This is a genomic window from Thalassovita litoralis, from assembly GCF_900182725.1.
GTDB classification, from domain to species: Bacteria; Pseudomonadota; Alphaproteobacteria; order Rhodobacterales; family Rhodobacteraceae; genus Thalassobius; species Thalassobius litoralis.
Window position 1 is genome coordinate 57,672 of sequence record NZ_FXTO01000002.1, and the last position, 56,256, is coordinate 113,927.

General features: G+C 58.7%; 54 protein-coding genes and 3 tRNA genes (2 of these 57 running past the window's edge). 36 read left to right on the forward strand and 21 right to left on the reverse strand.

What is annotated here, in order from left to right; translation table 11 throughout:
• From FN828_RS02545 to FN828_RS02560, 4 genes are all read right to left on the reverse strand, one after another.
• On the reverse strand, window positions 1–2,011 hold the 5' portion of the coding sequence (locus FN828_RS02545) for a TRAP transporter permease (RefSeq protein ID WP_142491825.1). 329 nt of this gene lie to the left of the window's left edge; the window shows 2,011 of its 2,340 coding nt (coding positions 1–2,011); its start codon is at window positions 2,009–2,011; its stop codon lies beyond the left edge, outside the window.
• Between the two features lie 73 nt (window positions 2,012–2,084).
• Window positions 2,085–3,134, reverse strand: a complete 1,050-nt coding sequence (locus FN828_RS02550) for a TAXI family TRAP transporter solute-binding subunit (protein ID WP_142491826.1) — start codon at window positions 3,132–3,134, stop codon at window positions 2,085–2,087.
• Between the two features lie 54 nt (window positions 3,135–3,188).
• Complete coding sequence (locus FN828_RS02555; RefSeq protein ID WP_142491827.1) at window positions 3,189–4,862, reverse strand: sulfatase-like hydrolase/transferase; 1,674 nt, start codon at window positions 4,860–4,862, stop codon at window positions 3,189–3,191.
• Between the two features lie 146 nt (window positions 4,863–5,008).
• Window positions 5,009–5,941 carry a LysR substrate-binding domain-containing protein gene (locus FN828_RS02560; RefSeq protein ID WP_142491828.1) on the reverse strand — a complete coding sequence of 311 codons (933 nt, stop codon included), beginning with the start codon at window positions 5,939–5,941 and terminating at the stop codon, window positions 5,009–5,011.
• 225 nt (window positions 5,942–6,166) lie between these two features.
• Here FN828_RS02560 and FN828_RS02565 point away from each other — a divergent pair, with 225 nt between their 5' ends.
• From FN828_RS02565 to FN828_RS02580, 4 genes are all read left to right on the forward strand, one after another.
• Window positions 6,167–7,354, forward strand: coding sequence for an MFS transporter (locus FN828_RS02565; RefSeq protein ID WP_185958911.1), 1,188 nt, complete (start codon window positions 6,167–6,169; stop codon window positions 7,352–7,354).
• A gap of 117 nt (window positions 7,355–7,471) precedes the next feature.
• Complete coding sequence (locus tag FN828_RS02570) at window positions 7,472–8,347, forward strand: BKACE family enzyme (RefSeq protein WP_142491830.1); 876 nt, start codon at window positions 7,472–7,474, stop codon at window positions 8,345–8,347.
• Window positions 8,344–8,955 (forward strand): glutathione S-transferase family protein, encoded by a 612-nt coding sequence (locus tag FN828_RS02575; RefSeq protein ID WP_142491831.1) that lies wholly within the window; start codon window positions 8,344–8,346, stop codon window positions 8,953–8,955. Before FN828_RS02570 ends, FN828_RS02575 begins: the two co-directional genes overlap by 4 nt.
• A 90-nt stretch (window positions 8,956–9,045) precedes the next feature.
• On the forward strand, window positions 9,046–10,623 hold the full coding sequence (locus tag FN828_RS02580; RefSeq protein ID WP_142491832.1) for a bifunctional 3-(3-hydroxy-phenyl)propionate/3-hydroxycinnamic acid hydroxylase: 1,578 nt from the start codon (window positions 9,046–9,048) through the stop codon (window positions 10,621–10,623).
• 22 nt (window positions 10,624–10,645) lie between these two features.
• On the opposite strand, the gene FN828_RS02585 is transcribed toward FN828_RS02580, so the two are convergent.
• Window positions 10,646–11,428, reverse strand: coding sequence for a helix-turn-helix domain-containing protein (locus FN828_RS02585; protein WP_142491833.1), 783 nt, complete (start codon window positions 11,426–11,428; stop codon window positions 10,646–10,648).
• A gap of 146 nt (window positions 11,429–11,574) precedes the next feature.
• Here FN828_RS02585 and FN828_RS02590 point away from each other — a divergent pair, with 146 nt between their 5' ends.
• The 7 genes from FN828_RS02590 (at window position 11,575) to FN828_RS02620 (ending at window position 18,458) form a co-directional block, all read left to right on the forward strand.
• The gene (locus tag FN828_RS02590) at window positions 11,575–12,105 is read left to right on the forward strand and encodes a TRAP transporter small permease (RefSeq protein WP_235891381.1); all 531 of its coding nucleotides are present in this window, start codon (window positions 11,575–11,577) and stop codon (window positions 12,103–12,105) included.
• A gap of 30 nt (window positions 12,106–12,135) precedes the next feature.
• Window positions 12,136–13,437 (forward strand): TRAP transporter large permease, encoded by a 1,302-nt coding sequence (locus FN828_RS02595; protein ID WP_142491834.1) that lies wholly within the window; start codon window positions 12,136–12,138, stop codon window positions 13,435–13,437.
• A 107-nt stretch (window positions 13,438–13,544) separates the two neighbouring features.
• The gene (locus FN828_RS02600) at window positions 13,545–14,543 is read left to right on the forward strand and encodes a TRAP transporter substrate-binding protein (protein WP_142491835.1); all 999 of its coding nucleotides are present in this window, start codon (window positions 13,545–13,547) and stop codon (window positions 14,541–14,543) included.
• Window positions 14,544–14,713: 170 nt separating this feature from the next.
• Window positions 14,714–15,676, forward strand: coding sequence for a VOC family protein (locus FN828_RS02605; protein ID WP_142491836.1), 963 nt, complete (start codon window positions 14,714–14,716; stop codon window positions 15,674–15,676).
• Complete coding sequence (locus tag FN828_RS02610; RefSeq protein ID WP_142491837.1) at window positions 15,676–16,518, forward strand: acetoacetate decarboxylase family protein; 843 nt, start codon at window positions 15,676–15,678, stop codon at window positions 16,516–16,518. The genes FN828_RS02605 and FN828_RS02610 overlap by 1 nt, the downstream gene beginning before the upstream one ends.
• Window positions 16,519–16,602: 84 nt before the next feature.
• On the forward strand, window positions 16,603–17,448 hold the full coding sequence (locus tag FN828_RS02615) for a fumarylacetoacetate hydrolase family protein (protein ID WP_142491838.1): 846 nt from the start codon (window positions 16,603–16,605) through the stop codon (window positions 17,446–17,448).
• Window positions 17,445–18,458, forward strand: coding sequence for an NAD(P)H-quinone oxidoreductase (locus FN828_RS02620; RefSeq protein ID WP_142491839.1), 1,014 nt, complete (start codon window positions 17,445–17,447; stop codon window positions 18,456–18,458). Before FN828_RS02615 ends, FN828_RS02620 begins: the two co-directional genes overlap by 4 nt.
• A 35-nt stretch (window positions 18,459–18,493) precedes the next feature.
• Here the strand turns inward: FN828_RS02620 and FN828_RS02625 are convergent, their stop codons facing one another.
• Window positions 18,494–18,925, reverse strand: a complete 432-nt coding sequence (locus tag FN828_RS02625) for a DoxX family protein (protein ID WP_221930522.1) — start codon at window positions 18,923–18,925, stop codon at window positions 18,494–18,496.
• A 96-nt stretch (window positions 18,926–19,021) separates the two neighbouring features.
• Complete coding sequence (gene katG, locus FN828_RS02630; protein WP_142491840.1) at window positions 19,022–21,196, reverse strand: catalase/peroxidase HPI; 2,175 nt, start codon at window positions 21,194–21,196, stop codon at window positions 19,022–19,024.
• A gap of 471 nt (window positions 21,197–21,667) precedes the next feature.
• On the opposite strand from katG, the gene FN828_RS02635 reads away from it, so the two are divergent.
• The 6 genes from FN828_RS02635 to FN828_RS02660 all read left to right on the forward strand — a co-directional run bounded on the left by FN828_RS02635 (window position 21,668) and on the right by FN828_RS02660 (window position 26,195).
• On the forward strand, window positions 21,668–22,633 hold the full coding sequence (locus tag FN828_RS02635; protein ID WP_142491841.1) for an MBL fold metallo-hydrolase: 966 nt from the start codon (window positions 21,668–21,670) through the stop codon (window positions 22,631–22,633).
• Between the two features lie 96 nt (window positions 22,634–22,729).
• The gene (ribB, locus tag FN828_RS02640; protein ID WP_142491842.1) at window positions 22,730–23,860 is read left to right on the forward strand and encodes a 3,4-dihydroxy-2-butanone-4-phosphate synthase; all 1,131 of its coding nucleotides are present in this window, start codon (window positions 22,730–22,732) and stop codon (window positions 23,858–23,860) included.
• A gap of 4 nt (window positions 23,861–23,864) precedes the next feature.
• Window positions 23,865–24,416, forward strand: a complete 552-nt coding sequence (locus FN828_RS02645; protein WP_142491843.1) for a 6,7-dimethyl-8-ribityllumazine synthase — start codon at window positions 23,865–23,867, stop codon at window positions 24,414–24,416.
• Window positions 24,413–24,904 carry a transcription antitermination factor NusB gene (nusB, locus tag FN828_RS02650; RefSeq protein WP_142491844.1) on the forward strand — a complete coding sequence of 164 codons (492 nt, stop codon included), beginning with the start codon at window positions 24,413–24,415 and terminating at the stop codon, window positions 24,902–24,904. The genes FN828_RS02645 and nusB overlap by 4 nt, the downstream gene beginning before the upstream one ends.
• 204 nt (window positions 24,905–25,108) lie before the next feature.
• Window positions 25,109–25,438, forward strand: coding sequence for a hypothetical protein (locus tag FN828_RS02655; RefSeq protein WP_142491845.1), 330 nt, complete (start codon window positions 25,109–25,111; stop codon window positions 25,436–25,438).
• Between the two features lie 325 nt (window positions 25,439–25,763).
• Window positions 25,764–26,195: an MmcB family DNA repair protein gene (locus FN828_RS02660; RefSeq protein WP_142491846.1), complete on the forward strand. Its 432-nt coding sequence runs from the start codon at window positions 25,764–25,766 to the stop codon at window positions 26,193–26,195.
• 2 nt (window positions 26,196–26,197) lie between these two features.
• Here the strand turns inward: FN828_RS02660 and FN828_RS02665 are convergent, their stop codons facing one another.
• Window positions 26,198–26,386, reverse strand: coding sequence for a DUF6324 family protein (locus tag FN828_RS02665; RefSeq protein ID WP_142491847.1), 189 nt, complete (start codon window positions 26,384–26,386; stop codon window positions 26,198–26,200).
• Window positions 26,387–26,462: 76 nt separating this feature from the next.
• On the opposite strand from FN828_RS02665, the gene FN828_RS02670 reads away from it, so the two are divergent.
• Complete coding sequence (locus FN828_RS02670) at window positions 26,463–26,945, forward strand: GNAT family N-acetyltransferase (RefSeq protein WP_142491848.1); 483 nt, start codon at window positions 26,463–26,465, stop codon at window positions 26,943–26,945.
• A gap of 81 nt (window positions 26,946–27,026) precedes the next feature.
• Window positions 27,027–27,103: transfer RNA gene (locus FN828_RS02675), tRNA-His, on the forward strand.
• A 43-nt stretch (window positions 27,104–27,146) separates the two neighbouring features.
• Here the strand turns inward: FN828_RS02675 and FN828_RS02680 are convergent.
• A complete protein-coding gene (locus FN828_RS02680) occupies window positions 27,147–27,443 on the reverse strand; it encodes a DUF6476 family protein (RefSeq protein WP_142491849.1) in 297 nt (98 codons plus the stop codon).
• On the opposite strand from FN828_RS02680, the gene FN828_RS02685 reads away from it, so the two are divergent.
• Complete coding sequence (locus FN828_RS02685; protein ID WP_142491850.1) at window positions 27,442–28,476, forward strand: RluA family pseudouridine synthase; 1,035 nt, start codon at window positions 27,442–27,444, stop codon at window positions 28,474–28,476. The genes FN828_RS02680 and FN828_RS02685 overlap by 2 nt on opposite strands.
• A gap of 5 nt (window positions 28,477–28,481) precedes the next feature.
• Here FN828_RS02685 and FN828_RS02690 read toward each other — a convergent pair whose 3' ends face one another.
• Window positions 28,482–29,120: a DUF4386 domain-containing protein gene (locus tag FN828_RS02690; RefSeq protein WP_142491851.1), complete on the reverse strand. Its 639-nt coding sequence runs from the start codon at window positions 29,118–29,120 to the stop codon at window positions 28,482–28,484.
• 238 nt (window positions 29,121–29,358) lie between these two features.
• Between FN828_RS02690 and rpoH the strand changes: the two genes are divergently transcribed.
• Both rpoH and FN828_RS02700 read left to right on the forward strand, forming a co-directional pair.
• A complete protein-coding gene (rpoH, locus tag FN828_RS02695) occupies window positions 29,359–30,255 on the forward strand; it encodes an RNA polymerase sigma factor RpoH (RefSeq protein WP_142491852.1) in 897 nt (298 codons plus the stop codon).
• A gap of 53 nt (window positions 30,256–30,308) precedes the next feature.
• Window positions 30,309–30,611 (forward strand): DUF4389 domain-containing protein, encoded by a 303-nt coding sequence (locus tag FN828_RS02700; protein WP_142491853.1) that lies wholly within the window; start codon window positions 30,309–30,311, stop codon window positions 30,609–30,611.
• Between the two features lie 77 nt (window positions 30,612–30,688).
• On the opposite strand, the gene FN828_RS02705 is transcribed toward FN828_RS02700, so the two are convergent.
• Window positions 30,689–31,876, reverse strand: a complete 1,188-nt coding sequence (locus tag FN828_RS02705; protein WP_142491854.1) for a dipeptidase — start codon at window positions 31,874–31,876, stop codon at window positions 30,689–30,691.
• 127 nt (window positions 31,877–32,003) lie between these two features.
• Between FN828_RS02705 and FN828_RS02710 the strand changes: the two genes are divergently transcribed.
• Together FN828_RS02710 and FN828_RS02715 are read left to right on the forward strand one after the other, a co-directional pair.
• Entirely contained in the window at window positions 32,004–32,273 is a 270-nt protein-coding gene (locus FN828_RS02710; RefSeq protein ID WP_142491855.1) for a DksA/TraR family C4-type zinc finger protein, read from the forward strand.
• A 200-nt stretch (window positions 32,274–32,473) separates the two neighbouring features.
• Window positions 32,474–33,148, forward strand: a complete 675-nt coding sequence (locus tag FN828_RS02715) for a Crp/Fnr family transcriptional regulator (RefSeq protein ID WP_185958912.1) — start codon at window positions 32,474–32,476, stop codon at window positions 33,146–33,148.
• Between the two features lie 58 nt (window positions 33,149–33,206).
• Here FN828_RS02715 and FN828_RS02720 read toward each other — a convergent pair whose 3' ends face one another.
• Window positions 33,207–35,027, reverse strand: coding sequence for a M3 family oligoendopeptidase (locus FN828_RS02720; protein ID WP_142491857.1), 1,821 nt, complete (start codon window positions 35,025–35,027; stop codon window positions 33,207–33,209).
• 136 nt (window positions 35,028–35,163) lie between these two features.
• Here FN828_RS02720 and FN828_RS02725 point away from each other — a divergent pair, with 136 nt between their 5' ends.
• The gene (locus FN828_RS02725; RefSeq protein ID WP_142491858.1) at window positions 35,164–35,994 is read left to right on the forward strand and encodes a fumarylacetoacetate hydrolase family protein; all 831 of its coding nucleotides are present in this window, start codon (window positions 35,164–35,166) and stop codon (window positions 35,992–35,994) included.
• A gap of 79 nt (window positions 35,995–36,073) precedes the next feature.
• Here FN828_RS02725 and FN828_RS02730 read toward each other — a convergent pair whose 3' ends face one another.
• Window positions 36,074–37,042: an alpha/beta fold hydrolase gene (locus FN828_RS02730; protein WP_142491859.1), complete on the reverse strand. Its 969-nt coding sequence runs from the start codon at window positions 37,040–37,042 to the stop codon at window positions 36,074–36,076.
• A gap of 1 nt (window position 37,043) precedes the next feature.
• Window positions 37,044–37,334 (reverse strand): SCP2 sterol-binding domain-containing protein, encoded by a 291-nt coding sequence (locus FN828_RS02735; RefSeq protein WP_142491860.1) that lies wholly within the window; start codon window positions 37,332–37,334, stop codon window positions 37,044–37,046.
• A 72-nt stretch (window positions 37,335–37,406) separates the two neighbouring features.
• On the opposite strand from FN828_RS02735, the gene FN828_RS02740 reads away from it, so the two are divergent.
• From FN828_RS02740 to FN828_RS02760, 5 genes are all read left to right on the forward strand, one after another.
• Window positions 37,407–37,988 carry a tetratricopeptide repeat protein gene (locus FN828_RS02740; RefSeq protein WP_142491861.1) on the forward strand — a complete coding sequence of 194 codons (582 nt, stop codon included), beginning with the start codon at window positions 37,407–37,409 and terminating at the stop codon, window positions 37,986–37,988.
• Between the two features lie 61 nt (window positions 37,989–38,049).
• Window positions 38,050–40,875: a helicase-related protein gene (locus tag FN828_RS02745; RefSeq protein ID WP_142491862.1), complete on the forward strand. Its 2,826-nt coding sequence runs from the start codon at window positions 38,050–38,052 to the stop codon at window positions 40,873–40,875.
• A 6-nt stretch (window positions 40,876–40,881) separates the two neighbouring features.
• Window positions 40,882–41,256, forward strand: coding sequence for an RNA-binding S4 domain-containing protein (locus FN828_RS02750; RefSeq protein WP_142491863.1), 375 nt, complete (start codon window positions 40,882–40,884; stop codon window positions 41,254–41,256).
• Between the two features lie 51 nt (window positions 41,257–41,307).
• Window positions 41,308–41,646: a ferredoxin FdxA gene (gene fdxA, locus FN828_RS02755; protein ID WP_142491864.1), complete on the forward strand. Its 339-nt coding sequence runs from the start codon at window positions 41,308–41,310 to the stop codon at window positions 41,644–41,646.
• A gap of 302 nt (window positions 41,647–41,948) precedes the next feature.
• Window positions 41,949–42,458 carry a CarD family transcriptional regulator gene (locus FN828_RS02760; protein WP_142491865.1) on the forward strand — a complete coding sequence of 170 codons (510 nt, stop codon included), beginning with the start codon at window positions 41,949–41,951 and terminating at the stop codon, window positions 42,456–42,458.
• Between the two features lie 155 nt (window positions 42,459–42,613).
• Here the strand turns inward: FN828_RS02760 and FN828_RS02765 are convergent.
• The 4 genes from FN828_RS02765 to FN828_RS02780 form a co-directional block, all read right to left on the reverse strand.
• Window positions 42,614–42,688, reverse strand: a tRNA-Gly gene (locus tag FN828_RS02765).
• Between the two features lie 179 nt (window positions 42,689–42,867).
• Window positions 42,868–42,942, reverse strand: a tRNA-Gly gene (locus FN828_RS02770).
• Window positions 42,943–43,029: 87 nt separating this feature from the next.
• Window positions 43,030–43,419: an MAPEG family protein gene (locus tag FN828_RS02775; RefSeq protein ID WP_142491866.1), complete on the reverse strand. Its 390-nt coding sequence runs from the start codon at window positions 43,417–43,419 to the stop codon at window positions 43,030–43,032.
• Window positions 43,420–43,502: 83 nt separating this feature from the next.
• On the reverse strand, window positions 43,503–43,949 hold the full coding sequence (locus FN828_RS02780) for a MarR family winged helix-turn-helix transcriptional regulator (protein WP_142491867.1): 447 nt from the start codon (window positions 43,947–43,949) through the stop codon (window positions 43,503–43,505).
• 70 nt (window positions 43,950–44,019) lie between these two features.
• Here FN828_RS02780 and FN828_RS02785 point away from each other — a divergent pair, with 70 nt between their 5' ends.
• The gene (locus tag FN828_RS02785) at window positions 44,020–44,457 is read left to right on the forward strand and encodes a hypothetical protein (protein ID WP_142491868.1); all 438 of its coding nucleotides are present in this window, start codon (window positions 44,020–44,022) and stop codon (window positions 44,455–44,457) included.
• 64 nt (window positions 44,458–44,521) lie between these two features.
• Here the strand turns inward: FN828_RS02785 and FN828_RS02790 are convergent, their stop codons facing one another.
• Window positions 44,522–47,959 carry a pyruvate carboxylase gene (locus FN828_RS02790; RefSeq protein WP_142491869.1) on the reverse strand — a complete coding sequence of 1,146 codons (3,438 nt, stop codon included), beginning with the start codon at window positions 47,957–47,959 and terminating at the stop codon, window positions 44,522–44,524.
• A gap of 203 nt (window positions 47,960–48,162) precedes the next feature.
• On the opposite strand from FN828_RS02790, the gene FN828_RS02795 reads away from it, so the two are divergent.
• A complete protein-coding gene (locus FN828_RS02795) occupies window positions 48,163–48,654 on the forward strand; it encodes a rhodanese-like domain-containing protein (RefSeq protein WP_185958913.1) in 492 nt (163 codons plus the stop codon).
• Here FN828_RS02795 and FN828_RS02800 read toward each other — a convergent pair.
• The gene (locus tag FN828_RS02800) at window positions 48,651–49,787 is read right to left on the reverse strand and encodes an alpha-hydroxy acid oxidase (protein ID WP_142491871.1); all 1,137 of its coding nucleotides are present in this window, start codon (window positions 49,785–49,787) and stop codon (window positions 48,651–48,653) included. The genes FN828_RS02795 and FN828_RS02800 overlap by 4 nt on opposite strands.
• A 297-nt stretch (window positions 49,788–50,084) precedes the next feature.
• Between FN828_RS02800 and FN828_RS02805 the strand changes: the two genes are divergently transcribed.
• On the forward strand, window positions 50,085–52,514 hold the full coding sequence (locus tag FN828_RS02805; RefSeq protein WP_142491872.1) for an ATP-dependent helicase: 2,430 nt from the start codon (window positions 50,085–50,087) through the stop codon (window positions 52,512–52,514).
• 617 nt (window positions 52,515–53,131) lie between these two features.
• Here FN828_RS02805 and FN828_RS02810 read toward each other — a convergent pair.
• Window positions 53,132–53,350: a DUF1127 domain-containing protein gene (locus FN828_RS02810; protein WP_142491873.1), complete on the reverse strand. Its 219-nt coding sequence runs from the start codon at window positions 53,348–53,350 to the stop codon at window positions 53,132–53,134.
• A gap of 277 nt (window positions 53,351–53,627) precedes the next feature.
• Between FN828_RS02810 and FN828_RS02815 the strand changes: the two genes are divergently transcribed.
• The 3 genes from FN828_RS02815 to rsmH all read left to right on the forward strand — a co-directional run.
• Window positions 53,628–54,704, forward strand: coding sequence for an Mrp/NBP35 family ATP-binding protein (locus tag FN828_RS02815; RefSeq protein WP_142491874.1), 1,077 nt, complete (start codon window positions 53,628–53,630; stop codon window positions 54,702–54,704).
• Window positions 54,705–55,501: 797 nt separating this feature from the next.
• On the forward strand, window positions 55,502–55,996 hold the full coding sequence (mraZ, locus tag FN828_RS02820) for a division/cell wall cluster transcriptional repressor MraZ (protein WP_235891385.1): 495 nt from the start codon (window positions 55,502–55,504) through the stop codon (window positions 55,994–55,996).
• Window positions 55,997–55,999: 3 nt separating this feature from the next.
• Window positions 56,000–56,256, forward strand: the start of a protein-coding gene (gene rsmH, locus FN828_RS02825) for a 16S rRNA (cytosine(1402)-N(4))-methyltransferase RsmH (protein WP_142491876.1). Its footprint extends 727 nt past the window's final position; the window shows 257 of its 984 coding nt (coding positions 1–257); the start codon lies at window positions 56,000–56,002; its stop codon lies off the right edge, out of view.

The following is a 56,256-nucleotide window of genomic DNA, read 5'->3' on the forward strand; positions in this document are numbered from 1 at the left end:
AGAAGGCAAAGATGAAAGGCACGACGAAGATCACGACACCCGCCCGCACCGCAGCCACCCCGGTGCGCATCGGATCGGCCTTGGTGATCGAAGCGGCGGCAAAGGCCGCCACCGCGACAGGGGGCGTGATGGCCGAAGCGACGGCGAAGTAAAAGATGAACATATGCGCGGTGAATGTCGCAATGCCCAGCCCCACCAGCATCGGTCCCATCAGCAAGGCAACATTGATATAGGCCGGGACGGTCGGCATCCCCATGCCCAGCAGGATCGCCATCAGCATCGTCGCCGCCAGCGCCAGCAGCATGAAGAACGCATTGTCCCCGATGATCCCGCCCGAGTCGCGCAGCCAGCCGATGATGTCCACGGCCACATAGTTCGACAGGCCTGTTAGATTCAGACAGAAGTCGATGACCGACACCGCCAGAAACATCAGGTACAGTCGACTGACCAACAGCCCCGCATCAGCCAGTGCGGTCACGATTTTACCGGGTGATTGGCGGATTTCGCGGTCCAGAAAGAACAGCACCACCAACAGCGCGGTTGCCCACCACCCGGCTGATCCGGCGTCGCCCGCCGAGTTCTGGATCAGTTGCAGCAGCCACGGCAGGTTTTCGGCCCGGCAGCCATTTTCGCTGATGATCTGGGTGACGCCCCACAAGCCCGCCAAGGGACCACAGCCCACGGCCTCTTTGGGGATCAAAAGCAGGACAAGGATCAGCAGGATCGGCCCGAAAATCATGACCAGATGCAGCTTGTCCTCTCCGGTCAGGCGCATGTCGTCGGTCACGTCACCTACGGCTTCGATCCCTTGCTTGCGGGCCTGAAAGGCCACGGTCAGGAATAGGCAGCCGAAATAGGCCACCGCTGGCAGAACCGCGGCGATGATCACCTCGCGGTAGGGGACAACCGTCATGGCAGACAGAACGAAAGCGGCCACGCCCATCACTGGCGGCATGATCTGCCCACCCGAGGAGGCGGCGGCCTCGATCCCACCTGCGAATGTGTGTTTGAAGCCGCGTTTCAGCATCATTGGGATGGTCAGCACCCCGGTAGACAACACGTTCACCACGGGGCCGCCTGAAATCGTTCCGAACAGGGCCGACGAAACAACAGCCGCATGGGCCGGACCGCCACGCAGGCGGCGGGTCCACAAAAACGCGATCTTGATCAGGGACCGGCCCCCGGCGGATACACCGAACAGCGATCCCAACACGATATAGGGGAACACCGTATCCATCAGAATACCCATGAACCGACCCAGCAAGCCCTGTGCATTGTTGACAAGGATGTCTTGCATATTGGGCCGCCCGTCGATCAGCATCCGGGGTTCGCCGCCCAATTTGGTGACAAGGTATTTGTTGATGTCATCAGCCCCGAAGAAATACCACACCATCACCGTGGACAGCGTATAAGCGGCAATCAGGATGGCGACCATCACCAGCGGAAACCCCCAGACCCGCACGTTATAGGCCAGAAACGTCGCGATGGTGCAGGCGACCAACGGGAAAATCCACAGCCCCAGCGTATTGATACAGGACGGATCGTCGACGCTGGTGGGGACGGGTAGCCCCATCGTTTCGGCGAACTCCTTTTCCTCTTGCAGGGCTTTGGCGATCAATTCGGCGCGTTCACCTGTGAATTGGTCAATCAGGCACACGCTGTCAATTTCGATCAGATAGCCCGCAGCAATTGCCAGCGCGGCCACGATCAGGGCGATGTCCAATGCCAGCCCCAACCCGGTCAGGCCCTTGGATTTGCCTTTTTCGCGCATGTCACGGGCGACGGAATGCTCAAAGGCCACGGTGGTCATCATGATCACGAAAACCAGCGGGTAAAGATATTCATAGCTAAAGCGTCGGATCACGACACCATCGCCAAACACGCCCGTCACCAGATCGTCCAGACCGGGAATGGCGGGCAATGTGTTCAACATACCAATGGCAACAAGCACAAGGCCAAGGAATAGGGCAAGGCGCCGGAAAATTCCGGGCGTGGCGGCGGGGAAGGTCATGGGGTGTCTCCGTCAGATCACGAGGAGGAGGGGAGGGGCACCGCGCAGCGTGCCCCAACCGGATTGGCGTGTCTTACTTGGCGCACTCGGGTACGGTGTAACCGGCCTCTTCCCAGGCGGCGACTGCGCCGGGATGGTATTTCACCGGATTAATCCCGCAGAAACCTGACAGTTTCGGGTCCATTTCCGCAACGCCCACGTTTTTCATATAGGCGGTCTTGGATTTCAGTTGCTCCATATTCTTGATATAGGCGGCAACCAGCGCCTTTGCGGTGTCAAAGGGCATGTCCTTGTTCACCACATCGGTAAAGGCCGTTCCCAAACCCCGGAATGTGGCGTCTTCGGAAATCAGGCGAATGCCTTTGCCGTCCTGATAACCCATGTCTTCCCATTTGATAACGATCGGAACGTTGCCGGGGGCGTTGAACACCTTTTGGTAGCTGTCGCTTTCGAACACATCTTTCGGGGTGGAAACCATGACCACATTACCCGCCGCCTGCATTGTCGTCGCACGGGCAGAGGGGAACGTCAGCGGGAACACGAACGCATCCATCGACCCGTCAACCAGTAGTGTCGGCAACTGGCCCCAGTTGGCTTGATGACCGGTGTAGTCCTCGCCGTCCTTCAGGCCTGCCGCCAGTTGGATCGCCTGACGGGCGTTCACCAAAGCCGCACCACGGGGCGGGCCGTTCCAGACGTCTTTGCCTTTCAGATCGGCCCAGCTTGTGACGCCTTTGCTTTCGAGTGCGATCAGCCCGTAAGCGCCCGCATTATAGGGATATAGCGCGCGCAGGTCGGCCGCCAGTTCCGCCCCGGCCTCGCCCTGTTTGGAATAGGGACCACGCCCCTTGGACAGCAGAAAGCCCAAAATCAGCGGCATCGAAGCGATGTCGGTGCGGCCCTGTGCGACGTTCAGAACCGAATTGGTCAGTGTTTGCCCTTCTTGTACCTGTAGATTGGCGACACCTTCCTGTGCGGCGGTTTCTGCCAGATACAGAATTGAAACATGGGGGCTGTTGCCGGGGCTTGATGTTTCCGCCGACAAGTTCGATTGGGCCAATGCCGGGCTGGCCATCAGCCCCGCCGCCGCAAGTGCGGCTAAAGTCCGGGTAACGCGTTTCATTTCCTGTTTCCTCCCTTGGAATGTGTCCGGGGCTCCTCCTGCCCCGGTGTTTTGTTATTTGGCTTTGGGGCCGTTTTTCATATTGGGGGCTTTGCGCTGGCGGTATTTCACCGTCAGTTCCAGCGGGGTGTCGTTTTCGTCATAGACGCCGATCACCACGCCGCGCCGCCGGGTTTTGCTGCGCATTTCCATCAGTTGCTGTTCAGACCGGGTGGTGCGCTGCGACTGGCGGCGGGTCCATGCGAACAGTTTGTCGTACATTTCGGCGATGACGTCCCAGTGGTCGTCGCTGTCCCCCAGGTCGTTCAGCTCATCCGGGTCGTTGATCAGATCGAACAGGATCGGACGATAACCGCCTTCGCAGTGGACCAGTTTCCATTCCTTGTTGGCGACCATGAACATCACCCCGTCGCGCACGCTGGCATCCAATGCCGTAGCCACGGGCGAGGCCGAATAATCATATTCGCAGATCACGTAGTCGCGCAGCGTTTCCGTGCGCTGACCCCGCAGGATTGGCAGCAGGCTTTCGCCTTCCAGCACATGATAGGCGGGTTCGCCCCCCGCAACTTCGACAAAGGTGGGGGCAAGGTCGATGGCTTCGACCAGCGCATCGCAAACAGTGCCGCGGGTGGCGTCCGCTTCGGGGCTGGGATCATAGATGATCAGCGGCACCTTGGTTGATGTGTCGTGGAAAAACGTCTTTTCCCCCATCCAGTGATCGCCCAGAAAATCCCCGTGGTCCGAGGTCAGCACGATCATCGTGTCGTCCATCCGGCCGGTGTCTTCCAGCCATTTGAATAGGCGGCCCATCTGGTCGTCACATTGTTTGATCAGGCCCATATAGGCGGGGATCACCGCCTCGCGCACGTCCTGACGGGAAAAGGTCTGGCCGATTTTCGTGTCCATGAACGCCTTCAGTACCGGATGGGCGCTCTGATATTCCTGATCGGATCGCACGATGTCCTGCACGTCCTCGGGGCCGAACATGTCGCAATAGGGTTCGGGGACGATATAGGGCCAGTGCGGCTTGATATAGGACAGGTGCATACACCACGGTTCCTTGGCCTGTTCGATAAAGGCCATGCCGCGCCCGGTCAGATAGGGGGTTTCGCTGTCTTCTTCGGCAATATTGGCGGCTTCAGGCGAATTTTTCAGGAACCAGCCAGACAGAACATTGCCATCCTCGTCCAGACCGGAATTGGCAAAGTCATGCCACGGGTTATCGGACTCATAACCCTTTTCGCGCAGGTACTTGTTATACTCCTTAGCTCCGTCCGGGTCATATGACCCATCCGGCCCTTCGGGCAGCATCCCGTCATCGCGTTCAAACACATCAAAACCGCATTCGGCCACTCGCGCACCGATCAGGCTGTCGGGTTCCAGCCCCAGCCGTTCCATGCCTTCTTCGTCGGCACGCATGTGGGTTTTGCCTACCAGCCAGCAATCCATACCCTGTTTGCGCAGGTGATCGCCCATCGTCTGTTCGCCCACCTTCAGGGGGATGCCGTTCCAGCTTGCGCCGTGGGAATGCACATACCGCCCGGTATAGGTGGACATGCGGGACGACCCACAAATCGGCGACTGGATATAGGACCGCGTAAACCGCACACCCATCGACGCCAGCCTGTCAATATTCGGGGTTTCCAGCGTTTTGTGACCATAACAGCTTAGGTAATCCCAGCGCAGTTGGTCAAACATGATGAACAGAATATTCTTGGGTTTTGCCATACGTCTATTGCCCACCCGGCAGATATGCGCCGCGCTGATTGCCAGCGATGGGCCTCCTCCTTGCTTTGTTAACTAACATTAGCGATTCGCAACGGGGACGGGAAATAGCGATTTAGGATATGCTATAACGGGAATGTTATGCAGGGTCAGGCGATGTTGCTATCCAGTCCCAGCGATACGACCTCTTCGCGGATCACCTGCATCAGCAATTGCGCGGGTTCGCTGACCTCTTGTCCGGCAAGGGTGGTCAGCCCGACAGCCCCGGTTAATTCGTCTGCGCCAAAGTTCAAAATCGTAACGCTGCCGTCTGCCAGTTCGCGGCGCATCGCCCCCAGCGGTTGACACACGACGGCGTCGGATATCGCTATGTAATTTCGGGAAAATTCAAAGGACAGAGTTTCGATCAGATTGGAAAAGCGCGACAGACCATGTGCAATGATGAACCGATCCATTTCGGCCCGGATGATTGTATTCGGCAATGGCAGAACGACCGGAAAATGATCAATGTCGTGGATGCTCAGTCCCTTTTGACGGGTCAGCGGATGACCTGATCGGACAAAGAACACCAATGGTTCACTGAACAGATGTTCAAAGTTCAGGCCTTCCATATGCTCGGCGGCCAGCAGGCGGCCAAAGCCGAAATCAACTTCGCTCGTATGGATATATTGCTGTAACCCGCCGCCGGTGGTTGCTTTGAATGTCACATCTATTGCCGGATACAGCGATTTGAATCGCGCCACCGCGCCGGGCATCACCATACGCACGACATTGGGCAACACATAAGCCCGCACCCGTTGCGAGGTCAGTCCGCCCAGCAGTGTTTTCAATCCCAGATCGACCTGCCCCAGCCCGTTGCTGACATAGGAAAACAACAGCCGCCCCTGTGCATTCAGCGCCAGCCCGCTGGCGGTGCGTTCAAACAATGGCCCGCCCAATTCCTGTTCCAATTCGCGCAGGGTACGCGACACGCTGGGCTGGACCGTCCCCATGCTTTCGGCGGCATGTGTGACCGATCCAAACTGCGCGACAGCCAGAAAGCACCGCAGATGCCGCATCCTTATCCGGTGGGAATTCATCATGGCAAAATCCGTTCCTGTTCACGCTATCCTATTGCTAGCGCAGCAACGGGGGCTGGTCCATCCGCTGTGATTTTTACGAAAATGGACTGGTCCTTGCGGATGAAAGGCGTATGTCTTGTCGTAAGAGTGAGGGAAACGCATGATCGCGACGACCACGCGCCGTTATTTCGGCGCGGCGCTATCCGTGTGCCACGGGTGGGGCCGAATGGCGGGGATTGCCCCGTAATGCCACAGACAGCTTTGCAAGTGCCGAATTTCCGACGGTATTATGTCGGTGCCGTTCTGGGGGTGAACGGTATGTGGATTTTCCGGGTGTTGATGTCCTGGCTGGCCTGGGATCTGACGCGGGATGCCAGTTTTGTCGGTTTGGTGGCGGCGGCTTCACTCTTGCCGGTGGCGGTTGCCGGGCCTGTGATGGGGGCCGTAACTGACCGCGCCAATATCAAACAGGCCTTTCGCTGGGTGTCCGCCGGGTTGCTGGTCTGTCCGGCCTTGTTGTTGGCTGGGCTGCATCTGCATGTGTTGACGCCCCATGTGCTGTTGGGGGTGGCCCTGATTTTTGGCTGCGTGATCGCGGCCTACCATCCTGTGCGTCAATCGCTTGGCCCCCGTTTGGTTGAACCGCCCCTGATTGGGTCCGTGGTAGCGCTGTCTGCGCTGAACTTCAATCTGGGGCGCACGATCAGCCCGGCAATCGGTGGGCTGCTGATTGGGCGCTGGGGCAGCGAAGCGGCTGCCGTGATTTCCTTTCTGCTGTTTTTACCTAACCTGCTGTTGCAGGGCGGACTGCATCCGCGTCAGTCGCGGGATAAGCCCACTACGGCGCTGTGGGCCGATTTTGTCGAAGGGTTGCGGTACGGATTGGGGCGTGGTCCGATCCGCGCTGTTTTGATCCTGACGGTGGCCGGGTTGGGGCCAATCCGGGGCGTGATGGAATTGCTGGCGCTGATTGCGGATGGTGAATTTCATCTGGGGGCCGAAGGTCTGGGCTTGCTGACGTCTGCCGTCGGAGGTGGAGCGTTGTTCGCGGCTGTATTGCAGGTGGCGGCTGGCACCCGTCTGGCGGCAGCGGTAGCGATGCGTTGGGCCGTGTTGGTGCTGGGCTTTGTGTCGATCGCGGCATTGGTCTGGGCGCCGGTCTTTCCGGCGGCAATGGTGGCATCGGCGCTGTCAGGGTTCTGTGGCACATATGTGGGGGTGGGATTGCAAATCGGTTTGCAATCGGGCCTTGCGGATGAACTGCGGGGCCGCATCATGAGCCTGTGGATGCTGGCGGTAACGCTGTCTACTTCCTTGATGGCGCTGGGGCTAAGTCTGGCTGCGGAATATTGGGGGCTGGACCTTGCTACGCTGGTGCTGCTGGTGGTTTGCGGTGTGCTGGCCGTAAGTTTCGGGCGAAACCGGGCAGAGTGACTGTCGCACAATCGGTTCACCTGGTGAACGTGCTGCCGTATTGTGGTGGGCGTTGCGCTGACTTTGTCGCAATGCTGCGGTTATACAAAGCAATCCTGACCAAGGAGGCGACCCGCTGTGTCATCCGTCATTCTGACCTGCGCATTGGTTGGCAACTTTACCACCCGCGCCCATAATCCAAATTTGCCAATCACCCCGGCGGAAATTGCCGCCGACGCGCTGGCGGCATGGCGGGCGGGGGCGGCGATTGTGCATGTGCATGTACGCGATCCGGGGTCGGAACTCCCGTCGATGGAGGTGGGGCTATACGCCGAGGTGGTGGACCGTATCCGCGACGTCACGGACGAGCTGATCATCAACCTGACCACTGGCAATGGCGGCCGTTTCCACCCGTCCGAGGCCGACCCGGCCATGCCCGGACCTCGTACCAATCTGTTGGTGCCGGAAAAGCGGGTAGAGCATATCTGTGCGATCCGTCCCGATATTGCGACGCTTGATCTGAACACCATGGTTTTCGGGACTGAAGTGGTGATTAACACCCCCCGGAATGTCCGTGTGATGGCGCAAGCTATTTATGATGCCGGGGTCCGCCCCGAGGTTGAATTGTTCGATAGTGGCGATGTCGCGCTGATGAATGATCTAATCGCTGACGGTACGCTGGCCCCTGCGCCGCTGTGTTCGTTGGTGATGGGGGTGAAATACGGTTTTCAGCCGTCGCCGGAAACCCTTCTTTATGCGCGCAGTCAATTGCCTGCCGGGGCGATCTGGACTGGTTTCGCCACGGGGAAATGGGCTTTCCCGATGTTGGTACAATCTGCCATCGCGGGCGGTCAGGTACGGATCGGGATGGAAGATGCTGCATGGTTATCACGCGGCGTTCCGGCCCCGTCAAACGCGGCAATGGTGGAAAAGGCGCGGCGAATGCTGGATGATCTGGGCTATGGGCTGGCGACCTGCGCCGAGGCCCGCAACCGCTTGGAGCTACATAAATGACGTTAACCCTGTTTCATTCGCCCGGATCATGTTCTGACGGGATTGCCTATTTGCTGGCGGAACTGGATGTCCCCCATCACGTGCATGTGGTGAACCTGCCAAAAGGCGAACACCTGCAAGACAGTTATCGCGCGGCCAACCCCAAGGGCAAAGTCCCCGCGTTGCGCCGGGCCGATGGGTCGATCCTGACGGAATTTCAGGCGATTTCATTTTGGTTGGGGCGCAGTTTTCCGCAGGCGGGCTTGATCGGTGACGATCTGGAAGACCAGGCCCGCATTCTGGAATTGATGGATTTCATGGTCGCCAGCGTTCACATGCGTGGCTTTACCTTTATGAAAGTGCCGCAAAAATTTATCCCCGATGCCGAAGCACAAAAGGCCCTGCGCGCCCACGGTCGCGCCGAGGTGGAAAAAGGATTGCGCCATCTGTCTGCGGTGCTGGGGGATAAGGATTTCCTGATGGGCCGCCTGACCTTGGCCGAGGCACCGGCGATTTACCTGCTGCGGTGGGCCGTGGCGGCAAAGGTCGACATGCCCGACAATATGCACGCTTTGCATGATCGGCTGATGGCGCGTCCGGCGGCACAAATAGCCTTTCCTGATGGCTAAGACCTGATCCCATACCGCGCGGCGTGACGCCGCAGACATTTTCACACATGACTAACCGACCCGGATACCGGGCACTCGGAGGAGCTTTCTATGACCGTTTATCCGCAAGACATCCCGGTTCTGATCGTCGGGGCTGGTCCCACCGGGTTGACAACCGGGCTGCTATTGGCGCGGTACGGGGTGCGCAGCCTGATCGTGGATCGCAATGCGGCCCCTATGGATATGCCCCGTGCAATCGTGCTGGATGACGAAGGGGCGCGCACGCTTCAGGTCTTTGGGGCTGACCAGACTTATGTGGGCGGCACCATTGCGGGGGACGGTGCGGCCTATGTGGATGATGCGGGCAGGGTGTTCGCGCGGGTCGGGGCCGGGGCCGAAACCTATGGGTTTGCTAAGCGACATTTCATCAATCAGCCGGAAATGGAACACGCCCTGCACGAGCATATCGCTCAGACTGATCTGTGCGATATGCGGTTCCTGTCCGAGGTGACATCGCTGGTGGAGGATGCAACCGGCGTTGTTGCTACCCTGACCGACCAAACCGGAGCATCCCACACCGTCCGGGCGCAATATGTGGTGGCGGCGGATGGTGGGCGCAGTCCAATTCGGGAACGCTTGGGGATTCAGATGCAGGGATCAACCTATGCGCAGGACTGGATTGTAATCGACACATTGAATGACCCGGATATCGCAAATCATTCGTGGTTTTTCTGCTCGAATGCCCGGCCGCATGTCAGCATTCCTGCCCCCAATCGCGGGCGGCGGTATGAGTTCATGTTATTGCCCGGCGAAACTCACGAACAGGTGCTAGAGGATGCATTCGTGCGCAAGCTTTTGGCGCCATTCCGTCAGATTGATGGTGCCGATATCGTGCGCAAAACGATATACACGTTCCATGCTCGGATTGCCGATAAGTTTCGGGTGGGGCGTATCTTGCTGGCTGGTGATGCCGCGCATCTGACACCGCCGTTTGCAGGGCAGGGGATGAATGCGGGGTTGCGGGACGCGTGGAATGTCGCGTGGAAACTGGCAACGGTGATCCGCGGCGGGGCGGGGGATGCCGTGCTGGACAGCTATTTCGCGGAACGACGCGATCCGGCTTGGGCTATGATCCAGCTTGCCGTGGTGATGGGCGATATCGTGATGCCGATCGACCCGCAGGCGCTTGCATTTCGCGAGCAGTTGATGACCTCTTTGAAGCCGTTTCCCGGCGTACAGGACTATCTGCTTCAGATGAGGTTCAAACCGCGTCCGCGGTATGCTGCGGGGCTGTTTCTGGATTTGCTGGATCAGCCGTTCGAAGCGTCCATCGTGGGCGAGATGATCCCTCAGCCCGATGTGCAGACTGCGCAGGGGGTGATTAAACTGGACAGCCTGCTGGGTGCGGGTTTTGCCCTGATTGCGCAGGACGCGGCGGGGGCGGCTGCGTTGGCGGGCCTGAAACAGGACAGTCTGGCGGGCGTGCCACTGGCCCGTTGTGTATTGAGCATGGATGTGCCGCTGGACTGCCCGTTGCCGGGGGGGGCTGTGACTGATCCGCGTGGTAAACTTCTGCGCACCCATCGGGATCAGATTTTGCTGATCCGCCCGGATCGGTATGCGGCGGCTGCCTTTGCGCCCTCGAATTTGGCGCAGTCGTTGGCGGACTACGCCGCAGTGTTGGGCTGAAATGTTTGTGCGGCGGCAGGGTCTAGCCTGCTGCCGCGTTCCGCGAAACTTCGGCCCCGATCCGTTCACAGGTGCGGTGCAGCCGAGGCCCGAATTTTCGGACCATTTCATCATAGCTGATTGCGGACTTCAGACAGACCACAGTCAGGGCTGCGATGATCCGGTCATTCTGGAAAATAGGCATCGAGATCGAGCAGGTATGACCCTTGTACCCGCCTTCGGTGCGTGACCCAAACCCCTGAAGGCGGGTGCGTTCCAAAATATGTTCGATGAAAACCGGATCGTGTGCCAGTTCGTGTTCTGGCTTACTGGAACTGCGCATCATTTCCAGAATGGCCCTGCGTTCATCATCTGGACAATAGGCCAGATACGCATGTCCGCCTGCGGTGTGTAGCATCGGGATCAGCTTTCCTACCATCCCAACGTCAAAGGAAAACGGACTGACCTTATGGGTGGTTTCGCGAATCTGCATCGCGCAGTCATTGAGTGTGACCAGATCCAGTGGCCACAGGATGCTTTTGCCCAGCCGGGTCATTTCTGGCATGGCGATTTGACCGACCCAAGCCTTGTCCAGAAACCCCGAGGATAAAAGATTGCAGCGCAATGTCGGGTGCCATGTGTCATCTGACGGCGATTGCGCGACAAATCCCATCCCTTCCAGCGTTTCCAGAAGGCGAAACACGGTGGGGCGGGGCAGTTCGGTCAGGCGGGCTATGTCCTGAGTGCGCATTCCGTCTTGTTCATTGACGGCCTGAAGAATTTCCAAGCCGCGCTCTAACGCGCGCACGGGTTTAAATACAGGCATCCTGCTATCGTGCTCCGTTCATCTGGTGAACTATTGCCGTGTAGAAATTGCACCGTATCCGCAGGAAGTCAACAAACAGGCAAGTGCAGATGGCCCAAAAGAGCGCGAACCTTTCAGCCATATGTCGCACAGCGGGAGGACATCCGATGTATACCATGTTGCGCCACATGAGTGAGCGATTGACCCATTTCCTTGCCTTGGCAGGGTTCCTCGGATTGCTGATTTTGGCGATGATGGTCACGGCGGATATTCTGCTGCGGTTTTTCTTTGATGCCCCGCTGCAAGGCGTGAACGATGTCAGCGCCCTGGTGATGGCTGTGGTGATTGCGGCTTGTATCCCTCAGTGTCTGGCGCTGAAACAAAACATCTCGATCGAAGTATTGGGCAGTATGGCGCCGCGCCCGGTTCAATTGGCGTTGAACCTGTTTTCCAGTCTGGCAGTGTTGTTGTTTTTCGCGCTGATGGTTTGGCAATTCATTCCCTACGCGCAGGCAACCACAGCCAGCGGTGAAAAGACATGGGTCTTGGGCTGGCCGGTCGGGCCGTGGTGGTGGGTGGCCACCGGATTTCTGGGTGTCGCAGTGCTGGCGCAACTGGTTGTGATGCTGGGGGATGTCCGCGCGCTGGCCGGATTGGGCCGGACGCCGGGAACCAAGTCACATCAGGACATTCTTTAACTTTCTATCAACGCGCTACAGGAGATCGTCATGGACCCGCTTGTCGTTGCCGGGATCGGTTTTGTGCTGATGCTGGGGCTGATTGCCCTGCATGTTCCCATTGGGATTGCTATGGGGTTTGTCGGGGTAACAGGGTTTGCAATGGTGGCCGGATGGGGGCCTGCGCTGTCCTTACTGGCATCCGAACCTGCGTCCACGCTGACGAATCTGAATTTGGCGGTTATTCCGCTGTTCATGCTGATGGGCAACTTGGCGGCCTCGGCAGGGTTGGCAAACGATGTGTATAACATTGCTCACGCGTTTATCGGCCATCGCAAGGGCGGGTTGGCAACGGCAACAGTGCTGGGGTGCGGTGGCTTTGGTGCCGTATGCGGGTCGGGGGTGGCGACAACGGCAACCTTTGGCCGCGTCGCGTTGCCTGAAATGTTGACGCGGAACTATTCCCCGTCGCTGGCCACTGGCGCGATTGCTGCCGGGGGAACGCTGGGGATCATCGTGCCGCCTTCGACGATCATGGTGCTTTATGCCATCCTGACCGAGCAATTCGTGGTCGAACTGTTCACTGCGGCTCTGATCCCGGCACTGTTGGCGGTGGTGCTTTATATGGCAGCCGTGCGCGGCACCGTGATGCTGGATCCGACATCCGCCCAGACCATCGAAAAGCTGTCTTTCGCGGAACAGATGGCGGCCCTGCGCAAAGGGTGGGGCGTCGTCGTGTTGTCCGTTGTGGTTTTGGGTGGCATCTATTCCGGTATCTTTACCGTGAACGAGGCAGCGGCTGTCGGTGTCGTGGTGGCATTCCTGTTTCTGATCGCGCGACATGGGTTCGATCTGAAAGAACTGACCAGCGTTCTGGCGCAGGCCAGCGCGGCGACCGCGATGATTTACATCATGGTTTTCGGTGCCACGATTTTTTCTTACTTCATGGCGATTACTGATGCGCCTTCGATCATCGTGAACGGGATTGCGGCGATGAACCTGCCACCGCTGGGCGTTATCGCGATGTTGTTGGTGTTGTATATCTTTTTGGGCGCCTTCTTTGACGAGGTCGCCGCGATGATCGTCACGCTGCCTTTTGTGATCCCGGTGGTGCAGCATTTGGGGTTCGATCTGGTTTGGTGGGGGATTATCAATGTGATCGTGATCGAAATAGGCATGATTACCCCGCCCATCGGCATCAACGTCATGGTGCTGAACGCCTTGCGCCGGGATATCAATCTGCAAACCATTTACAAAGGTATTCTGCCCTTTTTCGTGGCGGATATGGTGCGGCTTGTGATCCTTGTCAGCTTCCCCGCGCTGACCTTGTGGTTGCCGAAACTTCTCCTGTGATTTGTTCACTTGATGAACTCAAAACGCAAACCGCATTCTTGGGTTTTGTTTCACGTCTACACTCTGCCTCAACGTCTAATATGCTGATTTCCAAGGGAGGAAACACAATGAAACTACTGAAACGTACTGTCGCTGCTTTGGCGCTGACCGCTGGGTTTGCAAGCTCGGCCGCCGCCGAAATGTTGCGGTTTTCCAGCTTTGAGCCCCCGGTTGCTTTCCTGACAAAAGAGGTGTTTTCCGGCTGGGCCAAGCGTGTAACAGATGCGTCCGGTGGCGAGGCCAGTGTGAAGATTTTCGCCGGTGGAACGTTGGGTCGTTCCCCCGCACAGCAATTGCAAATGGTGGCCGATGGGGTGGCTGATATTGCCTTTATCGTGCCCGGCTATAACCCTGGGGTTTTTCCGGGCATGACCGTGGGGGAGCTGCCTTTTACGGTAACATCATCACAGGCCGGATCAGAGGCGCTTTGGGCGATGTACGAACAGGGGATGTTGGCCGGGGATTTTGATAAATACAAAATCATCGGTTTGTTTACGTCTGCTCCGCAAGCTGTAGCCTCGAAATCTCAGATCAAGATGCCAACGGATATGAACGGGCTGAATTTCCGCGCATCGTCACCTGAACTGTTGGTCGCGATTGAAAATATGGGGGCGGTTCCTGTGGGGGGAATCACCGGGCCGGGCGTGGCCGAGGCGATCTCGCGCGGGTTGATCGACGGGTCGTTTAACGAATGGAGTGCGCTGAAATCCTTTCGTATTCTGGAAGCGGTGGAACATGTGCTAGAGGTGCCTATGGGGACTAGCCCGCTGATGATTGTGATGAACAAAGCCAAATACGAGGGCCTGTCAGACAAGGCCAAGGCCGCGATTGACGCCAATTCGGGAGCGGCGTTCGCCACGGCGTTTGGGCAAGCCTTCGACGTGCAAAATGACGCTGTGCGGGCCGATGCGGTCAAGGCCGGTAAGCTGACCATCACCACACCGGATGCGGCAACTTTGGCAGCGTGGCAACAAGCCACGCGCCCATCCATCGAACAGTGGATTGCGAAAACCGAAAACGGGCAGGCGATTTACGATGCCTATCTTGCTGCGATGACGGCAAAGTAAATTCCAAGTATCCGGTGTTTGGTTGGGAGCGGGCGCATAATGCGCCCGTTTTCTTGTTTAATTTCAATGGTGGGTGTTCGCGTGGTGAACTGATTGCCCCCGTCGCTTGAGAAGTTCGGCTGAAGTCGGCGGTATATGGGCAGGGCGTTTTCGCGCATCAGGAGGGATCAATGGAAATCACATCGCTGGGCTATATCGGCATCAATTCAACCCGAACCGAGGATTGGGCAAGCTATGCCACGGGGCTTCTGGGGATGCAGCAGGTGGATCGTTCCGGGCAGTCCCGCGCGTTCCGCATGGATGATCGCAAACAGCGCCTAGTCGTCACCGGCGAAGAAGGCGAAGGTCTGGGCTTCATGGGGTGGGAAGTGGACAGTCCCGAAGCGCTGGACCGTCTGGCCTCGCGGTTGGAAAATGCGGGTGTGGCGGTTGAATTGGCGGGCGGTGCGCTGGCGGATGAACGGTTCGTCACGCGTTTGATCCGCTTCAAAGACCCCGAGGGCAACCAGTTAGAAGTGTTCTGTGGCCCGCACCAAAATGACGATCCGTTCCAGCCCGGACGCCCGATTACAGGGTTTAAAACGGGTGCTGTAGGTATGGGGCACGCGGTCCTGAAGGCCAAGGATGCGACGGCGTTATTGCCATTTTATGTTGATTTGCTGGGCTTTCGTATCTCGGATTATTCGCTGGTGCCGTATCCGCTGTACTTCTTCCATGTGAACGGACGGCATCATAGTTTTGCGATGGTGGGATTGGGGCATCAGGGCTTCCATCATTTCATGGTGGAATATCAGGCGCTGGACGATCTGGGGCAGGGGTATGATCTGGCCCAGATCGAGCAGGACCGACTGGCCTATACGCTGGGGCGGCATACGAACGATTGGATGATGAGCTTTTACACGCATACGCCATCAGGATTCTTTATCGAAACAGGCTTTGGCGGGCGCGAGATCGACCCCCAGACATGGGAACCGCATGAAACCTTTGATGGGCCAAGCCTGTGGGGCCATGACCGCACCTATATGGAAGAGGCACAGCGCAAGCGGTTGGAGGATATGAGGCTGGATCTGGCGCGGCGCGGAGTGCAGGCCCCGAATTGTCCGTGGCTGACCTCGGTTCGCGGGGCAGTCTGATGGGCGGTTTTCTGTTCGATGAAGCTGCACGGTATCGGATGCCGGTCTTGTTCGGTCCGACACCGGGGCCGCGGCAAGGGCCAGAGTTGGAACAATTCGATGGGTCTGATGCACCTTTTACCGTCACTGGCGCCCGTTTTGAAAGCGATGCACAGGCGCTAACGGCGTTATTACCTGCGGGGTTTGATCTGGACGGCGCTCCTGTTGTGACGGTCGAACATACGATCCTGCACGATCTGCAATGGCTGGCGGGGCGGTCTTATTCGATGCTGGGGGTGAAAGTTCCCGTCGTTTTTTCCGGGGCTTCTGAAACTTTGCGGGGGGCGTTGCTTTTGGTTCTCTGGGAAAACCGTGCGGAACCTATTCTTAGCGGGCGCGAAGAACTGGGGTTTAACAAACTGTTTTGCGATTTGCCTGACCCAATGACAGTGGGGGCTACACGGACCTGTCGGGCCAGTTGGGATGGGCATGGTTTTTTTGATCTGACACTCACAGATTTGACCCTTGCGGATGTGCCGGTGTCGCGTCCATCGGACGGGGTGCTGCATTATGCCTATATGCCCCCGATGGGGATGGCCGGACCGCATGAAACGCGGACACGCGTGATGCTTAGCCCCAACCCGCCCGCAACGCCGTCGCGTGTTGTCAGCTATCAGACCGGGACGGCGAGCCTGTCATTCGTGCGCTCTGATTTTCAGCAAATGCCGACGATGTTCCATATTGTGAATACCCTGCATGAGTTGCCCGTCCGGCAAATGCTGGGCGGATTTGTGATGCAGGGGCGCGGCAAAAGCGATCTGCACGAGCAGCGCATGGTTGCCCAACATGCGTTCACCAAATGAACACAAGTAGGGTGCGGGCTTTGCCCGATTGCCGTGCTTGATTACCCGATGTTTAACCAAACTTACCCCGCCAGGAGGACCCAGATGCGGCTTGTTTCCTTTCAATTGAATGATGGCACCCAATCATATGGCGTGATCGAAGGTGACGCGATCCGCGCCGCCGATACTGCGCTGACAAGCAAATATGCCGATCTGCGCGCGGTGCTGACAGCTGGTGCTACTGCGGAATTGGCGGGATCAACCGGGCCGGTGCTGGCGCTGGCCGATGTCACGTTGTTGTCCCCCTTGCCGAACCCGGACAAAATCATCTGTATCGGCCTGAACTACATGTCCCACATCAAGGAAACCGGGCGGGACAAGCCGAAGCACCCGTCGATTTTTACGCGCTATCCGTCCTCGGTCATTGGGCATGATGTGCCGCTGGTACGCCCCAAGGCCAGCCAAGATTTCGACTACGAAGGTGAATTGGCCGTGATCATCGGCAAGGAAGGCCGCCACATCGCGCAGGCGGATGCGTGGGATCATATTGCAGGTTATAGCTGCTTCAACGATGGGTCGATCCGCGATTACCAAATTCACACCAGCCAGTTTTGGCCGGGCAAAAGCTTTGACGACAGCGGGTCGATGGGGCCGTGGATCGTGACAGCGGATGATCTGCCTGATGTGACGGAACAGACACTGACGACCCGCATTAACGGCAATGTGGAACAGCAATCCAAACTGGACGATCTGGCGATCAGCATTCCTGAAATCATTGCCTACGTGTCCACCGTTACAAAATTGCTTCCGGGCGATGTGATCGCCACCGGCACGCCGGGCGGTGTGGGGAAGTTCCGCAAACCGCAATTGTATATGAAACCCGGTGACGTGGCCGAGGTGGAAATCACTGGCATCGGCATCCTGCGCAACGGTGTCGTGGACGAGGCATGAGCGAAGCCAAAGAAGATTTGCCTAAAACCATCCGCGCGGTCACTTTGACCGGCGCGGGTGGTCCCGAAGTGTTACGCCTGTCCGAATTGCCCTGTCCCCGACCGGGGCCGGGGCAAGTGCTGATCGCGGTGCGGGCCGCTGGGGTCAACCGGCCTGACATTGCCCAACGCGAAGGTCGGTATCCCGTTCCACCTGATGCCAGCCCTGTGCCGGGGTTGGAAGTCGTGGGCCATATCGCGGCTTTGGGGGATGGCGTCGATGGTTTGGCCGTGGGCCAGCAGGTTTGCGCTTTGGTGCATGGTGGCGGCTACGCCAGTCACGCGCTGGCCGACGCGGGCACCGTCATGCCTGTACCTGACGGGATTAGTCTGGAACAGGCAGCGGCCTTGCCCGAGGTTGCGTTGACGGTTGAATTCAACATGATGCAACGCGCGGCGCTTCGGGGTGGGGAAACCGTTCTGATACACGGCGGCAGTAGCGGTATTGGCAGCCACGCCATTGAACGCGCCAAGGCACAGGGGGCCACGGTTATCGTCACTGCCGGAAACGCAGCTAAATGTGCCTATTGCCGTGATCTTGGGGCCGATTTGGCGATCAATTACCATGAGCAGGATTTCGTTGCCGAAACGCTGAGCTTTACCAGCGGGCGCGGTGCGGATGTGGTGCTGGATATGGTGGGCGGCGACTATGTCAGCCGTAATTTGCAGGCGCTGGCCGCAGATGGGCGCTATGCGTTGATTTCGCTACAAGGCGGGCGCCATATAGCTGCTGATCTGGAACCCTTGTTGCGGCGCAGGCTATCGCTGATCGGGTCAACCCTTCGCCCTTTGCCGCCCGCCCGCAAGGCCGCGCTGGCTGCGGATGTGATTCAACAGGTCTGGCCGTTGGTCGCTGGGGGGCAAATCCGTCCCCGTATCTTCCAAAGCTTCCCGCTGGAACAGGTGGCGCAGGCTCATGCGCTGATGGACAGCGGGCAGCACATGGGCAAGATCGTCCTGACGCTTGACTGATCCATAGCCGCTATCGTTGTGATGGCGGCTATCGGTTATGGGTGGCGCCGCAGGTCCAGCGCGCAACACTTGGCACCGTTGATAAACACATAAAAGAGCGCCCCAAGGATCGCGATGTTTTTGAACAGCGGCCCTTCGTGGCCGGGGGCAATATGGATGGTGACGGTGATCGGCACCAGCGTCATGAACATCGCCAACGCTGCCAGACGGGTGGAATAGCCCGCGATCATGAACAGGCTGCCAATGACGAAAACGGCACCGGACAGATGCAGCAACGCCAAAGGATTGCCGATCATCATCACCTGATCCAGCCACGGCGAATCCAGCAACCGCGCCAGCATTTCATCGCTACGCATGAAATGGCCAATTCCGCCGATCAGGAAAATCAGGCACAGGGTCACGCGAAAGACAACATCGGACAGGCCAGCGAACCGCGCCAGCCGTGCCCGTAGAAAGGCATCGAACATAAGATAACTCTGACGATAGAGGGAAAAGGCAGGCGCAGCAAAACGGCTGCTTGGGAACGCCCCCGCAACACCGTGGCTGCGGGGGCAGGGAAGCGATCAGACCAGATCGAAACGATCTGCGTTCATCACCTTGGTCCAGGCGGCAACAAAGTCATTCACGAATTTCCCTTTGTTGTCGTCCTGTGCGTAGACTTCGGCATAGGCCCGCAGGATCGAGTTCGAGCCGAACACCAGATCGGCGCGGGTCGCGGTCCATTTTACGGCTCCGGTCTTGCGGTCCTGAATTTCATAGCTGCCATCCGCCGCAGGCATCCACTTGAACGCCATGTCGGTCAGGTTGACAAAGAAATCCGTGGTCAAGGCGCCCACGTTATCGGTGAATACGCCATGCCCGGTGCCGCCAAAATTGGTGCCCATGACCCGCATCCCGCCGACCAGAACGGTCATCTCCGGCGCGGTCAGGCCCAGCAGTTGCGCACGGTCCAGCATCATTTCTTCGGCTGTGACGACATAGTCTTTTTTCTGCCAGTTGCGGAAGCCATCGGCCACCGGCTCCAGCACGTCAAAGGACGCGGCGTCGGTCATCTCGTCCGTGGCATCGCCGCGACCGGCGGCAAAAGGCACCTCGATATCGAAACCGGCAGCTTTCGCAGCCTGTTCCACACCGACATTCCCGGCCAGCACGATCACATCCGCGACGCTGGCACCGTGCTTGGCTGCGATCGGTTCCAGTGCAGCCAGCACCTTGGCCAGACGGGCGGGTTCGTTGCCTTCCCAGTCTTTTTGCGGGGCCAGACGAATGCGGGCGCCATTGGCCCCGCCGCGCATGTCCGACTGGCGGTAGGTGCGTGCGCTGTCCCATGCGGTTGCCACCATGTCCGACAGGTCCAGCCCTGCGGCCGCGATGTCCGCTTTGACAGCAGCCACGTCATAGCCGGTGGCCCCTGCGGGGATCGGATCTTGCCAGATCAGGTCTTCGGCGGGAACATCCGGGCCGATATAGCGCACTTTCGGCCCCATATCACGGTGGGTCAGCTTGAACCATGCGCGGGCAAAGCAATCGTCGAAATAGGCCGGATCAGCCATGAACTTCTCGCAGATGGCACGATAGATCGGGTCGACTTTCATCGCCATGTCGGCATCGGTCATCATCGGCATCACGCGCTTGGTGGGATCGGTTGAATCCACCGGCATGTGTTCTTCCTTGATGTCCACAGGACGCCACTGGTGCGCTCCAGCAGGCGACTTGGTCAGTTCCCAATCATAACCGAACAGCAGGTCGAAATAGCCCATGTCCCATTTGGTCGGGTTGGTCGTCCATGCGCCTTCGATCCCCGAGGTGATGGCATTCGTCGCCTTGCCGTCCAGATTCGGGTTCAGCCAGCCAAAGCCCTGATTTTCCAGATTTCCGGCTTCGGGTTCTGCGCCCAGCGTGGCCGCATCGCCGTTGCCATGAGCCTTGCCAACAGTATGGCCGCCTGCGGTCAGGGCTGCGGTTTCCTCGTCATCCATGGCCATGCGAGCGAATGTTTCACGCACTTGTTCGCCGGTTTTTGCCGGGTCCGGGTTGCCGTTCACCCCTTCGGGGTTCACATAGATCAGGCCCATCTGTACGGCGGCCAGCGGGTTTTCCATAGTGTCGGGCTTGCCGACATCGGTGTAACGTTCGTCCGACGGGGCCAGCCATTCTTTTTCCGCACCCCAGTAGGTGTCGATTTCCGGATGCCAGATATCGGTGCGCCCGAACGAGAACCCAAAGGTTTTCAAACCCATATCCTCGTAGGCCATCGTACCGGCCAGAATGATCAGATCGGCCCAGGAAACCTTGTTGCCGTATTTCTTTTTCAGCGGCCACAGCAGGCGGCGGGCCTTGTCCAGATTGCCGTTATCGGGCCAGCTATTGAGCGGGGCAAACCGGATATTGCCCGCACCACCACCACCACGGCCATCCGCCAGACGGTACGACCCGGCCGAGTGCCACGCCAGACGGATCATCAAACCGCCGTAATGGCCCCAGTCCGCTGGCCACCAGTCCTGACTGTCTTTCAACAGCGCCTTCATGTCGGTTTTCAGGGCTTCATAATCCAACCCTTGCACGGCTTCGCGATAGTCGAAATCCGTCCCCATCGGGTTCGTTTTCGTGTCTTGCTGATGCAGAATGTCCAGATTCAGCGCCTTGGGCCACCAATCCATGACCGTGTGGCCTGTTTCGGTATTGCCGCCATGCATCACTGGGCATTTCCCGGCGGTGTTTACGTCGTTTCCGTCCATTTTCTCGCTCCGTTTCGTCGCTGGTTTCAAATTTGCAGGTGAAGACAAAGGGAAAGATGCACAGCACTCAGCCGCCCATTTGGGGGTGGCTTTGATTGATGTTGTGCGACATCCTCCCTGACTTCGCTGATGGCAGATTAGACGTATTCTATGAATTAGTGGAAATTATATTTACTGATTAAATGAATAGCTTTTAATTATTGCTTTGAGGCGTTCCATTCAGGCGCTTGTCGGGGGATTGATACCTTGGCGCCGGTCATTGACCTGTCTTGCTGAATTTTGGGGCGCTGCCCCAAACCCCGGAGTATTGCCAATCAGAAAGAAACCAATCCGCTTCTTTCTGATTAAAAATACTCTGGGGGAGGCGCCGCAGGCGGCCGGGGGCGAAGCCCCGTTTGAGAACATATTCACAAATGATATTGCGTTAAGGGCCGGGCACGCTATCCTGCGCGGAAAGAGGGAGGCGCTGCTATGTCCATATTCAAACCCAGCCGTCGTGAGATTCTGAAACTGGCGGCCATCGCGCCGACCTTTGCCTTGCCGGGGGCGGTGCGGGCGCAGCTTGGCCGTCCTGCGGGGGATAACCCTGCGCATTTCCGGTTCACGTTGGGCGATACCCGGCTGACGATCCTGTCAGATGGGTATTTTTCGTTGCCGACCAGTGGGGTTGGAGTGAATGCGGACCCGGCAGAGGTACAAGCGTTTCTGGCGCAGCATTATCTGTCACCCGATCAGGGGTATTCGCATACCAACCATCTGCTGATTGAAAAGGGCGATGCTGTTGTGCTGGTGGATGTCGGATCGGGGAACCGGTTCTTTGACACGGTCGGCAAGCTGATGACGAATTTAGAGGCGGCGGGGATTGATCCTTCCTCGATCACGCATGTGGTGATCACGCACGCCCACCCCGATCATATCTGGGGTATTCGGGATGATTTCGACGAAGCGATTTTCCCGGATGCTGAATATTTCTTGGGGCAGGCTGAACATTCCTATTGGACGCAGGACGATCTGGTGAATCAGGTGCCGCCCGAAGATCAGCAATTTGTGCTGGGGGCGGTCAATTCGATTGCGGTTGACGGGGTTGAATGGAACCTGGTGTCGGATGGGGATGAAATCGTGCCGGGGGTGCGGGTGATCGACACGCCGGGCCACACGCCGGGGCATATGAGCGTCGTGCTGGAAGATGGCGGTAAGCAATTGATAGCGTTGGGGGATTCAATGTCCCATTCCTATCTGAGTTTCCAGCGGCCCGATTGGTTTAACGGGGCGGATCAGAATGGCGAATTGACGGTGCAAACCCGGATGCGCCTGTTGGATATGTGTGCCGCTGACCGGATTGCAGTTGTGGGCTATCATTTCCCGTTCCCCGGTGTCGGTCATGTTTTGCGCGAAGGCGACAGCTTTAGCTTTGTACCAGCCTTGTGGCAGTTCTAAGCACAAGCGCACAGTCGATGTGAAACGCCGCGTTGCCTCTGGTCTTCGCGGCGTTGCTGCGGTATTCGGCAGGGAACACAGCGAAACGGGGGCCTTATGTCCGAAAGCACCGCCTTTGAAACGCCCGGCGCCGTCGAGGCCAGCCTGCGCGACGCGATCAGCCCGATCGAAGATATTATTGATGCCGCCCGTCAGGGCCAGATGTATATCCTTGTCGATCACGAGGACCGCGAGAACGAGGGCGATTTGGTGATCGCCGCCGAATTTGCCGATGCAGCCGCGGTGAATTTCATGGCAACGCATGGGCGCGGTCTGATCTGTCTGCCGATGACCGCCGAACGGATTGACCGGCTGGGTCTGCCGATGATGGCGGTGAATAATTCGTCACGTCATGAAACCGCCTTTACCGTGTCGATCGAAGCGCGCGAGGGTGTCAGTACCGGCATTTCCGCGTCTGACCGGGCGCTGACCATTGCCACCGCGATCAACGAACAGAATACGATGAAAAGCCTGGCCACCCCCGGCCATGTTTTCCCGCTGCGGGCCAAACGTGGTGGGGTTCTGGTGCGGGCCGGACATACTGAAGCGTCGGTCGATATTTCCCGTCTGGCTGGGCTGAACCCCAGCGCCGTGATTTGCGAGATCATGAAAGAAGACGGCACAATGGCCCGTCTGCCCGATCTGGTTGATTTCGCTAAACAGCATAACATGCTGATCGGCACCATTTCGGACCTGATCAAATACCGTTCACGCAATGATAACCTTGTGGTGGAAACCGCGCGCCATACCGTGACTTCGGAATTTGGCGGGGAATGGGAAATGGTGATTTATACCGATCAGACCCACGGGGTTGAACATGTGGTGATGATCAAGGGCGATATTACCACACCTGAACCTGTGCTGACCCGTACCCATGCGCTGCACGAAGCCACCGACGTTCTGGGCCTTGGACCGAAAACATCGAAACAATTGCCGCGTTCGATGGAAATCATTGCCGCCGAAGGGCGGGGGGTTGTGTGCCTGTTCCGCCAGCCGCGTAACGCGCTTTACGCCCACGAGGAAGAGGGCGTAAAAACCATCAAGCAGATTGGTCTGGGGGCGCAGATGCTTTCCAAACTGGGGCTGAAAGAGCTGATCTTGCTGACCGACAGCCCGCGCACGAAATATGTGGGGTTGGATGCCTTTGATCTGAAGATCACCGGAACCCGCCCGATTCTAGAGGATTAAGCCAATGGCCGGACACGAAAGCCACTATATTTTGCCGCGCCCCAGCTTTGATAAGCCGGTGAAAATCCTGATCGTGGTGTCGCCTTATTACAAGGACATCGCCGATAACATGGTGGCCGGGGCCAAGGCCGAGGTCGAGGCCGTAGGCGGTACATGGGATCTGATCGAGGTGCCGGGCGCTTTGGAAATTCCCACCGCCATCGGTATCGCGGAACGCATGTCCAATTTCGATGGTTATGTTGCGCTTGGCTGCGTCATCCGTGGCGAAACCACCCATTATGATACGGTTTGCAACGATTCCAGCCGCGCGATTCAGCTTTTGGGTCTACAGGGGCTGTGCATCGGGAACGGTATCCTGACTGTGGAAAACCGCCCACAAGCCGAAGTGCGCGCCGATCCCGCCGATCAGAACAAGGGGGGCGGGGCCGCTGCTGCGGCCTTGCATCTGATCGCGCTCAGCCGTAAGTGGGGCGCCCAGCGTAAGGATGTGGGATTCGTTCCCGCCGCCGAAGAATTTAAGCTGGCAGGCGAACTCAAGGATAACCCCAAGGCATGACGACTGATTCCGCAGAACAGCCCAAGCTGTCGAATAACCAGAAGCGCAAAATGCGTTCGGCCTCGCGGCTGTATGCGGTGCAGGCCTTGTTTCAGATGGAACAGTCCAGTCAGACCGTGGATCGCGTGATTGTCGAGTTTCTGGATTTCCGCTTTGGCGCTGTCTATGACGGGGACGAAATGCAAGAGGGCGACGTGGCTCTGTTCCAAAAAACCATGCGCGACGCGGTGAACTGGCAGGCCAGAATTGACCAGATGACAGACCGGGCGCTGGTGGCGAAATGGCCCATCGCGCGGATTGACCCGACCTTGCGGGCGTTGTTCCGCGCCGCCGGGGCCGAATTGATCGAAGGCGAAGCCCCGCCCAAGGTGGTGATCACCGAATTTGTGGACGTGGCCCGCGCGTTTTTCCCTGACGGGAAAGAGCCGAAGTTCGTCAACGCCGTGCTGGATCACATGGCCCGCGAAGCAAAGCCCGAAGCGTTTTGACAGGGGGGGGGCGACCCGAGTCGCCCGTTCTGCCGCGTGCTGCGTAAATTCCCCGTTTTTTACCGCAGCTTTGCGAAAATTGCGCAAAACATATCCTGTACTGCGCATATTTTTGCCGAGACACCCGGAATCCGGTTGTATTCCCCTTGTGGGCGGCCCTGACAGGTCTATACTTTCGGGTATGGATTTAACGGGAGCTGCCAGATGCCCAAACTCATCCGCATGTATATCACCAACGTTTTGATTGGTTTCGGGATCGCTGCCGCCTTTGTGGCGATGCTGCTGTATTTCAATCTGGCGAACCTGTGGCATTTGGTGACGCATTCCGATGCCGGGATTTTGGCTGTTGTGATCCTGTGGTTTGCGAATGGGATCGTCTTTGCCGGTGTGCAATTCGCCATCGCCGTGATGCGGATGAAGGACGAAGACAACGGTTCGGGCGGTGGGCGTCGTGATCCGATCCGCGTGGATATGACCCGCATGGTGCGCGTCCGTCAGGAAGCCCCGGCCAAGCGCCATTTTACGCGCCGCTGATTGGCCATCCCTGAATGTTGAAACAGCCCCCGGTGTGTCGGGGGCTTTTTTGTGACCAGTAAATCGGGGGGAATGATTGCGGCGGGCCCGCAGCGACCGTGTGGTTATCTCATTCCCGAGGACCTGTATATACAGGTGGGCGCCAGATAATCAGGCCAGGACCAGAACAGAGCCAGCTCCCTCGGAATTGCTTAAGGCCACCGGAATGCAACCGTGTCACGCGAAGAGCAGAACCCGCCAATCCGCTACTTAGTCGCTTGCTGGCTGTCGGACAAGGGGCGCGTGGGGGACTTGTGAATGTTCCTGATATGTTCATAATTCGGGCATGAGTGATTTTCATCAACCCGGTCAGCTATTGGCGCGCGGCGTGTGCCGCCACCTGTCAGGCTATGGTTTTGTCGCGGTCGAAGAATTCAGTCCCACCCGTGGCCTGCGCATTGATGTGATGGGGCTGGGGCCAAAGGGCGAATTATGGGTGATCGAATGCAAATCCAGCCGCGCCGATTTTCAGTCAGACACCAAATGGCAGGGCTATCTGGAATGGGGGGATCGGTATTTCTGGGCGGTGGATATGGATTTCCCAACCGATCTGTTGCCCGCGAATACGGGGCTGATGATTGCGGATCAATATGGCGCTGAAATTATGCGTATGGGGCCGGAAACCAAACTACCCGCCGCCCGGCGCAGGGTGCTGACCCATAAATTCGCCACCTACGCCGCCCGGCGCTTGCAAGCGTTGCGCGATCCGCAGCTATAGGGTCAGCGTTTCACGGTTTTGGCGGTGGCGATAGCAGCCAGAAGCTCTTCGGCGATTTCTTCGGCTTCTTCGGGGTCGAAATCCATCGGAATTTCCAATCCCTGTGCTTCGATGAACAGCCGGACCATGCCTTCGCTGGTTGGCCCGATTTGCAGGTTGGCTTCGATGTCGCGTTCGGTGTTGATGCCCATGACTGGCCTCCTTCGATCCGTTCCAGCTAGCGAGTTCGGGCTTGATTGGCAAGGCCCGCCCGCGCATCCTGCGCGCATGACACAGGTGACATTTCGGAATTTACAGATCGGGGATGCCGGGTGGCTGATCGGCCAACACGGCATTCTGTATCATCAGGACGAAGGGTTCGATGCGACCTTCGAGGCGACCGTGGCCGAGATTTTGGCCGATTACATTCGGAATCACGATCCGGCGTTTGAACGGGCGTGGATTGCCGAATCCGGGGGGCAGCGGTTGGGCAGCATTTTTTGTGTCAGAAAGGACGCGGACACGGCCAAGCTGCGCCTGTTCCTGCTGTTACCCGAAGCGCGGGGCAGGGGGCTGGGCCATCAATTGCTGACCGCCTGCATGGCATGGGCGCGGGACCGGGGGTACAAACGGATGGAACTGTGGACCCACGAAAGCCACAAGGCCGCTTGTGCGCTATACGCCGCGCATGGCTGGCAGATCGACAGTTCCGTTGCGACCCATAGTTTCGGCACCGATGTGGTGGAACAGATATGGAGCATCACGCTCTGACCGGGCAATCCGGGGGAATGTCAGAAAACTGTCAGAACCCTCTTGCAATCCCCATCGGGGGCGGCTAAATCGCCCCCCAGTGCCGCCTTAGCTCAGTTGGTTAGAGCGCTGGATTGTGGATCCAGAGGTCCCCTGTTCAAGCCAGGGAGGCGGTACCATCTTCCCCTTATCGTCACAGTAAAACCTGTCCGGTCGTGCGGGTTATTCCGTCAGCTTGATCTCACGCACCAATTTCTGTGTGGCGCGGCTGTAAATCAGAACGCGGCTGTCATCGGTCACGATGGCGTACCAATCTTTCGTCTGGGTATAGGCATCGGGCGTGGTGCCGGGGGGCAGGGTTAGCACAGCGGGGAAGTCCGGGGGCGTCTGACGGTAGCGGATGACAATCAGCGCCACGATGGTTACAACCCCGGCAATCATCGTGATGGTCAGCACCGTGACCAGCACTTTCAGGAATTTCAGCAGCGCCGTATCTACCGGCTGAGGGGTATCTTCCATGGACTCCAACCGCTTGTCCTTTCGTATTCAGGCTGAACCGCCTGCCCGCCTTGATAAGGCGATTTCGCGGGATGCGCCAGAAGAAGCCTCTTTGTCGCGGACGCGGCTGGCCCGACTGATCGACGCCGGAGAGGTGTGGCTGAACGGCAGCCCGATCACCAGCCCCAAGGGTAAGGTCGCCGAAGGGGATCTGATCGAAGTCACAATCCCCGAAGCCGAAGTCAGCGATCTGACGCCCGAGGATATTCCCCTGACCGTTGTGTATGAGGACGACCACCTGATCGTGATCGACAAACCGGCCGGGATGGTGGTGCATCCGGCACCCGGATCACCCACGGGAACGCTGGTGAATGCGCTTATGTACCATTGCGTCGATACCCTGTCGGGTGTGGGCGGGGAAAAACGCCCCGGTATCGTGCATCGGATCGACAAGGACACCAGCGGGCTGTTGGTTGTTGCCAAATCGGACAAGGCGCATCATGGGCTGGCGGATCAATTCCGCGCCCATTCGGCGGAACGCTATTACAATGCGGTGTGCTATGGCGTGCCGGATGCCAACGATCCCCGCCTGCGCGGTGTGCGCGGTGTCAGTTTCGAGGCGGGCAATATCATGAAAATCACCACCCATCTGGCGCGGCACAAGACCGATCGCCAGCGGCAGGCGGTGTATTTTGAAAATGGCCGCCATGCGGTGACACGGGTGCGGATTGTGGAGCCGTTTGGCAGCCCATCCGTGGCGGCGTTGGTGGAATGCTGGCTGGAAACCGGGCGCACCCATCAGATTCGCGTGCATATGGCCCATGCGGGGCATGGGTTGGTGGGGGATGCCACCTATGGCGGGCGGCGCAAGCTGCCGCTTAAGTCGCTGTCTCAGGCGGGGCTGGACGCGGCAAAGACATTCCCGCGTCAGGCATTGCACGCCGCCGTTTTGGGATTTGTTCACCCGGTCAGCGGTGAACAGATGCGATTCGAAAGCCCCCTGCCGCAGGATATGCTGGACCTGATCGCCGCCTTGCGTGGCCCGGCGGGGTAGGGCGGTCAGTCTGCCACTTTTGGCCCTTTGATCAGCAGCCAGCCCATCAGCCAAACCTCGGCCACCACCGGGATCAGATAGGCGGGCTGCATCATGGTGTTCAGGTCGGGGGTCAGGAACCGGGTCAGCCCACCCAGCAGATATACCACACCCGCAGCGGCCAAAGCCCAGCACAGGCTGCGCGGGGCCAGCCCCGGCATGGACAGAAGCCGCGCCATGATCAGCGTATTCACCGCGAAAAAGATCAATCCCAGATCATACCCCGCCGCATGGCGTTCCAGCGCTGGCAGGGGATTTCCGGGCAATGCCTGCCCGGCGGCATAAAGCGCCATGATATTGGCGGCAATCACGGCGGCTTGCATCAGGCGAAACACCATCGCTGTCAGCGCCAGCCCATCGTTTACCCCGCGCAACATGCGGAAAAACAAAACGGCCAGCGCCACATCCAACAGGGCCATGCCGATATCGAACACCATCGACAATCGGAACAGGAACAGCCTGTCCTGTATCGCCTGCGCGGTTTCCGCCGCATCGGTCCAATTAATCAGCGGACCCCGCAACGCGCCTTCGGCCCCGATCCCCAGCAGGATGATCCCCAGATAAAACAACCCCGCAAGGCGGGCATGGCGGGCGAACTCTGTCATTTTGGCTCTCCAATCGTCCTGTCGCACAGGTGCAATATAGCATAGCCGCACGCCGGGGGCGGTGTGGGTGTCTTCTGTCACAAACAGCACATGCGCGTGAATGCACTGTTACATTCCTCGAAATTCGACGGAAAAGCGCGCATATTCCGTTCAGCTTTCAACGCGTGTGACCTTGAAAGGTCCAGACCCGTTACCTAAATGAATGTTAAGCCCCTAAACATTGGGAGGGATATAACAGGTGAGTAACTACGCAAATCTGCCGGCCCCGTCGCCCGAAGGCGGGCTGAACCGCTATCTTCAGGAAATCCGCAAGTTTCCCATGCTGGAACCGGAAGAAGAATATATGCTGGCCAAACGCTGGGTCGAACAAGAAGACAGCGCCGCCGCGCATAAGATGGTCACGTCCCACTTGCGACTGGCAGCCAAGATCGCGATGGGCTATCGCGGCTATGGCCTGCCGCAGGCCGAAGTCATTTCCGAGGCAAACGTGGGTCTGATGCAGGCCGTGAAACGGTTTGATCCGGAAAAAGGGTTCCGTTTGGCGACCTATGCGATGTGGTGGATTCGCGCCTCGATTCAGGAATATATCCTGCGGTCGTGGTCGCTGGTGAAGCTTGGCACCACCTCGGCGCAAAAGAAACTGTTCTTCAACCTGCGCAAGGCCAAGGCCCGCATCGGTGCCTTGGAAGAAGGCGACCTGCGCCCCGAAAACGTCAAGCGGATCGCTACCGATCTGGGCGTGACCGAGGACGAGGTGATCAGCATGAACCGCCGCTTGTCGGGTGGGGATGCATCGCTGAATGCCACGGTCGGGTCCGAAGGCGAAGGCACGATGCAATGGCAGGATTGGCTGGAAGACGAAGATGCCGATCAGGCCGCCGATTATGCCGAACGTGATGAAATGGACGCCCGCCGTGAATTGCTGGCCGCTGCGATGGAGGTGCTGAATGACCGTGAACGCGACATTCTGGTACAACGCCGCCTGTCCGAAGAAACGGTAACGCTGGAAGACCTGAGCGCCCAATATGACGTCAGCCGCGAACGCATTCGTCAGATCGAAGTCCGCGCCTTTGAAAAGCTGCAAAAGCGGATGCGTGATCTAGCTGCGGAAAAAGGTATGCTGACCAGCGCCTGATCGGTTACAAGGAAACCGGCCCCAATGCGGGCCGGTTTTTGCTATGGTGCGTGATGATGGACGAAGACAAGCTTAGCGGTCGCCTGCATGGGGAACAGTTTGAGCCCGATCAGCCGGACAGTATGATCATGCGCATCATTTTTATCCTGATCATCGGCGTGATGATGAGCGTCAGCCAAACCATTCTGGGGGCGCTGACGCTGATCCAGATCGTGATCATGGCGCTGAACAAAGGCACCCCAAACGAAAATCTGGCCGATTTCGGCACCGATCTGGGGGTCTGGATGGCCAAGGCGGTGCGCTACATGTCCGCCGCCAGCACTGTCAAACCCTGGCCCTGGACGGAACTGGACTGAACGGCGTTTCGCGGTCTGGTTTCATCTTGCTGAAAATACTCTGGGGTTTGGGGTGAAACCCCCAAGCGTCCCTGAAATCAATTCAACCGCGCCCGCAACACGCGCAGCATGTTTTCCCCCATCACCTTGCGGATTTGCGCTTCGGTCAGCCCCGCTGCCAGCAGCTCACTGGTCAGCGCCGGAAGCTCGGATGTGTCAAAGGCGGTTTCCACCGATCCATCGAAATCCGACCCCAGCGAAACGTGATCTTCACCCACCGCCGCAATTGCGGCCTTGATCATCTTGGCGATGCCTTTGGGGGTGATGTCATTGCAGGCGACTTCTGCCCAATAACCGATGCCGATCACCCCACCCGTGGCGGCGATCTGCTGCATCAGCGCATCAGGCAGGTTCCGTTTCACCGGGCAATGCGCATGGATGCCGGAATGCGACAGCACCACCGGAATATCCACCATGCCCAGCACATCCTGCACCACTTGCGGGCTGGAATGGGCAACATCCAAAATCATGCCACGGCGGGCGACTTCGGTCACGACTTGCTTGCCGAACGGGGTCAGCCCTTGATTGCTTTCGCCATGCAACGACCCGCCCAAGGCATTGTCAAAGAAGTGCTGTAAACCGATCAGGCGATAGCCTGCGGCTTCTAACTTATCCAGATTATCCAGTTTGCCTTCCAGCGGGTGCCCGCCTTCGATCCCCAGCAGACCGGCAACCACCTGTTCCCCTTTGGCGCGGCGGGCCAGAACCGCGTCCAGATCGGATTCAGAGGTCACAATTTGCAGATGTGCGGGGTCTTTTGCCTCGAACTTGTGTAGCTTTTCAGCCTGATACAGGGCGCGTTCCAGCAGGCTGTTCCACGTCCGCATCGGCCATAGCTGCCCGAAAGCCAACAAGGTGATGTTGTCAAAGGCCTCGGCGCTGTTTTCGTCATAGTTCTGGCCCGCAGGGGATTTGGTAACGGCGGTGAACATCTGTATCGCCACCCCACCATCGCGCAGGCGGGGCAAATCTACTTGCCCGAAGCTGCCCCGTTCGGTCAGATCGCGTTTCCACAACAGGCTGTCGGCGTGCCAGTCGCCGATGATCAATGTGTCATGCAGGGCTTGCCCGGCGGCGGACACGGGATAAGGTGAATGGTCGATCACATTATTATGCGCCTTCCCCACAATCGCCGGGGCAAAAATCCAGAACCCGGCCAGCCCGATCCCGACCAGCACCACCAAGGCCAGCACGATCCGACCCAACCATTTACCCAATCCGCGCATTGTATCCTCCCTGCTTTTGTCAGCAGGCTATGCGCGATGTGACGATTCACCCAAGGGTGACGTGGCTGCCCTTGCGCGGCGGCACCATTTGCCTATCGTCATGTGATGCAACGCGAAGGAGGCACAAATGGCCGGAGGATGGGCAAAGGACGGGGCGGTTAGTGAACAGATCGAAGCCTCTATTCAGGATGAACTGTCACGGCTGAAAGCGCAAAAACGCCCTGTGGGCGAAAGCCTGACCCATTGCGCTGAATGCGAGGAGGAAATCCCACAGGCCCGGCGTCAGGCCATTCCGGGGGTGAAGCTGTGTATCGACTGTCAGCAAGAGCGCGACGCCAGCTACAAACCCCGTGCGGGAATCAACCGACGCGGGTCTAAGGACAGCCAGTTGAAGTAAGTTCGCGGTTTCCGATTCGGGGTAGGTAAATTGTTTCAATTGATACTTCGTCTGCACCGCTTTGAAATATTTAGATAATTTATTTATCCTTCGCGTTTCAGTGGCTTGGGTGTACCTTGATCTACGTCATATTGCTTCACATGTTTCCGACTTATCGTATCTGCTTAAAGGAGAGCGACGGGTGAGCTATGCTGGATTTGATGTCACAAAGATGGGAAGGCCGTTCCTTGCTGGCGCAATTGCCCAGCGATGTGCGTGAATGTCTTGTCTCCCGTGCGCGCACCCGGATTTTTCCGCGTGGCGCCACGATCTGCCTTCAGGGGGAATCGGCCCGCGCGCTAAAGATCGTCACGCGCGGTTGGGTGAAACTGTACCGTATTTCCGAAACGGGGCAGGAGGCGCTGCTGGAAACGCTATGCGCAGGGCAGAGCTTTGATGAAATCGCCTCTTTGATGGGGGGAGAGTGTCCTTCATCGGCGGAAACGCTGTGCGAGTGCGAGATCATGTTCATTGATCTGGCAACGGCCTGTAGTTGTAAAAATGCGGTGGCCGAGATCACCAAAGCGGTGATGGCTGCGGCGTCCGATCATATGCTGGATATGATGGATCAGATCGAAGCCTTGAAAAGCCGCAGCGGGGTAGAGCGTTTGTCCGAATATTTGGTGGCGCTTAGCGAGGATACCGACGGCACGCATGAATTTATGCTGCCCTACGATAAGGTCGTATTGGCGGCTAAGCTTGGTATGAAACCTGAAAGCCTGTCACGGGCGTTTGCACGACTGAAATCGGTGGGTGTGAAAAGCGAACTGAAACGCGTTGTCATTCAGGACGTAACGAAGCTGAAATCTATGCTGACCGAAAACGCGCTGTCCTGAGAGGGGAGGGCCAAAAGCCCCCCCCCCGGTGTTTTGCAATCAAGGCACCCTGTTGGGTTTACTCTTCCATCGCTTCCAACTCGTCGATGAAACCTTCGATCATCGACAGGCCTTTGTCCCAGAAACTTGGGTCGGTCGCGTCCAGACCGAAGGGGGCGAGCAGTTCCTTGTGATGTTTCGATCCTCCGGCTTTCAGCAGGTCGAAATATTTGTCCTGGAACCCGTCTGGCGCGGCTTCATAGGCGGCATAAAGCGCGTTCACCAGACCATCGCCAAAGGCATAGGCGTAAACATAGAACGGCGAATGCACGAAATGCGGGATATAGGCCCAGAAAGTTTCATAGCCTTCCATGAAATCGAATGACGGCCCCAGCGATTCCGCCTGTACGGACATCCAAAGGTCGTTGATGTCTTCGGGGGTCAGTTCGCCCTGACGACGCGCGGCGTGCAGTTTGCATTCAAAGTCATAGAACGCGATCTGGCGGACCACGGTGTTGATCATGTCCTCGACCTTCCCGGCCAGCATCACCTTGCGTTCGGCGGGGGATTTCGCCTTTTCCAGCATCTTGCGGAAGGTCAGCATTTCCCCGAACACAGATGCCGTTTCCGCCAGCGTCAGCGGGGTCGAAGACAGCATTTCCCCCTGATCCGCCGCCAGCACCTGATGGACGCCGTGGCCCAGTTCATGCGCCAGCGTCATCACATCACGCGGTTTACCCAGATAGTTCAGCATCACATAGGGATGCACCTCGGTCACGGTGGGGTGGGCAAAGGCGCCCGGCGCCTTGCCGGGTTTTACGCCCGCGTCGATCCAGCCGCGATCAAAGAACGGTTGCGCGATGTCGCCCATACGCGGATCAAAGGCGTTATAGGCTTCCATCACGATGTCGCGGGCGGCGGTCCAGCCTACGGTTTTGGTGTCTTCCATCGGCAGCGGCGCGTTGCGGTCCCAGACCTGCATCCGGTCCAGACCCAGCCATTTGCGTTTCAGTTCGTAATACCGATGCGACAGACGCGGATAGGCGGCGACAACGGCATTGCGCAGCGCCTCGACCACCTCGGGTTCGACATCGTTGGACAGGTGGCGGCCGGTCTGGGCCGTGGGCATTTTGCGCCAGCGGTCGATCACCTCTTTTTCCTTGGCCTGCGTGTTGTGGACGCGGGCAAAGGTTTTGATGTTTTCGCCAAAGACATGGGCCAGTTCGTGCGCCGCGGCTTCGCGTTTGCTGCGGTCCTGTTCGGTCAGCAGGTTCAGTGTGCCTTCGATGGTCAGCTCCTCACCATCCACCACAAATTCCAGTCCGGCGATGGTTTCGTCGAACAGCTTTTCCCACGCGTCGCCAACCACGCCCAGATCGTGCAGGAATTTTTCCATCTCGTCCGACAGTTGATAGGGTTTCATCGCGCGGATGCGGTCGAACACGGGTTTATAGCGGGCCAGTTCGGCGTTTTCAGCGAACATGGCGGTCAGTTTGTCATCGTCCAGCCGGTTCAGTTCCAGCGTGAAGAACACCAGCGGCGTGGTGAAATTGGTGATTTTTTCCTGACAGTCGGACATGAATTTCGCCCGCCCACCGTCGACCGTCAGTTGATAATAGCGCAGCCCGGCAAAGGACATGATGCGCCCGGCCTTGGTGCTGATGGCTTCGTTGCGGTGAACGCAGGTCAGGAACCCGTCGGCGTCCAGTGTGTGCAGTTTGCCTTCGTAATCGGCGGCAAAGGCGGCGCATTCGGTTTCCAGCCACGCCAGATCAGCGGCCAGTTCCGGGGCGTCTTCGCCGGAATACAGGTCGCTCAGATCCCATTCCGGCAGATCGCCCAAATCCTTGGTGCCGGACCCGGCATTTGCATCGCGCACGGGAAAGGGAAGCTGGAACATGGATCACCTCTTGATTGTTGGCCGGTTTTGGCTTGCCTGCCAGACATAGGCTCCCGCGCGGTCTGTCTCAAGTGGGTTGTGCGCGGGGGCGGGATGGCTAAGGTGGCGCAACAGCGAAATCAAAGGGGAAAAAGGGATGCGTTTTGTCCGCTATGGTCAGCCGGGGGCCGAAAAGCCCGGTGTTCTGGATGCCGCCGGGCGCGTGCGCGATCTGTCCGGGGTGGTGGATGATCTGGGCGGTGCGGTTTTGGGAAATCTGCCGCAGGTTGATCCCGAAACCCTGCCGTTGGTCGATGGCAACCCGCGATTGGGCGTGCCGGTGGCCGGGATCGGCAAACTGGTATGCATCGGGCTGAACTATTCCGATCACGCGGCCGAGGCCGGGATGGCCGAACCCGAGGAACCCATCGTGTTCATGAAAGCCACCAGTGCGCTGAATGGGCCGAATGATCCGGTGTATCTGCCGCGCGGGTCGGAAAAATCGGACTGGGAGGTGGAGCTGGGCGTGGTGATCGGCAAGACCGCGAAATACGTCAGCGCGGCGGATGCGCTGGACTATGTGGCGGGCTATACCATCGTCAACGATCTGTCCGAACGTGCGTTTCAGATCGAACGCGGCGGCCAGTGGACCAAGGGCAAAAGCAGCGACACGTTCGGCCCGGTCGGCCCGTGGCTGGTATCGGCGGATGACGTGGCCGATCCCCAAAATCTGGCGCTGGAGCTGGATCTGAATGGGGAAAAGGCGCAGCGCGGGAATACATCGTCGATGATTTTCACGGTGGCGCAGATCATTGAACACCTGTCCGAAATGATGAGCCTGCAACCGGGCGACGTGATTGCCACCGGCACCCCGCCGGGTGTGGGCATGGGGATGAAACCGCCGCGGTTCCTGCGCGAAGGCGATGTGATGGAATTGCGGATCGAAGGGCTGGGTGTGCAGCGCCAAGAGGTGCAGCGCGACGCCTGAGCGGTTTTGATATGTGATTAAAAAGGGGCCGTCCGATGGGCGGCCCTTTGTGCGTGGCAAATGTGTGTGGCGGAACGCCTTAGCAGGCCAGCGGGGCGGTTTGGTCCGGTCGGGTGCGGGCGGTATCGAACAGCGTCATGATCTGGCCCAGCACACGGTTGCGGGTTTCCGGCCCTTCCATCAAGATTTCATGTTCACCGCCGTCAATGATCTGCAATTCCCCGCCCGGCCAGCCAGCCATACGGGCATGGATGCGCTTGGGGTCGACGATGCGTTCGTTGCTGCCCAGAAACGTCAGGCAGGGCAGGTTGGGGGCAGGTCGGCGGCTAAGTTCCAGCGTGTCGCGCAGGGCTTCGTGCAGCCAGTTCAGCGACGGCCCACCCAGCGACAATTCCGGGTGTGCCAGAACATGATCTTTCATGAACTGGAACATGTCGGGATCGGTTGTCAGGGTGTTATCCTTGAACGGTTCAGCCAGAACATAGGCTTCGCCACGGGTGCTGGGGGCGAAATTTTCAGCAGCGCCAATGACGCGGCTGGCCCAACTGATCGCCCATGCGGCGGGGCGCGTGGCGGGGTTCATGATGATGCCCCACATCGGCCCGGTGAAGGCGCAGGCCTTGACTGGCAAGCCTTCGATCACGGCGCGCAGGCCAATGGCACCACCCATCGAATGCGCAATCAGAAACCACGGTTTCGGCAGGTTCAGCGTTTCGGCAGCGGTGACCATTGCGGCCACGTCTTGCTGATAATCGGTAAAATGGCCGACATGGCCCACCGCAGGATTATCAATCAGCCGGTCGGCCAACCCCTGTCCGCGCCAATCCATCGCAAAGGTGGCATAGCCGCCCTGTTCAAGGGCGGCTGCCGTATGCACATATTTTTCGGCGTATTCCGTGCGGCCGGGAAACATAAATACCGTGCCTTTGGGGGCGTCCTTGCCCCACAGGACGGCACGCACGCGCACGCCATCCGCGCAATCCAGCCAATATGCTGCGCCATTCGGGGCAGGGGCGGCAATATCGGACAGAAAGGGGGCTGGGGTCATGTCAGGCCAGTGCCGCGCCCAGTTGCATGGCTTTGCCCATGTCGCCATCTACGGACAGTTTGCCAGTCATGAAGGCCGAAGTGGGGTTCATGTCGCCGGTCATCATGGCCTCGAACGTGTCGGCATCAGCGGTCAGGGTCACGTCGGTTTCGTCATCGCCCAGACGTGCGCCATTGGCGTCTACCACGATTGCGCCTTCGCCTTCGATCACGAATTTGGCCGATCCGTCAAAACCCGCGTCCGCCAGTTTTTCGTTCAGCGCGGTCAGGGCCGCTTGCAGTTTATCGCTCATAACTCTCATCCCTTATATGTGATGCGCGGGGGGCTGTTCATTCCTGCCGCGCAGGTTACACTCGATACTGTTATGAGCGCAAAGAAACTGTTCCTCAAACCTATCGTCGCGGCAAGCCTGCTGACAGTCACGTTTTCCTTACCTTTACAGGCGCAGGAAACGGAGGATGGCGGATTCCCGCCTGATCTACCCGGTATGCTGGAGGCGTTGAAGCAGGCGGACGATCCGCAGGCCGCAAAGCTGGCGGATGAAATTGCGCTGCGCTGGGAGCAATCCGGGTCAGCCGCGATGGATTTGCTGCTGAAACGGGCCAAGGATGCGGCGCAACGCGGTGATCTGGATGTTGCGGTTGACCATCTGACGGCCCTGACGGATCACGCGCCGGATTTCGCCGAAGGCTGGCATTTGCGGGCCAGCGTTTATTTTCAAAAGGAACAGCCGGGGCTGGCCCTGCATGATCTGGAAATGACGCTGCATCTGAACCCCAATCATTTCCGTGCGCTGTTCGGGCTGGGCGTGATCCTGGAGCAACTGGACAAACCGGAACTGGCGCACGAGGCCTATACGCTTGCGCTGCGGATTTACCCGCACTACGAGGAAGCCAAGGCCGCGCTGGCCCGTCTGACCCCGGATGCCAAGGGGCGCGAACTGTAACGGGCGTGTCACGCGGGTAACGTATGCCAAATCGGCAACCGGGAAGCAAAAAGGGCCGCTTATGTCCCAGAACGCACGCATCACGGCGGTTTTGGGGCCGACCAATACCGGCAAAACCCATTACGCCATTGAACGGATGCTGGGCCATCGGTCAGGCGTGATCGGGCTGCCGCTGCGCCTGTTGGCGCGCGAGGTCTATGACAAGATCGTTGCCGCTCGTGGCCCGTCTGTTGTGGCGCTGATCACGGGCGAGGAACGGATCGTTCCGCCCCGCACCCAATACTGGGTCTGCACGGTCGAGGCGATGCCGGACGGTATGGGCGCCGATTTCGTGGCAGTCGATGAAATCCAGCTTTGCGCCGATCCCGAACGCGGCCATGTGTTTACGGATCGGCTGTTACGGGCGCGGGGGCTGCATGAAACGGTGTTTCTGGGATCGGACACGATGCGCAGCACCATTGCGCAACTGGTGCCGGGGGTGCAGTTCGTACAGCGCGAGCGGATGTCAAAGCTGACTTATACCGGATCGAAAAAGATTAGCCGAATGAAGCCGCGCAGCGCCATCGTGGGGTTCTCGGTCGAAGATGTGTATGCCATCGCCGAACTGATCCGCCGCCAGCGGGGCGGTGCTGCGGTGGTGATGGGGGCGCTGTCCCCGCGCACCCGGAATGCACAGGTGGAACTGTATCAGAACGGCGATGTCGATTTTCTGGTGGCCACCGATGCCATCGGCATGGGGTTGAATCTGGATATTGATCATGTGGCCTTTTCGTCGATCATCAAATTCGACGGGCGGCGGATGCGGTATCTACAACCGAACGAGTTGGCGCAGATCGCGGGCCGCGCCGGGCGCGGTATGTCGGACGGCACGTTTGGTATCACGGGCGAAGCCCCGCCGCTGCCGGATGAAACCATCGACGCAATCGAGGCACATCGCTTTACCCCCATCCGTAAATTGCAATGGCGCAACGCGGCGCTGAAATACGGCACGATTGACGCGCTGATCCGGTCACTGGAAGAAACGCCAAGGCACGATTTATTGCACCGCGCCCGCGAGGCGGATGACCTTATGGCGCTCAAGTCGCTGCAATCGGTGGCAGAGATCCGCGCCCGTGCATCTGATGGGCCATCGGTGAAGCTGCTGTGGGATGTTTGCCGTATTCCCGATTTCCGGGGGATCAGTCATAATGAACACGCCAGCCTGCTGGAACAGATATTCAAAGACCTGCACGAACGCGGACGAGTGCCGAATGACTGGCTTGCGCGGCAGATTCTGCGCATAGATCGGACAGATGGCGATATTGACACGCTATCAAAACGTCTGGCTTTTATTCGGACGTGGACATATGTCGCGCAGCGTGCAGGCTGGGTGGATGACGAAACCCATTGGCGCGGGGAAACGCGCGCTGTAGAAGACCGCTTGTCAGATGCGCTGCATCAGCGTCTGACGCAAAGATTTGTGGACCGGCGCACATCCGTGTTGCTGCGGCGGCTCAAACAGAAGGAGGCCCTTTTGGCCGAGGTGAATGACAAGGGTGAAGTGACCGTCGAAGGCGAATTCGTCGGTCGTCTGGAAGGGTTCCGGTTCCGTCAGGACAAGGACGCAACGGGGCAGGAGGCAAAGACACTCCGTCAGGCAAGTGTTCAGGCGCTTGCCCCCCATTTCCATCTGCGCGCGGATCGGTTCTATAACGCGCCCGATACGGAAATTGATTTCACCGAACAGGGTGGCCTTATGTGGGGCGATCAGGCGGTGGGCAAGCTGGTGGCCGGTGCCGATCCGCTGAAACCGCAGGTGACGGCGTTTGTCGATGACGAAGCCGGGGCCGATGTGGCGCAAAAAGTGCAACGCCGCCTGCAACATTTCATTGATCGCAAGATTGCCGCGCTGTTTGAACCGCTGCTGAATCTGGCTGCGGACGAGGCGCTGAACGGGCTGGCCCGTGGCTTTGCGTTCCAGATGGTTGAAAATCTGGGCATCATCCCGCGCGGTCAGGTGGCCGATGACGTGAAGGCGCTGGATCAGGACGCCCGTGGTGCTTTGCGCAAGCATGGTATCCGGTTCGGTCAGTTCACCATTTTCATGCCGCTGTTGCTGAAACCCGCGCCCACGCGGTTGCGTTTGGTGCTGTGGTCGCTGGCGCGTGGTCTGGATGATTTCCCCGAAGCCCCGCCGCCGGGTCTGGTGACGGTTCCTGCTTTGGCTGGAATGCCCGATGGGTTCTTTGCCATGTCCGGCTATCGCGCGGCTGGCGAACGGGCCATCCGGATCGACATGCTGGAACGTCTGGCGGATATGCTGCGTGCCGAAGACAGCCGTGGTGGCTTCGAGGCGAAGGCTGACATGCTGTCGATCACCGGCATGACGCTGGAACAGTTCGCTGATCTGATGCAAGGGCTGGGCTACAGCGCCGAACGTGGCGAACGCCAGAAGGTCAAACCCGCGCCCGAAGTGGCCGCTGACGCCCCGGCAGAGGAGGCAGAAGCCCCCGCAGCCGATGCGGCAACAGCCGAGGGTGCCGCAGAAACGGCCCCCGAAGCCGCTGAAGCCGCACCGGAAACCCCGGTCGAAGCGGAGGCAGCCGCTGAAACCGCTGCGGAAGCTGCGCCTGAAACCGAGGTGTTCTTTACCTTTACATGGGGCGGGCGGCGTCAGGCCGGTGGTAAACCGCGCGGGGATCGTCCGCGTGGCAAGCAAGCCGGTAAGCCCGGTGGCAAACAGGGTGACGGCCCGCGCGGTCCGAAAAAGGGCGGCAAACCCCGCCGTGATCAGAACCGCGACAAAGGCCCCAAAACCTTTGAGGCCCGTCCGCCGCGCAAAGAAAAACCGATTGACCCGGACAACCCCTTCGCCGCTGCGCTGATGGGGCTGAAAACGAAGTCCTGATCGGTTATGAGTGACCCGGTAACAAAGCTGCGGGTCGATAAATGGCTTTGGTTCGCGCGTTTTTATAAAACGCGCGGGCTGGCATCGAAAATGGTGACGGGCGGGCATGTCCGCGTGAACGGCACCAAAATCGCCAAGGCATCCCATGCGATTGGTCCCGGCGATGTTTTGACCCTGCCGCAGGGGCATCAGATTCGTGTGGTTCGGGTGCTGGAACTGGGGGCGCGGCGCGGACCGGCCCCAGAGGCCCAAACGCTGTACGCCGACTTGACCGAGGTCAAGGACGATGTTCCACCTGCTCCGCGATATGAGGGCAAAGGACGCCCGACCAAGCGCGACAGGCGAATGTTCGACCTTGGTCGTGCTGGGGAACTTGAATGATCCGGGCGAGTGTTCTAGCTAAGCCCTGAGCCGCAAAGATGGAAGAAAGTTATGACTTACGTCGTGATCGACAACTGTATCGCCTGCAAATATACCGACTGTGTCGAGGTTTGCCCCGTGGATTGTTTCTACGAGGGGGAAAACATGCTGGTGATCCATCCCGACGAATGTATCGACTGCGGTGTGTGTGAACCGGAATGTCCGGCGGATGCCATCCGCCCGGATACTGAGCCAGACATGGAAAAGTGGGTCGAATTTAACCGGAAATATTCGGAAATGTGGCCGGTGATCGTGGCCAAGAAAGACCCGCTGCCGGGGTACGAAGAACGCGATGGCGAACCTGATAAGCTGTCCAAGTATTTCTCGGAGGCTGCCGGAGAGGGTAGCTGATAGTGATTCGCTGTGTCGGGGCCGGTTTTTCGGCTTCCGGCCCTGCGGAAAACTGATCATTTGATCAAAACCCCTTTGATTCATAGGGGTTTTCTGGCGTTACAGATGATGCTGCTTCCTGTGACGCTGATTTTATGTTATGATGTCAGTCACATGACGAAGACACCCTGATACCCAGACCATTCGCGCTGCTGCCCGTGGATGGGCTTTTTTGCGAAAAACAATAGACAGACGAGCGTATGCAGATACCTCGCCCGTCTTTTTTGTCGCCTGGGGCAGGGGGCCTTGTAAGGAAGGATTGCATGAGCAAAACGAAGAAATCGGAATTCAGCCCGAACGATTACGTGGTCTACCCGGCCCACGGTGTTGGGCAGATCTTGTCGATCGAAGAACAGGAAATCGCTGGCATCAAGCTGGAACTGTTCGTGATCTCGTTTGAAAAAGACAAGATGACCCTGCGGGTGCCGACCAACAAGGCCGTGGAAATCGGAATGCGGTCGTTGTCCACCCCGGACGTTGTCAATCAGGCGATGAAAACCCTGAAGGGCAAGGCCAAGGTGAAACGCGCGATGTGGTCGCGCCGGGCGCAGGAATATGAGCAGAAGATCAATTCGGGCGATTTGATTGCCATCGCCGAAGTGGTCCGCGACCTGCACCGCACGGATGACCAGCGCGAACAAAGCTATTCCGAGCGTCAGCTTTACGAAGCCGCGCTGGAGCGTCTGACCCGCGAAGTGGCCGCTGTATCCGGCGCTGCCGAAGGCGACGCAGCCAAGCAGGTGGACGAGGTGTTGATGTCCCGCGCAGCCTGATTGGCGCTTGTGGAATTGAATGCGGTGGCGTCCCTTCGGGGGCGCCATTTGCGTTTGGGGATTATGAAGGCAGGCGCATAGATGGTGCCATAATGCGGTGCCGCAATAATGCCGCCAGAAGTGCCTGATCTAAATCTGTAAGGGAGGTTCCGAATTGGAGCGGGCGAGGCGATTCGAACGCCCGACCCTAACCTTGGCAAGGTTATGCTCTACCCCTGAGCTACGCCCGCAACCATTTCGTGAGGCGGTATTTAGGAAATCCCGGCGGGCGCCGCAAGCGAAAAATCATCAGTTCGGGGAATTTATTTTGCCCTTATCCGGGGGAGGGCAAAAGGTGAGAACCGCTTGGTAGAAAACGAAAAAACGCGGCCGAAGCCGCGTCTTTCGTGTTCCCTGTAAAGGGAGATTTTGGAGCGGGCGAGGCGATTCGAACGCCCGACCCTAACCTTGGCAAGGTTATGCTCTACCCCTGAGCTACGCCCGCTTCCTTGGGTGAGGCGGTATTTAGGAAATCCCGGCGGGGGCTGCAAGTGGAAAATGCAGCTTCCCCCGCAATTTTTTCACCACCCTTTTAGAACAGCGCATGGCCCAGATTGGCCAGTGCCGCCACCAGCAGAATAACAAAGGTCAGCAGCGCACCACCACCCCGCAGGGCCGGGGTGTGGGGCATCCGGCCCATGCCAACCCCGTGCATCACCCGCGCCAGAACCAGCCCGGCCCCCAGCACATGCGTGCCGATGGCGGGCATTCCCTGCAACTCGCCCAGGGCGATCAGCAGCAGCGACAGTGGCACATATTCCGCGAAATTGGCATGGGTGCGCATGGCGTTGTGCATGACGGGATTGCCCTTGTCGCCGCTGGCAATCTTTTGCTGGACGCGCACCCGGATCACCCACAGGCTAAGCCCCACATAAAACAGCCCCAAAAGCCCGGCATAAATTGGTGTTACGGTTAAAGTCATATTCGTATCCCTTTATGTTTTTCGTTAAATGCGCTGAAATAAAGCGGGGGCTAAGTCCCCGAAGCTGGTTTTGTCGAAATTGGCTACTGGTCTTTGGTGGTGGTGTCCGTGTTGGATGCAATGATTTTTTGCATCAGCGTGATGAACTGGCGTTGTTCATCTGTGGACAGGGCGCGCAGCGCAGCGTGATTTTCCGCTGTGGCGGCTGCGATGGCTGGGGCGTGCAAGTGGCGGGCACGGTTGGTCAGACAAATACGTTGTTTGCGGCCATCTGCACTGTCCCGCTTTCGGGTGATCAGTCCGTCGCGCTCCATCCGTGCCAGGGTGTTCGCCATTGTTGCTTGTTCAATGTCCAGTCGCTCTGTCAGTTGCTTTTGGGTCAGGCCGTCTGTTTCCCATAGCTCCAGCAAAGCGGGAAATGTCCCGATGGACAGTCCCATTGGTTTAATACGTGCCGCCAACCCACGCGCAAACAGCCGTGCCATGTGATTGACCAGATATCCCGCTGACTGGTGTTTTCTGAATTCCATTTTGAGTTTCTATACCTTGTATAGCCTGCTATGCAATAATATATAGTGGGCTATGTATTAGGAGGCATGAATGATTAAAACTGTTCACCCTGTTGCAGGCGCGGTTGCGCTGATCATGATACTAAGCTTTTGGCTGGCTACGGTTCTAAGTGAGTTGTTCGCGTCCCCATCTGTGATCGTTATGGTAAAAACCATGATTCCATGGGGATTTGTGCTGCTTGTCCCCGCGTTGGCCGTCGCGGGGGCATCCGGGTTTCGGCTGGGCCGCACGTGGCGCGGCCCTGTTGTCGCGCGAAAGATGCGACGTATGCCTGTGCTGGCGGCTAATGGGGTTCTGGTTCTAATCCCGGCAGCGCTGTATCTGTCATCCAAGGCGCAGGTGGGGGCATTCGATCGTTGGTTCTATGCTGTACAGGCGATTGAATTGATTGCCGGGGCCGTCAATATTACCCTGCTTGTTCTGAATGTGCGGGATGGATTGCGTCTGTCGCGTAAGCTTGGGCGCTAAAACCCCAAAACGAAATACCCCGCCCGGCAGAACCGGACGGGGTATTTGTTTGATGTCTGGCGGTTTACTCGATTTCGATCAGCAAATCCTTGGCGTCGATCTGGGCGCCGGGGGTGACGTGCAGGGCTTTGACCACGCCAGCGGTTTCGGCGTGGATGCCGGTTTCCATCTTCATGGCTTCGATCGTCAGCAGCATGTCGCCCACCGCCACTTGCTGCCCCACCGTCACCGCGACCGAGGCCACGACGCCCGGCATAGGAGCGCCGATATGGCCGGGGTTGGCGGGGTCGGCCTTGGGGCGGGCGGCGGTGGTGGCTTTGATCAGGCGGTTCGGCACGCGGATCACGCGGGGCTGACCGTTCAGTTCAAAGAACACTTTCACCTCGCCCTGATCATCGGTTTCGCCGATGGCTTGCAGGCGGATTTCCAGCGTTTTGCCGGGGTCGATTTCGGCACTGATTTCTTCGCCCGGTTCCATCCCGTAAAAGAACGTGCGCGTCGGCAGGGTTCGCACCGGGCCATAGAACTGGTGCCGCGCCATGTAGTCCATGAACACCTTAGGATACATCAGGTAGCCGTTCAGATCCTCGTCATCCAGCGCAATGCCATCCAGATCGGTGGACAGCTTTGCCCGTTCGGCGGTCAGGTCCACGGGCGGCAGGTGCGCGCCGGGGCGGCTGGTGTTCGGTGCTTCGCCTTTCAGCACCTTTTTCACGATCCCATCGGGAAAGCCGCCGGGGGGCTGTCCCAGATTGCCGCGCATCATATCCACGACAGAATCAGGGAAGGCCACATCGCGGGCCGGGTTTTCCACATCGGCGCGGCTTAGCCCCTGTGACACCATCATCAGCGCCATATCGCCCACCACCTTGGAGGAGGGTGTGACCTTTACGATATCGCCGAACATCTGGTTCACATCGGCATAGGTGCGGGCCACCTCGGGCCAGCGGTCTTCCAGCCCAAGGCTGCGGGCCTGCGCTTTCAGGTTGGTGAACTGCCCGCCGGGCATTTCGTGCAGGTACACCTCGGATGCAGGGGCGGCCAGACCGGATTCAAAGGCCACATATTGCGCCCGCACCTGTTCCCAATAATCGCTGATCTGACGCACGGCCCCAATGTTCAGCCCGGTGTCGCGGTCGGTGTGGCGCAGGGCTTCGACCACGGACCCCAGACAGGCCTGCGAGGTGCCGCCGCTGAACGCATCCATCGCCGCGTCCACCGCATCCACGCCCGCATCGGCAGTGGCCAGAATGGTCGCTCCGGCGATGCCGCTGGTGTCGTGGGTGTGGAAATGCACGGGGATGGACAGTTCATCCTTCAGCGCCTTTACCAGCACGCGGGCGGCGGCGGGTTTCAGCAGCCCGGCCATGTCTTTCAGGCCCAGTACATGCGCGCCTGCGGCCTCTAGTTCCTTGGCCATATTGACGTAGTATTTCAGGTCATATTTGGCGCGGTCCGGGTCCAGAATATCGCCGGTATAGCAGATCGTGCCTTCGCAGATTTTGCCGCTGTCAATCACCGCATCCATCGCGACGCGCATGTTTTCGACCCAGTTCAGGCTGTCGAACACACGGAACACATCCACGCCGGTGTCTGCTGCCTGTCGGACGAATTCCTGTACCACGTTATCAGGGTAATTGGTGTAGCCCACGCCGTTAGAGGCGCGCAGCAGCATTTGCGTCAGCAGGTTGGGCATGGCCGTGCGCAGGTCGCGCAGGCGTTGCCACGGGCATTCCTGCAAGAAGCGATAGGCCACGTCGAACGTTGCGCCGCCCCAGCATTCCACGCTGAACAATTCCGGCAGGTTCGCGGCATAGGCCGGGGCCACGCGGATCATGTCAATCGACCGCATTCGGGTTGCCAGAAGCGATTGATGTCCGTCGCGCATGGTGGTGTCGGTCAGCAACAGGCGCTTTTGGTCCAGCATCCAGTCCGCTACGGCCTTGGCACCCTTTGCTTCCAGCAAATTGCGGGTGCCGGAGATGGGGGCAGCCTGCGATTGCGGCGGGCGGGGCAGCTTTGCCTCGGCCGGTTTGGCGCGGCCGGTGGTTTCCGGGTGGCCGTTCACGGTGATGTCCGCGATATAGGTCAGAACCTTGGTGCCGCGATCCTGCCGCTTGGCAAAATCAAAAAGGTCCGGCGTTTCGTCGATGAATTTCGTGGTGTATTCATTCGACAAAAAGATGGGGTGCTTCAGCAGGTTTTCCACAAAGGCAATATTGGTGCTGACGCCGCGAATACGGAATTCGCGCAACGCCCGGTCCATCCGGGCAATCGCGGCCTGTGGCGTTTGGGCGTGGGCCGTCACTTTCACCAACAGACTGTCATAATAACGCGTGATCACGCCCCCGGCATAGGCTGTGCCGCCATCCAGACGAATGCCCATACCCGTCGCGCTGCGATAGGCGGTGATGCGGCCATAATCGGGGATGAAGTTGTTTTGCGGGTCTTCGGTGGTGATCCGGGTTTGCAGCGCGTGACCATTCAGCACGATCTGCGCCTGATCGGCCTTGCCGGTGGCCTCGGCCAGCGTTTTGCCCTCGGCGATCTTGATCTGGGCCTGCACGATGTCGATGCCGGTCACTTCTTCGGTGACAGTATGTTCGACCTGCACACGCGGGTTCACCTCGATGAAGTAGAACGCGCCAGTGTCCATATCCATCAGGAATTCGACCGTACCCGCGCATTCGTAATTCACATGCTGGCAGATGCGTTTGCCCAGTTCACAAATCTGTTCGCGCTGTTCCTGCGTCAGATAGGGGGCGGGGGCGCGTTCTACGACTTTTTGGTTGCGGCGCTGGACTGAACAATCGCGTTCCCACAGGTGGTAAATCCCGCCGTGGCTGTCCCCCAGAATCTGCACCTCGACATGGCGGGCGCGGGTGATCATCTTTTCCAGATAGCCCTCGCCATTGCCAAAGGCGGCCTCGGCCTCGCGGCGGCCTTCCATCACCTTTTCGGCCAGTTCCTCGGGGCCGTAAATCGGGCGCATCCCGCGCCCACCGCCGCCCCAGGACGCCTTGAGCATCAGGGGATAGCCGATTTCGGCAGCTTCGGCGCGGATCGTCTCCATGTCATCGCCCAGAACTTCGGTCGCGGGAATGACCGGCACGCCTGCGGCAATCGCCACCTTGCGCGCGCTGGCCTTATCGCCCAATGCCCGCATGGTTTCCGCTTTGGGTCCGATAAAGGTAATGCCGTTCGCGGCGCAGGCGTCCACGAAATCGGGGTTTTCCGACAGCAGGCCATAGCCGGGATGGATCGCATCCGCGCCGCATTCCTTTGCCACGCGGATGATCTCGGGGATGCTCAGATACGCCGCTACCGGCCCCAGACCTTCGCCAATGCGATATGCCTCGTCCGCCTTGAAGCGGTGCAGCCCCAGCTTGTCCTCTTCGGCATAAACCGCAACTGTCCTTTTCCCAAGCTCGTTCGCTGCCCGCATCACGCGAATGGCAATTTCCCCACGGTTGGCAATTAGGATTTTTTTGAAATCAGGCATCAGAAGGCTCCCCTCTTGGCATCTGTCCCGGTGTCATTGCGTATTGCTAACGGCTCGCTGCATTGCAGCGCAATACCCACTCTTACGGAATTGTAGGAATCTTGTAACATTTCAGAAGGGCCAATTACGCACGAAAACGTCATTGCGCGGCTGGTTGCGTCTGGGGCGGGGGCATGGCAAAGAGATTACATCTTGAATATGGAATGTCACAAATGATCACCCGCCGCACCCTGCTGACCACCAGCGTCGTGACCTTTGCCCTGCCTGTGGCCGCTTATGCGAACATGACCACCATCACCGCACAAGAGGCGAATGCAGGTCTGCAACAGGGCAATCTGATCCTGATTGATGTGCGCACCCCGCAGGAATGGGGCCAGACCGGCGTGGCCAAGGGGGCGTGGATGCTGGATATGACGCATCGTGATTTCGGCAATTGGCTGATGACCGCGATTCAGCGCAACCCGGATCACCAGATCGCCATTATCTGCCGCACTGGCAGCCGCACGGGCAGGCTGATGCAGGTGCTTCAGCAAAACGGCATCACCAATATTCTGGACGTGACCGAAGGCATGATTGGCGGCCCGCGCGGTACGGGCTGGATTCCGTCGGGTCTGCCCACGGTTCCGGCGCAGCAGGCGTTTGACGCCATGCCAAAGGATCTGAAAGCCGCGTCAGACGTGGTTCCGGCGGATTAACCCGTAATCAGCCGATTGCGAACCGCAGTCAGATCGGGGGTTCCCATCTGGCCCATATTGGCCTGTAAATCCTTGCGCAGCATATCCACCAGATGCGCGGGGCCTTTCGCGCCAAGCGCCCCCAGCGCGAAATGCCATGCCCGGCCCATCATCACGAAATCCGCCCCCAGCGCGATGGCGCGCAGAATGTCCAGCCCGCCTTCGATGCCACTGTCAAAGATCACTGGTAATTTGGTGGCCGCCCGGATTGCGGGTAACACTTCGATACTGGCGGGGGCGCCATCAAATTGCCGCCCGGCATGGTTGCTGACCCAAATGCCGTCCACGCCTGCCGCCTCTAGCGCGGGAACGTCGCGGGCGTCCATCACGCCCTTGACCAACAGCGGCCCATCCCAGCCATCGCGCAGCGCCTTCAGGTAATCCCAATCGGGCGAGGTGCGCAGCAGATAACCCACATGTTCGGTGGAGCTCATCCCCGTTACATTGTCGGCATAGCTGTCGATCAGCCGCATTCGGGGCATCCCCAGCCGCGCCGTTCCCATTGCCCAGGCCGGGCAGCGGGCCACCTGCGTCAGCAACCGTGGCGTTAGCTTCGGTGGGCTGGTCAACCCGGATCGCGTTTGCCGTTCGCGGCGGCTGGCGACGGGCACATCGACCGTTAACACCAGTGCGTGAAACCCGGCATCCTTGGCGCGTTTCAGCATATCCGCCCGAATCTGCGGATCGCGCGGCGGGTAGACCTGAAACCAGCCATTACCGTCCAGACAATCTGCCACATCTTCGGGGGTGCGGCTGGCCACGGTGGACAGCCCATAGGGCAGACCCTGCCGCGTCGCTTCGGCGGCCAGCAACCGTTCGGCCCCCGGCCAGAACAGCCCCGACATCCCCACCGGGCTAACCCCAAAAGGCAGCGGATAGCGCCGTCCGAACAGATCGACGGACAGATCCATCTCCATCTCGCCATGCAGGATCGAGGGCATTAACATCACCTCGTCCAGCTTGGTGCGGTTGCGGGCTTGCGTCGCCTCGACCCCGGTCGCGCTATCCAGATATTCAAACACAAACCAAGGAATGCGCTTGCGCGCTTTCGCCTTCAGGTCGCTGATCGCGGGGTATTTCTGAAACAGATCCATGCCCGCATTTGCCGCCGACCACGCCGATTTGTCCAGCCCCCGCCGCTCGCTCTCTCGTATTTTCCGGCGCACAGCGCGAAACCATTTCAGGCTGCCCTTTTGCCTTCTTTCTGATGAAAAATACTCCGGGGTTTGGAAGTCGCAGATTTCCCCCAAGGGGGCAGCGCCCCCTGACCCGACCCGCCCGCCACATCTGTTTCCGCATCGGAGGCCACCGATTGTTCCGTATCCAAAATTAATGTGAACAAAAATAGAACGCATCTTTATCTCGACCACGCGGCCCGTTAGATTGTGCGCATGAGCCAGTTTGACGAATATGACGCCTTCGAAGGCGCTTCGCTGTCCGCCCGCGCGATGGCCGCGCGGCCTATGCCCTATCTGGACGGGTTGAACCCCGCGCAACGGCAGGCGGTTGAAACGCTGGACGGGCCGGTGCTGATGCTGGCCGGGGCGGGGACTGGGAAGACCAAGGCGCTGACCGCGCGGATTGCCCATCTGATGACCACGGGTCGCGCCCAGCCGAATGAGATTCTGGCCGTGACCTTCACCAACAAGGCTGCGCGGGAAATGAAGGACCGTGTCGGGCATTTGTTGGGCCGTACCGTCGAAGGTATGCGCTGGCTGGGTACGTTCCATTCGGTCTGTGTGAAACTGCTGCGTCGCCACGCTGAACTGGTGGGGCTGAAATCCAACTTCACCATTCTGGACACAGACGATCAGTTGCGCCTGCTGAAGCAACTGATTCAGGTCAACAAAATTGATGAAAAACGCTGGCCGCCCCGGTTGCTGGCCGGAATCATTGACGATTGGAAAAACCGCGCTCTGACCCCGGCGCAGGTGTCCACCGCCGATGCGGGGGCTTTTAATCATCGCGGTATCGAACTCTATGACCAATATCAGCGCCGCCTGATTGAACTGAACGCCACCGATTTCGGCGATCTGCTGCTACATATGGTGACGATTTTCCAGAAACACTCCGACATTCTGGACCAATATCGCCGCTGGTTCCGCTACATCCTTGTGGACGAATATCAGGATACCAACGTGGCCCAATACCTGTGGCTGCGCTTGCTGGCGGGGGGGCATAAAAACATCTGCTGCGTGGGCGATGACGATCAGTCGATCTATGGCTGGCGCGGGGCCGAAGTGGGCAATATCCTGCGGTTTGAACAGGATTTCCCCGGCGCTGCCGTGATCCGTCTGGAACAGAATTACCGCTCGACCGCGCATATTCTGGCGGCGGCCTCGAATGTGATTAAGGGCAATGAAGGCCGCCTTGGCAAAACCCTGTGGACCGATGCCGAAGGCGGCGAAAAGCTGCGTCTGATCGGTCATTGGGATGGCGAGCAAGAAGCGATCTGGATCGGTGAAGACATCGAATCCCTGCAACGCGGCACGCGTGGATTGCGCCCCTACGGGCTGGATGAAATCGCCATTCTGGTGCGTGCCAGCCACCAGATGCGCGCGTTCGAGGATCGTTTTCTGACCATCGGTCTGCCTTATCGCGTCATCGGCGGCCCCCGTTTCTATGAACGGATGGAGATTCGCGATGCGATGGCCTATTTCCGTCTGGTCACATCGCCCAGTGACGATCTGGCGTTTGAAAGGATCGTGAACACCCCCAAACGCGGGTTGGGCGATAAGGCGCAGCAAACCATTCAGACGATTGCCCGCGCCAATGGCACCAGCCTGCTGGAAGGGGCGCGAAGCGCGGTGCAGGACGGGGCGATCAAGGGCAAGGGCGGCGCGGCCCTACGTCAGTTGGTGGATGGTCTGGCCCGCTGGTCCGATATGACGCGCGGCCCGGTCATTGCCTATGATGAGGCGGACGAAGCGGTGCTGGACGATGGCCTGGATCTGCCGCCACAACCCCGCTTTGGTGAACCCGAGGTTAGCCATGTTGAACTCGCTCAGATCATTCTGGACGAATCCGGCTACACCGCGATGTGGCAGAATGACAAAACCCCCGAAGCGCCGGGCCGTTTGGAAAACCTCAAGGAACTGGTGAAGGCGCTGGAAGGCTTTGAAAATCTTCAGGGCTTTTTGGAGCATGTCAGCCTGATCATGGATAATGATCGGGGCGAAGACGGCGAAAAGGTCAGCATCATGACCCTGCACGCCGCCAAAGGGCTGGAATTTCCCGTGGTTTACTTGCCGGGGTGGGAGGATGGGCTGTTCCCCTCGCAGCGTTCAATGGACGAAACCGGCCTGAAAGGGCTGGAGGAAGAGCGCCGCCTTGCCTATGTCGGCATTACGCGGGCCGAGGAAATTTGCACGATTTCCTTTGCGGGCAACCGCCGTGTCTTCGGGCAATGGCAATCGCAGCTTCCCTCGCGTTTCATCGACGAACTTCCCGAAGACCATGTGGAGGTGCTGACACCCCCCGGTCTTTATGGTGGCGGTTACGGCGCGGCGCGGCCTGCGGCCAGTTTTGACAGCCGCGTGGAACAGCAGGCGGCATCGGCAGATGTTTATAACTCGCCCGGCTGGAAACGGATGCAGGACCGCGCTGGATCGCGCAGGGTCAGCCAACCGCGTGGCCAAACGATTATCGACGTCACCGCCACCAGCAGTCATACGCTGGGGGATCGGGTGTTTCATCAGAAATTCGGTTATGGCACCGTCGAAGGGATCGAAGGCGATAAGTTGGAAATCGCTTTTGAAAAGGCCGGGATAAAAAAGGTCGTTGCCCGGTTCGTCACCGGGGCAGAGGATATTCCGTTCTGATCGGTTGCTCTGCCTGGTGCGGCTGTCGGAATTGGATATTTTGACCAAGAAAGACCCAAGCTCTGCGCGTGCCGGGGTGGATTAACCTTACCCGCGATTAAGCTTAATGCCAGACGCGCCGGTGCCGTTGGGCGTGCCCCCTGCTTTCATCTTGCCAAAAATACTCAAAAACCCCGCACTTCAGGCGCAAAAGACGCCTGAGGATCGGGAGAGGTTTTTCTGATTGATAAAAACGAAAACGGCGGCACCCAGGGAGGAGGAGGGGCGCCGCCGTCTTATCAACGGTCAACCCAGGGAGGAGGAGAGGGCGACCGTATCTGGGTCAAGGGCGCGGTGGTTCTCAGGGAGGAGGAGAGAGAACCACCGCTCTTGACAACGAAGAAACCCAGGGAGGAGGAGAGGGCTCTTCGTATTCTGTGAAGCGCGGCGGTCCTCAGGGAGGAGGAGAGAGGACCGCCGCTCTTTGCTACGAACCCCTCAGGGAGGAGGAGGAAGGGTTCGCATCTGGTTTGGACCGTTCGGTCCGAATTTGGTGCGGTGACATCAGGGAGGAGGAGAGATGTCACCGCTGTTCCAGAAACCCCAGGGAGGAGGAGAGGGGTTTCCGAAGAGAAATCTTAGTGTGCGTCGTAAACGTGTTCGTATGCGACCGACCGGACCTGAGCGCGGCACAGGCCCAAGTCACGCAGTTCTGCGTCGCTTAGCGCTGCCAGTTCGTTCAGCGTTGCACGGTAGGTTTTGTAGCGGGCGTAACGCGCGCCCAAGTCTTTCGTCAGGGCGGCGAAACGATCAGCAAGGCCACCATTTGCGGTGCGGATATCCGATGCGTATGCCATTGTCGTCTCTTTCGTCTGTGTTTCGTTTGCGCCGTGTGTTGCGCTGTTGGGACTAAGATACGTTTTTGCTGCGACTGCACAATGGATTATGCTGCATTGCGGCTATGCGCAAAATGCATAAGTATTGTTGACCTATCGTCAGCTTGCCTGAATGGCGTTATTTTACAGGGGGAAGGGCGATATTTTTCGCCGCAGCCACGGCGCTTGGGCTTGCTTCTGCATAAAAATGCGTCACCTATGCGGCAACTGACCTAACGTTTTTACACAGGAGTAACCCATGTCCGTCACCCGCCAGCAGGTCGAACAGGTGCTTGCGCAGATCGAATTGCCCGATGGGGGCACCCTGATTTCGCGCGATATGGTGCGTGCTTTGGGAATCGATGGTGGCACGGTCCGTTTTGTGATCGAAGCCCCCAGCCCGGATATGGCGCGCCGGATGGAACCGCTGCGGGCTGCCGCCGAACGAGGTGTGGCTGCCCTGTCGGGGGTGGATAAATGCAGCGTTGTGCTGACTGCACATGGCCCCGCCGCCGCCCCGCAGAAACCCGCCCCCAGCCTGAAAATCGGCGGCCATCCCACGCCGCAGGCCGGGCCGACCAAACCGGCAGGGGTGGACAAGATCATCGTCGTTGGCTCGGGCAAGGGCGGGGTGGGCAAGTCCACGGTATCGTCCAATCTGGCGGTGGCGCTGGCCAAACAGGGCCGTCGTGTTGGTTTGCTGGATGCTGATATTTATGGTCCGTCACAGCAACGTATGATGGGAACCACCAAGCGCCCGGCCAGCCCGGATGGCAAAACCATCCTGCCCCTGCACGCGCATGGGGTCACGTTGATGTCCATCGGTATGATGATGGACCCGGACAAGGCTGTGATCTGGCGCGGCCCGATGCTGATGGGAGCCTTGCAGCAGATGTTGGGGCAGGTGCAGTGGGGGGAACTGGACGTGATGATTATCGACCTGCCGCCCGGCACTGGCGATATTCAGTTAACCTTGTGCCAGAAAACCCAACTGTCCGGGGCCATCGTAGTGTCCACGCCACAGGACGTCGCATTGATTGATGCCCGCAAGGCGATTGATATGTTCAACACCCTGCACACGCCGGTTCTGGGGCTGATTGAAAACATGTCTGTCTATAAATGTCCCAACTGCGGACATGAATCCCATATCTTTGGGCATGGTGGTGTCGCGCAAGAGGCGGCGAAGCTGGGCGCGCCGTTGCTGGCGGAATTGCCGATTGATCTGGATACGCGTCTGGCCGGGGATGCAGGCACCCCAATTGCTGCGGGGGATAGCGATATGGCCCGCGCCTATGCGGACCTGGCTCAGCGTTTGATCAAGGACGGCATGGCCTAAGCTTGCTGTCTCATGACCTGCCTTGCCCCACTGGGGCAAGGTATTCCCCCGTCAAGAACCGGGGGAAGGCCGTTTTAGTCCCGCCGTATCCGGCCAGCGCGGCACGCATCCGGGAAGACGCCGGGATTTTACGGGACTTCTGGGAATTCATGGCACTGGCTGCCGTGACCGGGATTTCATGGCACCCGATGCACATTCCCCATTTCCTCTTGCGCGTATTCCGAATCACTTTCCCTTGAATTTCCCGACGAACCGGGGTGTTTCGGCCAGAAATGGCCGGTGTGCGCCGCTCTGTTTTCTGCCTATGCCGCTAAATCTGGGAAAATTTCGGGAAACTATGGGAATTTTCTGGGATAGGTGTGCGCGTCTATATTTAGTGTTAATTTCGGATTTACGGTCAATTTGTGCCATTGTCGGCGCGTAAAGTTGAACTTTTCCCCAGAATTATCCACAGGTGTTTCGCGTCGCTTGTGGCTGTGTCCCAAGAATTCCTGTTGATTTCCATGAATTCCCATGCCAATTCTAATCCATCAGATGAGAACGGGTAGATGGGGCAGCAAGACCCCGAACCATAATAAAAATCAGGTTTCATACAGGCATCCGCTTTCATCGAACCAAGAGATCCGGCGCGCGGGCGAGCAGACATCCCCCCAGGTGGCGCGCGCAGCTGGACATACCCCGCTAGGCGGGACGAGGGCGGCGGATTGGGCAGTGGCAGCAGCTCAATCCGCCGTTTTCCGTAGGGGACTAAGGCATCTGGGGATCGGGACGGAAGAAGGAGCGCCGCATTGGCCGGCATGTTCATAGGCGAACACACCTTCAAGGTGGACGGAAAGGGACGCGTGTCGATCCCTGCCGATTTTCGTCATGAACTGACCGAGGGCGATCCGCAGGCCGCAACCACAGGCCGCCCCCGCATGGTGATCGTTTACGGTCATGCCTCTCAGAAACAGTTGATTGTCTATACTTACGAAGGGTTCCGCGATCTGGCGCAGGAAATCCGTGCTTTGCCGCGCGGGTCCAAACGGCGCAAGCTGATGGAACACCTGATCCTGAACATGGCCCGCCCGACCGAACTGGATAACGACGGTCGGTTCGTTTTGCCGCAAATGCTGCGGGATAAAATCGCGCTGGACGGCATGGCCTATTTCGCGGGCAAGGGTGAAACCTTCGAGATTTGGAAGCCCGAAACATTCGAGGGCGAAAGCGCCCGTCTGGCCGAAGAGTGGCTGGCCGAAATGGGGCCGGATGCCGATCCCCTGTCGCTGCTGGACGAGGAAGAGGAGATTTGAGCCATGCCATCCGGTGACAGCGCCGCCCCTCATATTCCTGTTTTGTTGCGGCCGCTTTTGAAAGCGGTCGCGCCTGTTTCCGGGGTTTGGCTGGACGGCACCTTTGGCGCAGGCGGATATACGCGCGGATTGCTGGCCGCTGGCGCGGACAAGGTGATCGGTGTGGACCGTGATCCGCTGGCCTTTGAAATGGCCGCGCCTTGGGCGGGGGAATATGGCGACCGGCTGGAGCTGGTGCAGGGCGTGTTTTCCAAACTGGA

Bases quoted from the DNA above. Each gene is read 5' to 3' on its own strand.
- FN828_RS02645 (WP_142491843.1), top strand. From the start codon at position 23,865: ATGGCCGGACACGAAAGCCACTATATTTTGCCGCGCCCCAGCTTTGAT.
- ribB (WP_142491842.1), top strand. From the start codon at position 22,730: ATGTCCGAAAGCACCGCCTTTGAAACGCCCGGCGCCGTCGAGGCCAGC.
- FN828_RS02790 (WP_142491869.1), bottom strand. From the start codon at position 47,959: ATGCCTGATTTCAAAAAAATCCTAATTGCCAACCGTGGGGAAATTGCC.
- FN828_RS02810 (WP_142491873.1), bottom strand. From the start codon at position 53,350: ATGGCATACGCATCGGATATCCGCACCGCAAATGGTGGCCTTGCTGAT.
- FN828_RS02750 (WP_142491863.1), top strand. From the start codon at position 40,882: ATGAGTGACCCGGTAACAAAGCTGCGGGTCGATAAATGGCTTTGGTTC.
- FN828_RS02760 (WP_142491865.1), top strand. From the start codon at position 41,949: ATGAGCAAAACGAAGAAATCGGAATTCAGCCCGAACGATTACGTGGTC.
- FN828_RS02805 (WP_142491872.1), top strand. From the start codon at position 50,085: ATGAGCCAGTTTGACGAATATGACGCCTTCGAAGGCGCTTCGCTGTCC.
- FN828_RS02815 (WP_142491874.1), top strand. From the start codon at position 53,628: ATGTCCGTCACCCGCCAGCAGGTCGAACAGGTGCTTGCGCAGATCGAA.
- FN828_RS02740 (WP_142491861.1), top strand. From the start codon at position 37,407: ATGAGCGCAAAGAAACTGTTCCTCAAACCTATCGTCGCGGCAAGCCTG.
- fdxA (WP_142491864.1), top strand. From the start codon at position 41,308: ATGACTTACGTCGTGATCGACAACTGTATCGCCTGCAAATATACCGAC.
- FN828_RS02580 (WP_142491832.1), top strand. From the start codon at position 9,046: ATGACCGTTTATCCGCAAGACATCCCGGTTCTGATCGTCGGGGCTGGT.
- FN828_RS02610 (WP_142491837.1), top strand. From the start codon at position 15,676: ATGGGCGGTTTTCTGTTCGATGAAGCTGCACGGTATCGGATGCCGGTC.
- nusB (WP_142491844.1), top strand. From the start codon at position 24,413: ATGACGACTGATTCCGCAGAACAGCCCAAGCTGTCGAATAACCAGAAG.
- FN828_RS02590 (WP_235891381.1), top strand. From the start codon at position 11,575: ATGTATACCATGTTGCGCCACATGAGTGAGCGATTGACCCATTTCCTT.
- FN828_RS02710 (WP_142491855.1), top strand. From the start codon at position 32,004: ATGGCCGGAGGATGGGCAAAGGACGGGGCGGTTAGTGAACAGATCGAA.
- FN828_RS02565 (WP_185958911.1), top strand. From the start codon at position 6,167: ATGCCACAGACAGCTTTGCAAGTGCCGAATTTCCGACGGTATTATGTC.
- FN828_RS02595 (WP_142491834.1), top strand. From the start codon at position 12,136: ATGGACCCGCTTGTCGTTGCCGGGATCGGTTTTGTGCTGATGCTGGGG.
- FN828_RS02585 (WP_142491833.1), bottom strand. From the start codon at position 11,428: ATGCCTGTATTTAAACCCGTGCGCGCGTTAGAGCGCGGCTTGGAAATT.
- mraZ (WP_235891385.1), top strand. From the start codon at position 55,502: ATGTTCATAGGCGAACACACCTTCAAGGTGGACGGAAAGGGACGCGTG.
- FN828_RS02660 (WP_142491846.1), top strand. From the start codon at position 25,764: ATGAGTGATTTTCATCAACCCGGTCAGCTATTGGCGCGCGGCGTGTGC.
- FN828_RS02665 (WP_142491847.1), bottom strand. From the start codon at position 26,386: ATGGGCATCAACACCGAACGCGACATCGAAGCCAACCTGCAAATCGGG.
- FN828_RS02620 (WP_142491839.1), top strand. From the start codon at position 17,445: ATGAGCGAAGCCAAAGAAGATTTGCCTAAAACCATCCGCGCGGTCACT.
- FN828_RS02680 (WP_142491849.1), bottom strand. From the start codon at position 27,443: ATGGAAGATACCCCTCAGCCGGTAGATACGGCGCTGCTGAAATTCCTG.
- FN828_RS02775 (WP_142491866.1), bottom strand. From the start codon at position 43,419: ATGACTTTAACCGTAACACCAATTTATGCCGGGCTTTTGGGGCTGTTT.
- katG (WP_142491840.1), bottom strand. From the start codon at position 21,196: ATGGACGGAAACGACGTAAACACCGCCGGGAAATGCCCAGTGATGCAT.
- FN828_RS02635 (WP_142491841.1), top strand. From the start codon at position 21,668: ATGTCCATATTCAAACCCAGCCGTCGTGAGATTCTGAAACTGGCGGCC.
- FN828_RS02655 (WP_142491845.1), top strand. From the start codon at position 25,109: ATGCCCAAACTCATCCGCATGTATATCACCAACGTTTTGATTGGTTTC.
- FN828_RS02800 (WP_142491871.1), bottom strand. From the start codon at position 49,787: ATGGATCTGTTTCAGAAATACCCCGCGATCAGCGACCTGAAGGCGAAA.
- FN828_RS02785 (WP_142491868.1), top strand. From the start codon at position 44,020: ATGATTAAAACTGTTCACCCTGTTGCAGGCGCGGTTGCGCTGATCATG.
- FN828_RS02555 (WP_142491827.1), bottom strand. From the start codon at position 4,862: ATGGCAAAACCCAAGAATATTCTGTTCATCATGTTTGACCAACTGCGC.
- FN828_RS02550 (WP_142491826.1), bottom strand. From the start codon at position 3,134: ATGAAACGCGTTACCCGGACTTTAGCCGCACTTGCGGCGGCGGGGCTG.
- FN828_RS02685 (WP_142491850.1), top strand. From the start codon at position 27,442: ATGGACTCCAACCGCTTGTCCTTTCGTATTCAGGCTGAACCGCCTGCC.
- FN828_RS02730 (WP_142491859.1), bottom strand. From the start codon at position 37,042: ATGACCCCAGCCCCCTTTCTGTCCGATATTGCCGCCCCTGCCCCGAAT.
- FN828_RS02625 (WP_221930522.1), bottom strand. From the start codon at position 18,925: ATGTTCGATGCCTTTCTACGGGCACGGCTGGCGCGGTTCGCTGGCCTG.
- FN828_RS02600 (WP_142491835.1), top strand. From the start codon at position 13,545: ATGAAACTACTGAAACGTACTGTCGCTGCTTTGGCGCTGACCGCTGGG.
- FN828_RS02560 (WP_142491828.1), bottom strand. From the start codon at position 5,941: ATGATGAATTCCCACCGGATAAGGATGCGGCATCTGCGGTGCTTTCTG.
- FN828_RS02745 (WP_142491862.1), top strand. From the start codon at position 38,050: ATGTCCCAGAACGCACGCATCACGGCGGTTTTGGGGCCGACCAATACC.
- FN828_RS02670 (WP_142491848.1), top strand. From the start codon at position 26,463: ATGACACAGGTGACATTTCGGAATTTACAGATCGGGGATGCCGGGTGG.
- FN828_RS02725 (WP_142491858.1), top strand. From the start codon at position 35,164: ATGCGTTTTGTCCGCTATGGTCAGCCGGGGGCCGAAAAGCCCGGTGTT.
- FN828_RS02615 (WP_142491838.1), top strand. From the start codon at position 16,603: ATGCGGCTTGTTTCCTTTCAATTGAATGATGGCACCCAATCATATGGC.
- FN828_RS02575 (WP_142491831.1), top strand. From the start codon at position 8,344: ATGACGTTAACCCTGTTTCATTCGCCCGGATCATGTTCTGACGGGATT.
- FN828_RS02705 (WP_142491854.1), bottom strand. From the start codon at position 31,876: ATGCGCGGATTGGGTAAATGGTTGGGTCGGATCGTGCTGGCCTTGGTG.
- FN828_RS02605 (WP_142491836.1), top strand. From the start codon at position 14,714: ATGGAAATCACATCGCTGGGCTATATCGGCATCAATTCAACCCGAACC.
- FN828_RS02715 (WP_185958912.1), top strand. From the start codon at position 32,474: ATGTCACAAAGATGGGAAGGCCGTTCCTTGCTGGCGCAATTGCCCAGC.
- FN828_RS02690 (WP_142491851.1), bottom strand. From the start codon at position 29,120: ATGACAGAGTTCGCCCGCCATGCCCGCCTTGCGGGGTTGTTTTATCTG.
- FN828_RS02780 (WP_142491867.1), bottom strand. From the start codon at position 43,949: ATGGAATTCAGAAAACACCAGTCAGCGGGATATCTGGTCAATCACATG.
- FN828_RS02735 (WP_142491860.1), bottom strand. From the start codon at position 37,334: ATGAGCGATAAACTGCAAGCGGCCCTGACCGCGCTGAACGAAAAACTG.
- FN828_RS02700 (WP_142491853.1), top strand. From the start codon at position 30,309: ATGATGGACGAAGACAAGCTTAGCGGTCGCCTGCATGGGGAACAGTTT.
- FN828_RS02720 (WP_142491857.1), bottom strand. From the start codon at position 35,027: ATGTTCCAGCTTCCCTTTCCCGTGCGCGATGCAAATGCCGGGTCCGGC.
- FN828_RS02795 (WP_185958913.1), top strand. From the start codon at position 48,163: ATGTCACAAATGATCACCCGCCGCACCCTGCTGACCACCAGCGTCGTG.